4 protein-coding genes (1 of these 4 cut by a window edge) are annotated in these 44,730 nt (G+C 75.8%); all 4 read left to right on the forward strand.

Going from position 1 to position 44,730, the window contains the following annotated elements; all coding sequences use genetic code 11:
* Positions 1 to 7,509: the 3' portion of a type I polyketide synthase gene (locus tag AB0G13_RS04940; RefSeq protein WP_357869009.1), read on the forward strand. The gene continues 2,763 nt to the left of window position 1, outside the view; only the last 7,509 of its 10,272 coding nucleotides appear in the window; its start codon lies beyond the left edge, outside the window; the stop codon is at positions 7,507 to 7,509.
* A gap of 43 nt (positions 7,510 to 7,552) precedes the next feature.
* Complete coding sequence (locus tag AB0G13_RS04945) at positions 7,553 to 22,363, forward strand: type I polyketide synthase (protein WP_357869012.1); 14,811 nt, start codon at positions 7,553 to 7,555, stop codon at positions 22,361 to 22,363.
* Positions 22,364 to 22,404: 41 nt separating this feature from the next.
* Positions 22,405 to 33,618, forward strand: a complete 11,214-nt coding sequence (locus tag AB0G13_RS04950; protein ID WP_357869015.1) for a type I polyketide synthase — start codon at positions 22,405 to 22,407, stop codon at positions 33,616 to 33,618.
* Positions 33,619 to 33,661: 43 nt separating this feature from the next.
* Positions 33,662 to 44,730 (forward strand): type I polyketide synthase (locus AB0G13_RS04955; RefSeq protein ID WP_357869018.1); only part of this gene is annotated, 11,069 nt, incomplete at its 3' end.

The following is a 44,730-nucleotide window of genomic DNA, read 5'->3' on the forward strand; positions in this document are numbered from 1 at the left end:
GCCGACTGCCGCCCGGTTCCGCTGCCCCGGTACGCGTTCCGCCGCGAGCAGTTCTGGCCCGAGCCGCCCCCGGCCGCCCCGGCCGGTGACGTCCCCACGGCGGACGCCGCGTTCTGGGCGGCGGTCGAGCAGGTCGACGTCGACGCGCTGCGCGACCAGCTCGGCGGCGACCCGGCCGGCGACGACGACCCCGTGCGGACCCTGCTGCCCGCGCTGCCCGTGCTCGCCTCCTGGCGGCGCAACCGGCACGACCGCTCCGTGGCGGACGACTGGTCGTACCAGGTGGTGTGGAAGCCCGTGCCGGTCGCCGAGGGTGACCGGCCGGCGGGGCGCTGGCTGCTGGTGCTGCCCGCGGACGCCGCGCCTGCCTGGGAGGACGACCTGGTCGACCTGTTCCGGGCCGGCGGCGACGAGCCGGCGGCGTTGCGCGTCGGCGCGGACGACCTGGACCGGGTGGCGCTCGCCGACCGGCTGCGCGCAGCCGTCGGCGACCAGCAGGTCGCCGGGGTGCTGCACCTCGTCGCGGGCCAGGACCGGCTGCTGGCCGCGCATCCCGGCATGACCGTCGCCGCCGCCACCACCCTGGTGCTCGTCCAGGCGCTCACGGACCTCGACCTCGACGTGCCCGTCTGGTGCGTCACCAGCGGTGCGGTCAAGGCCGGGCCCGCCGACCAGGTGGAACACCCCCTCCAGACGCTGGTCTGGGGCCTCGGTCGGGCCGCCGCCGTCGAGCAGCCGCACCGCTGGGGTGGCCTCGTCGACCTGCCGGCCGCCGTCGACGCCGGCGTGCTGCGCCGTCTCGCGGCCGTCTTCGCCGGCGGAAGCGGGGAGGACCAGGTCGCCGTCCGCTCCGGTGGCGTCTGGGGGCGCCGGCTCACCCCGGCCGCCGCCCCGGAACGGGCCGCCGGCGACTGGTGGGCAGACGGCACCGTCCTCGTCACCGGCGGTACGGGCGCGCTCGGCGGTCACGTCACCCGCTGGCTGCTCGACCGGGGCGCGCGTCGGGTCGTCCTCGTGGGCCGTCGTGGCGCCGCCACCCCCGGCCTGGCCGGCCTCCTCGACGAGTACGGCGCCGACGGGCGGGTCACCGCCGCGGCCTGCGACATGACCGACCGGCAGGCCGTCGCGGCGCTGCTGGACTCGCTGCCCGAGCTGACCGTGGTGGTGCATGCCGCCGGTACCGACCAGCTCACCCCGCTGACCGGTACGACGCTCGACGAGTTCTCCCACGTCGTCGCCGGGAAGGTGCTCGGCGCGCTGCACCTCGACGAGTGCCTGGCCGACCGGCCGCTCGCCGCGTTCCTGCTCTTCTCGTCCATCTCCGGAATCTGGGGCAGCGCCGGCCAGTGCGCGTACGGGGCCGGCAACTCGTTGCTCGACGCGCTCGCCGTGAACCGCCGCGACCGGGGCCTGGCCGCCACCGCCGTCTCCTGGACGGCGTGGGGTGGTGCCGACGGCATGGCCGCCATGAACGCCGCCACGGAGCAGCTGCACCGGATGGGTCTGCCCACCATCGACCCGCAGCGGGCGCTCGTCGCCCTCGACCGGGCGGTGCGGCGACCCGCCCCCTGCGTCACCGTCGCCGACGTCGACTGGAGCCGCTTCCACCCGGCGTTCACCCTCAGCCGGCCCAGCCCGTTCCTGTCCGAGCTGCCCCAGGTGCGGGCGCTCGCCGAGGCCGAGGCGGAGAGCGCCGCCGCGCCGGCCGGCGTGGCCGACGCCCTGCGTCAGCTGGCCGACCTGACCGAGACCGAGCAGGAGCGGGAACTGCTCCAGCTCGTCAACGAGCAGACCGCCCGGGTGCTCGGCCACGCCGCCCCCGACGAGCTGCGCGGCCGGTCGTTCAGGGACCTCGGCTTCGACTCGCTCACGGCCGTGGACTTCCGCACCCGGCTCAACGAGGCCACCGGACTGCGGCTGCCGTCCACCCTCGTCTTCGACCATCCCACCCCGGCCGACCTGGCGCGACACCTGCGCGAGACCGTGTTCGGCGCCGACCGCGCCGCCCCCGCCGAGGTGGCGGTCGCCGCGGCCACCGACGAGCCGATCGCCATCGTCGGCATGGCCTGCCGTTATCCCGGCGACGCCCGGGGACCCGAGGAACTGTGGCGGCTCGTCGCCGAGGGCGTCGACGCCATCGGCGACTTCCCGACCGACCGGGGCTGGGACACCCCCACCCCGGACAGCGGCTACGCCCCGGCTGGCGGCTTCCTGCACGACGTCACCGGCTTCGACCCGGCCTTCTTCGGCATCTCGCCGCGCGAGGCTCTCGCCATGGACCCGCAGCAGCGACTCACTCTCGAGGCGTCCTGGGAGGTGCTGGAGCGGGCCGGGGTCGACCCCGCCTCCCTGAAGGGCAGCCGCACCGGCGTGTTCGTCGGAGCGTCCGCCTCCGGGTACGGGACGGGGCTGACGGAGGTGCCGGAGGGCGCCGAGGGCTACCTGATGACCGGGGCCGCGCACAGCATCATCTCCGGCCGGGTGTCGTACACGCTGGGGTTGGAGGGGCCGGCAATCACAGTGGACACGGCCTGCTCGTCGTCGTTGGTCGCGCTGCACCTGGCCGGCGAGGCGCTGCGCCGGGGCGAGTGTGACCTCGCGCTCGCCGGCGGCGTCACGGTGATGGCCACCCCCGGCACGTTCGCCGAGTTCTCCCGCCAGCAGGGCCTGGCCGCCGACGGCCGGTGCAAGTCGTTCGCCGCTTCGGCGGACGGCACCGGCTGGTCCGAGGGCTTCGGCATGGTGCTCGTGCAGCGGCTCTCCGACGCCCGCCGTGCGGGCCGGCGGATCCTTGCCGTGGTGCGGGGCAGCGCGGTGAACCAGGACGGCGCGTCGAACGGCTTGACCGCCCCGAACGGTCCGTCGCAGCAGCGGGTGATCCGGCAGGCGCTGGCGAATGCCCGGCTGAGCACCACGGACGTGGACGTGGTGGAGGCGCACGGCACGGGCACCACGCTGGGCGACCCGATCGAGGCGCAGGCGTTGCTGGCCACCTACGGGCAGGGCCGGGACGGGCACGAGCCGCTGCTGCTCGGCTCGATCAAGTCCAACATCGGGCACACGCAGGCCGCCTCCGGTGTCGCCGGCGTGATCAAGATGGTGCAGGCGATGCGGCACGGGGTGGTGCCGGCGACGCTGCACGTGGACGAGCCGTCCCCGCACATCGACTGGGCCTCCGGCGCGGTGGAGCTGGCGACGGAGTCGCGGCCGTGGCCGGCGGTGGACCGGCCGCGTCGGGCGGCGGTGTCGTCGTTCGGCATGTCCGGCACGAACGCCCACATGATCATCGAGCAGGCCGACGACATGGTGGGCGTGGCGCCCGACACCGACGTGGACCCGGCGGGCGTCGCCGGTCTGGTCGCCTCGGACGTGACCGTGTGGCCGGTGTCGGCCCGGTCGGCCGCGGCACTCGCCGGTCAGGCCGCTCGACTCGCCGCGCACGTGCGCGAGCACGGTGACGTGGATCCGGCGGCGGTCGGCTGGTCGCTGGCCACCACCCGTACCACCTTCGACGAGCGTGCCGCCGTGGTCGGGTCGTGCGCCGAGGACCTGTTGGCCGGTCTGGACGCCCTGGCGTCCGGCGCGCCGGCGGCCGGCCTCGTCACCGGCACGGCCGCCGCTTCCAACGTGGGACCAGTGTTCGTGTTCCCCGGTCAGGGCGCGCAGTCGGCGCGGATGGCGGCCGGTCTGGTGGGCCGCAGCCCGGTGTTCGACGAGCGCCTGGCGCAGTGCCAGCAGGCCCTGGCGCCGCATCTGGACGTGGATCTGCTGTCGGTGTTGACCGGCCCGGACGAGTCGTGGCTGGACCGGGTCGAGGTGGTGCAGCCGGTCCTGTGGGCCGTCGGCATGGCGTTGGCGGCGGTGTGGGAACACACCGGGGTGCGCGCGGCGGCGGTCATCGGACATTCGCAGGGTGAGATCGGCGCCGCGTGCCTGGCCGGAATCCTCGACCTGGACGACGCGGCGAAGATCGTCGCCCTACGCTCCCGCGCCCTGGCGGCGCTGCGGGGCACCGGCGCGATGGCCTCGATCGACCTGCCGGTCGAGGCGGTCACCGAACGCCTGCCCGCGTTCGCCGGGGTGGGTGTGGCGGCGGTGAACGGCCCGTCGACGGTGGTGGTGTCCGGGCCGCCGCAGCCGGTGGCCGCCCTGGTTCAGGCGTGCCTGGGCGAGGGTGTGCGGGCGCGCATGATCCCGGTGGACTACGCCTCCCACTCCCCGGCGGTGCAGGACGTCGCCGAACAGTTGCGTACCGAGCTGGCCGACGTCACCCCCCGCGCCGGCCAGATCCGGTTGATCTCCACCCTGACCGGCACGTGGGTGGACCCGGAGTCGATGGGCGCGGACTACTGGTACGAGAACCTGCGGAGGACCGTGCTGTTCGACTCGGCGGTACGCGTCGCGGTCGGCACCGGACACACCACGTTCGTGGAGATCTCCCCGCATCCGGTGCTGACGATGCCGGTCACCGCGATCCTGGACGACACCGGCAGCACCGGACACGCCCTTGGCACGCTGCGCCGCGGGGACGATGACGCGACGCGGCTGTTGACCAACCTTGCCACCGCGCACACCGTCGGCCTGCCTGTCGACCTCACCAAGGTCCTCGCCAGCACGACGATCGTCGACCTGCCCACCTACCCGTTCGCCCGGGACCGGTACTGGCTCCAGCGCACCGGCGCGCACCGGGCCGGGCTGCCGTCCGTCGGCCTGGACGCCGTGGACCACCCGCTGCTCAGCGCCGTGGCCGACCTGCCCGGGGGCGAGGGACTGCTGCTCACCGGTCGGATCGGCCTGGCCACCCACCCGTGGCTCGCCGACCACGCCGTGCTCGGCACCGTCCTGCTGCCCGGCACCGCCCTGGTCGAGTTGGCGTCCTGGAGCGGCCGGCACGTCGACGCCGCCCACGTGACCGAGCTGGTCCTGGAGGCTCCGCTCGCCGTGCCCGACGAGGGCGGGGTGGACCTGCGGGTCCGCGTGGGCGCGGCCGACGAGGACGGTCTGCGGCCCGTCTCCGTCTACTCCTACGTCGACGACGGTGGCGACCAGCCCGCAGTGGCGCGGCAGTGGCGGCGGCACGCCACCGGCCTGCTCGCTCCCACCCGGCCGGTCAGCGCGGTCCCGACCGCCTGGCCCCCGGCCGACGCCGAACCGATCGCCCTCGACGCCCTCTACCCGCACCTCGCCGACCAGGGCTACCACTACGGACCGGTCTTCCGCGCGCTGCGTGCCGCGTGGCGCAGCGGCGGCGACATCCTCGCCGAGGTGTCCCTCGACGACGACGCGCCGACCGACACGGCCACGTTCTCCGTGCACCCGGCGCTGCTCGACGCCGCCCTGCACGCCATCGGCGCCAGCGTGCTCGACCGCGCCGACGCCGCCCCCCGCTCCGGCGGCGAGGCGCAGCCGGGGCTGCCGTTCTCCTGGACCGGGGTGGCGATCCAGCCGACCCGGGCCCGGGAACTGCGTGTCCGGCTCACGGCCGCCGAGGGGTCCGTGGCCGCCACCGTCACCGACACCGGCGGGGTGCCCGTCGCCTCGCTCGACGCCCTGGTGCTGCGGCCGATCACCACCGAGCAGCTCAGCGTCGCCCGGCGTACGGCCAACCGGTCGCTGCACCGGCTCGACTGGACCGAGCCGACCGCCGCGCCGGCCGGCGTCGCGCCACGGCTCGCCGCGCTCGGCGACGCCTGGCCGGGCGCCGAGTCGTACCCCGACATGGACGCCCTGGTGGCGGCCGTGGCCGGCGGCGCGGGCGCGCCTGACGCGGTGCTCGCCACCTGCGTGGGCCGGCGGGCCGACGAGCCGAACCCGGCGCGGGTCGCGCACCTCGTCAGCCACGAAACCCTGGCCCTGGTGCAGGACTGGCTCACCCACCCGGAACTGGAGGCGTCCAGCCTCGTCGTGGTCACCCGTGGCGCGGTCACCGTCGACGCCGACGAACGGCTGACCGACCTGCCCGCCGCCACCGGGTGGGGCCTGGTCCGCTCCGCCCAGTCGGAGAACCCGGGCCGGATCGTGCTGCTCGACCTCGACGACGACCCCCGTTCCGCCGCCGCGCTGCCCGCCGCCCTGGCCACCGGCGAACCGCAGCTCGCCGTGCGTGCCGGGCAGCTCCGCGTGCCCCGGCTGTCCCGGCTCGGGCCGCCGCCGCAGGACCGGCCGGCCCTCGACCTGTCCGCCGGCACCGTCCTGGTCACCGGCGCCACCGGCGCGCTCGGCCGGCTCGTCGCCCGGCACCTGGTCACCGGGCACGCGGTTCGCCGTCTGCTGCTGGTCAGCCGCAGCGGCCCGGACGCGCCCGGCGCGGCCGAGCTGGCCGACGAGCTGACCGGGCTCGGTGCGACCGTGCGGGTGGTGGCCGCTGACGTCACCGACCGCGACGCCCTCGCCATGCTGCTCGACGAGATCCCCGCCGACTGGCCGCTCGTCGGCGTCGTGCACGCCGCCGGTGTCCTCGACGACGGGGTGCTGCCCGCGCTCACCCCTGCCCGCTTCGACGCCGTCCTCGGGCCGAAGGTGGACGCCGCCTGGCATCTGCACGAGCTGACCGAGAAACTGGACCTGGCCGCGTTCGTGCTGTTCTCCTCCGCGTCCGGGTTGTTCGGCGGGCCCGGGCAGGCGAACCACGCCGCCGCGAACGCGTTCCTCGACGCGCTCGCCCACCACCGGCAGGCGCGTGGGCTGACCGTCACGTCGATGGCGTGGGGGCCCTGGGCCAACCCCGATCTGCCCGGCGGGCAGCCCGGCCACGTCGACGAGCAGCGGATGGGCCGCAACGGCTTCCGTCCGCTCGACGCCGACGAGGGCATGGAACTGTTCAGCGAGGCGCTGCGGTTCCCCGACCCGGTGGTCGTACCGGTCAGCCTGGACCTCGGCGTGCTCGGCCGGCTCGGTCCGGCACTGCCCCGCCTGCTGCACGGCCTGATCCGGGCGAACGGAGCCACCCCGGCAGGTGTCGCCCCGGCGGCCGACGCGGCGGCAGCCCTGCGGGACACCCTCGCCGGTACTCCGGAGGGGGAGCGGGACCGGGTGCTCTCCGACCTGGTCCGCACCCACGCGGCGGCGGTCCTCGGATACGCCTCGATGCGCGCCGTCGACGAGGACAAGGGGTTCGTCGAGATGGGCTTCGACTCGCTGACCGCGGTCGAGTTCCGCAACCGGCTCACCGCCGCCACCGGGCTGCGCCTGCCGTCCACCCTGATCTACGACCGGCCGACCACCACCGCGCTGGTCGGATACCTGCGTGGCGCGCTGCTGGCCGAGCGGGACACCTCGGCGCTGTCGGTGCTCGGCGAGCTGAACAAGCTGGAAACCGCCATGCGTGCGGTCGCCGACACCGACACCGACCGCACCGCCGTCGCCGCCCGGCTGCGTGAGCTGCTGTCCCTGTGGACGTACGCCGAGCGCGGCGGGGACGACACCGCAGCCGAGGCCGACGGCAACATCGACTCCGCCACCGCGGAGGAGATCTTCAACATGCTCGACGACGAGCTCGGGACAGTCTGACCGCGGATGCCCCGGACCTCTGATCCCGATACGGAGTGGCCCGATGCCCACTGAGGAAGAGTTCCTCGACTACCTCCGGCGTGCCGCGACCGACCTGCGCGAGGCGCGGCGGCGGGTGCGTGAGGTGGAGGCGAAGGACCGCGAGCCGATGGCCGTCGTCGGCATGGCCTGCCGGTTCCCCGGCGGCGTCCGTGGCCCCGACGACCTGTGGAACCTCGTCGCCACCGGCGGGGAGGGGCTGGGCGACTTCCCCACCGACCGCGGCTGGGACCTGGAGCGGCTGTTCCACGTCGACCCCGACAACCCCGGCACCTCGTACACCGACAAGGGCGGCTTCCTCTACGACGCCACCGGGTTCGACCCCGGCTTCTTCGGCATCTCACCGCGCGAGGCGCTGGCGATGGACCCGCAGCAGCGGCTGCTGCTGGAGAGCGCGTGGGAGGCGTTCGAGTCCGCCGACCTGGACCCGCAGCGGCTACGCGGCAGCCGTACCGGCGTCTTCGCCGGGGTGATGTACCACGACTACGCCTCCCGGGTGCTGGACCTGCCCGAGGGTGTCGAGGGGTACCTCGGTACCGGCAACTCCGGCAGCCTCGTCTCCGGCCGGGTCGCCTACACGTACGGACTCGAGGGGCCGGCGGTCACCGTCGACACCGCCTGCTCGTCGTCCCTGGTCGCCGTGCACCTCGCGGTGCAGGCCCTGCGCCAGCGCGACTGCGACTTCGCCCTGGCCGGCGGTGTGACCGTGCTGTCCACCCCGGGCGTCTTCGCCGAGTTCTCCCGGCAGCGCGGCCTCGCTTCCGACGGGCGGTGCAAGTCGTTCGCGGCCGCCGCCGACGGCACCGGCTGGGCCGAGGGCGTGGGCGTGCTGCTGCTCCAGCGGCTCTCCGACGCCCAGCGCGACGGCCGGCGCGTCTACGCAGTGATCCGGGGCAGCGCGGTCAACCAGGACGGGGCGAGCAGCGGCCTGACCACACCCAACGGCCCCAGCCAGGAGCGGGTGATCCGGCAGGCGCTGGCCAACGCCCGGCTCGCCCCTGCCGACGTGGACGCCGTCGAGGCGCACGGTACCGGCACCACTCTCGGTGACCCGATCGAGGCGCAGGCCCTGCTCGCCACGTACGGGCAGGACCGGGCCGGGGCGGAGCCGCTGTGGCTCGGCTCGGTCAAGTCCAACCTCGGCCACACCCAGGCCGCCGCCGGAGTGGCCGGCCTGATCAAGATGGTGATGGCGATCCGGCACGGTCGGCTGCCGGCCACCCTGCACGTCGACGAGCCGTCCCCGCACATCGACTGGTCGGCCGGGGCGGTATCGCTGCTCACCGAGGCCCGGCCCTGGCCGGCGACCGGCCGGGCACGCCGGGGTGCCGTGTCGTCGTTCGGCATCTCCGGGACGAACGCCCACGTCATCGTCGAGCAGGCCCCCGCCGTCGAGGAACCCGTGTCGCCGGCGGACGTCGCCGCGCCGCCGCTGGTCCCCGTCCTGTTGTCCGCCCGCAGCCCGGAGTCGCTCACCGCGCAGGCCCGCCGCTGGGCGGACCACCTCGCCGCCGACACCTCCGTCCGCCCGGTCGACGTCGCCGCGTCCTCGCGTGCCCGCGCCGGGCTGGACCGGCGTGCCGTGGTGCTCGCCGAGGACCGCGCCGACCTGCTCGCCGGGCTGCGCGCCCTCGCCGACGGCGAGCCGGTCGCCCCGGTGGTCACCGGCACGGTCAGGCCCCGGGGCCGGGTCGCGTTCCTCTTCTCCGGGCAGGGTGCCCAGCGTGCCGGCATGGGCCGGCAGCTCGCCGAGGCGTACCCCGTCTTCGCCGCCGCCCTCGACGAGGTCTGCGCCGCGCTCGACCCGCACCTGCCGCGGCCGCTGCGCGAGGTGATGTTCGCCGAGGCCGGCACGGCCGAGGCCGAGCTGCTGCACCAGACCGTGTTCACCCAGGCCGGCCTGTTCGCCGTCGAGGTGGCCATGTTCCGGCTGGCCGGATCCTTCGGCCTCGTCCCCGACTTCCTGGTCGGCCACTCCATCGGCGAGCTGGCCGCCGCGCACGTCGCCGGGGTGCTCTCCCTCGCCGACGCTGCCACGCTGGTCGCCGCCCGGGGACGGCTCATGCAGGCCCTGCCGGCCGGTGGGGCGATGCTCGCCGTCGCCGCCGACGAGGCGAGCGTGGTCGGGTCGCTGGCCGGCGTCACCGGCCGGGTCGGCGTCGCCGCCGTGAACGGCCCCGCCGCCGTCGTCGTCTCCGGCGACGCCGAGGCGATCGACGAGCTGGCCGAACTCTGGTCCGGCCGGGGCACCCCCACCCACCGGTTGCGGGTCAGCCACGCCTTCCACAGCGAGCTGATGGGCCCGATGCTCGCCGAGTTCGCGGCCGTCGCGGCCGGGCTCACCTTCCGGCCGCCGACCGTGCCGATCGTGTCGAACCTGACCGGCCAGGTCGCGGCGGCGGAGCAGCTGTGCAGCCCCGAGTACTGGGTGCGGCACGTGCGGGAGGCCGTCCGCTTCGCCGACGCCGTCGCCTGGCTCGCCGACGCCGGCGTGGGCACCTACGTCGAGCTGGGTCCCAACGGGGTGCTGACGGCCATGGCCCAGAGCTGCCTCAACGACCCGACGGCCCTGCTCGTGGCGCTGGCCCGCAAGGACCGGTCCGAGCCCCGCGCCCTGCTGGAGGCCCTCGCCCAGTTGCACGCCGAGGGCCTGCACGTCGACTGGGACGCCCTGCTCGCTGGCACCGGCGCCCGCCGGGTCGACCTGCCCACGTACGCGTTCCAGCACCAGCGGTACTGGCTGGAGCCGGTCGGCCGGATCGCCGACGTCTCCGGCGCCGGTCTCGGTGCGGCCGGGCATCCGCTGCTCGGCGCGGCGGTCTCCGTGGCCGGCGAGGACATGGTGCTGCTCACCGGCCGGCTGTCCCTGGCCACCCATCCATGGCTCGCCGACCACGCCGTCTCCGGTGTCGTGGTGCTGCCCGGCACCGCGCTGGTCGAGCTGATGGTGCGCGCCGGCGACGAGGTGGGCGCGTCCCGGGTACGGGAGCTGACCATCGCCGCACCGCTGACCCTGCCCGAGGGCGGTGGCGTCCGGGTGCAGGTGCGGGTCGGCGTGGCCGACGACGCGGGCGCCCGCACGGTGACCGTGCACGCCCAGGCCGAGGACGACCCCGACACCGGCTGGGTCCGGCACGCCGAGGGCGTGCTGGAACCGGCCGTCGACGACGAGCCCGGCCTCGGCGCGTGGCCGCCCGTCGCGGCCACCGAGGTGGACCTGGCCGGGTGGTACGACGCGCTGGCCGGGCGTGGCCTGGCGTACGGGCCGGCGTTCCGGGGACTGCGCCGGCTGTGGACCGGCGACGGCGAGGTGTACGCCGAGGTCGCCCTGCCCGAGGAGACGACGGAGCACGCGGCCGCTTTCGGGGTGCACCCGGCGCTGCTGGACGCCGCCCTGCAGCCGGTCGGACTGCTGATCGACGGGGCGGAGGGCGGGCCCCGGGTGCCGTTCGCGTTCGAGGGCGTGCAGGTGCACGCGTCCGGGGCGGCGGCGCTGCGGGTGCGGCTGACCCGCGACGGCTCCACGGTGCGGCTGGTCGCCGTCGACACCGCCGGCGCGCCGGCGGTGTCGGTGGACTCCCTCGTCCTGCGGGAGATGACCGGCCTGACCGCCCCGAGCGTCGCGAGCCGTTCACTGTTCGAGGTCGTCTGGCAGGCCGAGGACGTCGTGGCCGTCGAGGACCTGGACGGCTGGGCGCTGCTCGCCGGCCCGGCCCGGACCGACCCGGCCGAGCTGCCCGCCTTCGCGGACGTGGCGGCGGTCCTGGCCGCCGTCGAAGCGGGGCAGGAGCCGCCGCGCGCCCTCGTGCTGTCGGTGGCCGGTCGGTCCGACGTCGATCCGCCCGAGGCGGTGCGCGCCGCCACCGCCCACGCGCTCGGCGTGGTCCAGGGGTGGCTGGCCGCCGAGGCGCTGGCCGACTCCCGGCTGCTGGTCCTCACGGCGGGCGCGGTCGCCACCCGGGACGACGACCCCGTCACGGACCTGGCCGGCGCCGCCGTGTGGGGGCTGCTGCGCTCCGCGCAGTCCGAGCACCCGGACCGCCTCGTCCTGGCCGACCTGGACCGGGACTTCGACGCGGACACCCTCACCGTCCTGGCCGGCGCCGCAGCGGACCCGGCCGCGACGGGCGGACAGGTGGCGCTGCGCGGCGGCGAGGTGCTGACCCCGAGACTGGTGCGCACCGCGGCACCGGCTGCCGGGGACCGGGGCGGCGACGAGACCGGACCGGCCCTCGGCGAGGGCACCGTCCTGGTCACCGGCGGCACCGGCGCGCTCGGCGCCCTCGTGGCCGAGCACCTGGTCACTGCGTACGGTGCGCGGTCGCTGCTGCTCGTGTCCCGGCAGGGCCCCGACGCCCCCGGCGCGGGCGAGCTGACCGCGCGGCTGACCGGCCTGGGTGCCCGCGTCGAGGTCGTCGCTGCCGATGTCGCCGACCGGGACAGGGTCGCCGCGCTGGTCGCGGGCGTCTCCGGCCGGTTGGCCGGCGTGGTGCACACGGCCGGCGTGCTCGACGACGGGGTGGTCTCGGCGACCAGCCCGGAGCGGCTGGCCGGGGTGTTGGCGCCGAAGGCGACCGCCGCCTGGTGGCTGCACGAGGCCACCCGGGACCGGGACCTCGATCTGTTCGTGCTCTTCTCGTCGATCGCCGGGGTGCTCGGCTCGCCCGGGCAGGCCGCGTACTCGGCGGCGAACGTGGTGCTCGACGCCCTTGCGGCGTACCGCCGGCAGGCCGGGTTGCCGGCGGTCAGCCTGGCGTGGGGCATGTGGGACACCGACGGCATGGCCGCCACCGTCAGCGACACGGACCGGGCCCGGTCCACCCGGGCCGGCATCACCCCGATGAGCGCCCCCACCGGCCTGGAGTTGTTCGACGCTGCCCTCGCCGCCGCGCGGCCGGCCCTGGTGCCGGCCGTGATCGACGTGCCGGCGATGCGGGCGCAGGTCGTCGCCGGCCGGGTGCCGTCGTTGCTGCGGGTGCTGCTCGGCGCGGTCACCGCCCGCCGGCAGGCCGGCAAGGGCAACTGGGCCGACCGGATCGCCGGGTTGGCGCCGCAGGATGCCCGCGACCAGGTCGACGTCCTCGTGCGCACCCTCGTCGCGCAGGTCCTCGGCCACGGCGGAGCCGACGCGGTGCCCGCAGACCGGGCGTTTCGGGAACTGGGCTTCGACTCGCTGACCGCGGTGGACCTGCGCAACCGGATCAACGCCGCCACCGGGCTGCGGCTGGCCTCGACGCTGGTCTTCGACTATCCGACCCCGCAGATCCTCGCTGGACAGGTGTACGCGGAGCTGGCCGGCGGCCGGTCCGCCAGGGGCCCGCGCGCCGACGCGGCGAGCGCCACCGGCCGGGACGAGCCGATCGCGATCGTCGGCATGGCCTGCCGGTTCCCCGGCGGGGCGGACAACCCCGACCAGCTGTGGGAGCTGCTGGCCACCGGTGGGGACGGTATCGGGGAGTTCCCCGCCGACCGGGGCTGGGACCTGGACACCCTGTTCGATCCGGACCCGGACAACAGCGGCACCTCCTACACCCGGCACGGCGGCTTCCTGTACGGCGCCGCCGAGTTCGACCCCGGGTTCTTCGGCATCAGCCCGCGCGAGGCCCTGGCGATGGACCCGCAGCAGCGGCTGCTGCTGGAGAGCTCGTGGGAGGCGTTCGAGTCCGCCGGCCTCGACCCGCACCGGCTGCGCGGCAGCCGCACGGGCGTGTTCGCCGGCGTCATGTACCACGACTACGCCTCCCGACTGATGAACCTGCCGGCCGAGGTGGAGGGCCACATCGGCACCGGCACCTCCGGCAGCGTCCTGTCCGGGCGGATCGCGTACACCCTCGGCCTTGAAGGCCCGGCCGTCACCGTCGACACCGCCTGCTCGTCGTCGTTGGTCGCGTTGCACCTGGCGGCACAGGCGCTGCGGTCGGGGGAGTGCGACTACGCGCTGGCCGGCGGTGTGACCGTGATGGCGACGCCCGGCACGTTCATCGAGTTCTCCCGGCAGCGCGGCCTGTCTCCCGACGGCCGGTGCAAGGCGTTCGCCGGGGGCGCCGACGGTACGGGCTGGGGTGAGGGTGTGGGCATGCTGCTCGTGCAGCGCCTCTCCGACGCCCAGCGGGACGGCCGGCGGATCTACGCCGTCGTGCGCGGCACGGCCGTCAACCAGGACGGCGCGTCGAACGGGCTGACCGCCCCGAACGGGCCGTCGCAGCAGCGGGTGATCCGCCAGGCACTGGCCAACGCGCGGCTGACCACGGCGGACGTGGACGCGGTCGAGGCCCACGGCACCGGCACCACGCTGGGCGACCCGATCGAGGCGCAGGCACTGCTGGCCACCTACGGGCAGGACCGGCCGGCCGACCGGCCGCTGCTGCTCGGGTCGGTCAAGTCGAACATCGGCCACACCCAGGCCGCCGCGGGCGTCGCCGGGGTGATCAAGATGGTGCAGGCGATGCGGCACGGTCTGGTGCCGCCGACCCTGCACGTGGACGAGCCGTCCCCGCACGTCGACTGGACCGCCGGCGCGGTCGCCCTCGCCACCGAGCCGACGCCCTGGCCGGCGGTCGGCCGGCCCCGCCGGGCCGCGATCTCCTCCTTCGGCATCAGCGGCACCAACGCCCACGTCGTCCTGGAGCAGGCGCCCGAGCCGACTGCAGCCAAGTCCCAGCCCGGTGTCGTCGACGATGCCGGGCTCGTCCCGCTCGTGCTGTCCGCCACCGACCCCGCCGCGCTGCGGGAGCAGGCCGTCCGGCTGCGCGCGCACCTCGCTGCGCACCCGGAGATCGAGCCGGCGGAGGTGGCGTACGCCCTCGCCACCACCCGGTCCTCGTTCCCGCACCGGGCCGTCGTGCTCGGTCCGGACCGAGCCGATCTGGTGAAGGGACTCACCGCCCTGGCCGACGGTGAGTCCACCGCCACGGTGGTGACCGGCACGGCGCTCCGCAACACCGCCCCCGTCTTCGTCTTCTCCGGCCAGGGCTCCCAGTGGCCCGGGATGCCCGTGGAACTGTTGGACACCTCCCCGGTGTTCGCCGCGTCCGTCGCCGAGTGCGAGGCCGCCCTTGCGCCCTGGGTGGACTGGTCGCTGATCGACGTGCTGCGCGGCGCCGAGAACGCCCCGCCGCTGGTCGACTCGGGCGTGGTGCAGCCCGCCCTGTGGGCGGTGACGGTCTCCCTGGCCCGACTGTGGCGTTCGCTCGGCGTACGCCCAGGCGGGGTGGTCGGGCACTCCCAGGGCGAGATCGCCGCCGCCTGCGTGGCCGGCGCGCTCTCCCTGGCGGACGGCGCCAGGATCGTCGCCCTGCGCAGCCAGGCGCTCGACGAAATCGGCGGCACGGGCGGCATGGTCTCCGTGGCCCTGCCCGCCGAGCAGGTCCGTGAGCTGCTGGCCCGGTTGCCGGGGCGGCTGTGGGTCGCCGTGGTCAACGGTCCCGGGTCGGCGGTGGTCGCCGGGGATCCCGACGCTCTCGCCGAACTGCTCGCCGTCTGTGCGGCCGACGGCGTGCGGACCCGTCCCATCGCCGTCGACTACGCCTCCCACACGCCCCAGGTCGAGGGCGTCGCTCAGCGGCTGCTGGACAACCTCGCCGGGATTACCGCCCGCCCCGCCGAAGTGCCGTTCTACAGCGCCACCGGCGAGCAGACCGACACCGCTCTCGACGCCAGCTACTGGTACCGCAACCTGTGTGAGACGGTGAACTTCGAGCACGCTGTCCAGAACCTGCTCGCCGACGGTCACCGGGTCTTCCTGGAGATCAGCCCGCACCCGGTGCTCAGCGTCGACATGCGGGAGACGATCGACGCCAGCGAGCACGAGGCGGCGGTGGTCGACTCGCTGCGCCGCGGCGCGGGCAGCTGGTTGCGGCTGTTCACCGCCCTGGCCGAGCTGCACGTGCGTGGGGTGGACGTCGACTGGAACGCCGTCTGCGGGGTACGTACCGGCCCCGCCGCGCCGCTGCCCACCTACGCCTTCCACCGCCAGCGGTACTGGCCGGAGGCGCCCGTGCGGACCGGCCCGGCGGCGACCGCCGAGGACCCGGTCGACCGGCAGTTCTGGGACGCCGTCGAGCGCGCCGACGCCACGGCGCTCGCCGCCGCCATGCGCGTCGACGAGGCCGGGACCCGCGCGCTCGGTGATGCGCTACCCATCCTCTCCTCGTGGCGTCGGCGGCGGCGCGACGAGAACACCGTGGACGGCTGGCGCTACCGGGTCCAGTGGAACCCCCTGCCCGCGGTGCCGGCGACCTCGCTCGGCGGCACGTGGCTGCTCGTCGCGCCCACCGCGTACCTCGACCATCCGCTGGTCGGGCAGGTCGCCGAGGCCCTCGGCGAGGCCGGGGCCGACGTGCTTCCCCTGACCGTCGCCGACCCCGACCGTCGGGCGCTCGCCGCGCAGCTCGCCGCGGCCGGCACCGACGCCGTCACCGGCGTGCTGTCCCTGCTCGCTCTCGACGAGACCGACCACCCCGACCGGCCGGTCGTCCCCGTGGGCCTCGCCGGCACCCTTGCCCTGGTGCAGGCCCTCGGCGACCTCGGGATCACCGCGCCGCTCTGGTGCGCCACCAGCGGCGCCGTCTCCGCCGGCCGCGCCGACCCGCTCGACCATCCCCGGCAGGCCCTGGTCTGGGGGCTGGGCCGGGTTGCCGCCCTCGAGCACGTCGACCGCTGGGGCGGGCTGATCGACCTGCCGTCCCCCCTGGACCGGCGCTCGCGCGGCCGGCTGGCCGCCGTGCTCGCCGGAGCCGGCCACGAGGACCAGGTCGCCGTGCGCCCCTCCGGGCTGTACGTCCGCCGGCTCGTGCGCGACGCCGGTGCGGAAGCCGCCCGGGAGGCCACCGGCTGGCGGCCCTCGGGGACCGCCCTGATCACCGGCGGCCTCGGCGCGATCGGCGCGCACGTGGCCCGCTGGCTGGCCCGCGACGGCGCGTCCCACCTGGTGCTGACCAGCAGGCAGGGCCCAGCGGCGGCCGGCGCCGCCGAACTGGAGGCCGAGCTGACCGCGCTCGGCGCGACCGTCACCATCGCCGCCTGCGATGTGGCCGACCCGGTCTCGCTGCGCGCCCTCATCGACCGGCTCGCCGGCGACGGGGTCCGCGTCGACGCCGTGTTCCACGCCGCCGGGGTGGCCCCCGCCGGCCTGCTCGCCGACACCGACCTCGCCACGCTCGCCGACGGCCTGCACGCCAAGGTCGCCGGCGCGGTCAACCTCGACGCGTTCCTCGGCGATGTGAGCGCGTTCGTGCTCTTCTCCTCGGGCGCCGGCGTCTGGGGCGGCGGCCTCCAGGGCGGTTACGCCGCCGGGAACGCCTTCGTCGACGCCCTCGCCGAGGACCGGCGCCGCCGTGGCCTGGCCGCCACCGCGGTGGCCTGGGGCGCGTGGGACGGTGGCGGCCTGCTGGAGACCGAGGGCGCTGCCGACCAGATGTTCCGCTCCGGCGTCCGCCCGATGCGCCCCGACCTGGCAGTCTCCGTGCTGGCTCACGCACTCGCCCACGACGAGACCACCCTCACCGTCGCCGACATCGCCTGGGACCGGTTCCACCAGACCTTCGCGATGACCCGCCCCCGGCCGCTGATCGAGGACATTCCCGAGGTCGCCCGGATCACCGACGCCGCCCAGAACCGCGACGACGAGACGCCGGTCCAGGCGTCTCCGCTGCGCGGCCGGCTCGCCAGCCTCGCCGAGCCGGAACGCCGTCGCACCCTGCTGGAACTGGTCCGGGTGCAGGCCGCGGCCGTGCTCAGACACGACTCCGCCACTGCCATCGGCGCCGACCGACCGTTCCGGGAGATCGGCTTCGATTCGCTCAGCGCCGTGGAACTGCGCAATCGGCTCGGTGAGGCCGTCGGGTTGCGGCTGCCCGCCACCCTGGTCTTCGATCAGCCCACACCGGCGCTGCTCGCCGCCTGGCTGGCCGACCGCATCCTCGGTGTCACCGAGCAGGCCGCCACGCCCACGCAGACCGCCGCCGCCCTGGACGAGCCCATCGCCATCGTCGCCATGAGCTGCCGTTACCCCGGCGGGGTGGCCAGCCCCGAGGACCTGTGGCGGCTGGTCGCCGAGGGCCGCGACGCGATCGCCGGGTTCCCGGCCGACCGGGGCTGGGACCTGGACGCCATCTACGACCCCGACCCCGACACCCCCGGCACCTCGTACGTGCGGGAGGGCGGCTTCGTCTCCGACGTCGGCGGGTTCGACGCCGGCCTGTTCGGCATCTCGCCCCGCGAGGCGTTGGTCATGGACCCGCAGCAGCGGCTGATGCTGGAGACCGGGTGGGAGTTGTTCGAGCGGGCGGGCATCGCCCCCGCCGACATGCGGGACAGCAACACCGGCGTCTTCGTCGGCACCAACGGCCAGGACTACGCGACCCTGCTGATGGCCGTGGGGGCCGAGACCGAGGGCTACCAGTCGACCGGCAACGTGGCGGCGGTGGTCTCCGGTCGGCTCTCCTACACCTTCGGCCTGCAGGGGCCGGCGGTCAGTGTCGACACCGCCTGCTCGTCGTCGCTGGTCGCCCTGCACCTGGCCGTCCAGTCGCTGCGGGCCGGCGAGTGCGACATGGCGGTCGCCGGCGGGGTGACCGTGATGGCGACCCCCGGCCCGTTCCTGGAGTTCGCCCGGCAGCGCGGCCTCGCCTCCGACGGGCGGTGCAAGTCGTTCGCCGGGTCCGCCGACGGCACCGGCTGGGGTGAGGGCGCCGGCCTGCTCCTCCTCCAGCGCCTTTCCGACGCCCAGCGGGACGGCCGGCGGATCCTCGCCGTCGTACGCGGCTCCGCCACCAACCAGGATGGCGCTTCCAACGGGCTCACCGCCCCCAACGGCCCTGCCCAGCAGCGGGTCATCCGGCAGGCCCTGGCGAACGCCCGGCTCGCCCCCGCCGACGTCGACGTCGTCGACGGCCACGGCACCGGGACCAGGCTCGGCGACCCGATCGAGGCGCAGGCGCTGCTCGCCACGTACGGGCAGGAGCGGCCCGCCGACCGGCCCCTGCTGCTCGGGTCGATCAAGTCCAACATCGGTCACACCCAGGCCGCGGCCGGAGTCTCCGGGGTCATCAAGATGGTGATGGCCCTCCAGCGCGACCTGCTCCCGCCCACCCTGCACGTCGACGAGCCGACCCCGCACGTCGACTGGTCGGAGGGCGCCGTCGCGCTGCTGGCCGAGGCGCGGCCGTGGCCGCAGGTGGGCCGCCCGCGTCGGGCCGCGGTGTCGGCGTTCGGGGTGAGCGGCACCAACGCCCACGTCATCATCGAACAGGCCCCCGAGCCGGCGGACGCCACCGAGCCGGCAGCCGACGCCGACAAGGCGCCCGCACTGTCGCCACTGCCCTGGGCGGTCTCCGGCAACGACGAGGACGGGCTGCGCGCCCAGGCCGCCCGGCTGGCCGACTGGGCGTCGACCGGACCGGCCGCGGACGCCGCCGTCGCCCGGGCGCTGGCCACCGGCCGGTCCCACCTGCGGCACCGGGCCGTGCTGCTGGCCGCCGACCGGGAGGCGTACGTGGCCGGGCTGCGGGCGCTCGCCGCCGGGCAGAGCCACCCCACCCTCACCCGGGGCACCGCCCAGCCCGGCGGCACTCTCGCCGTGCTCTTCAGCGGCCAGGGCGCCCAGCACGCCGGGATGGGCCGCGAACTGTACGACACGTACCCCGTCTTCGCGGAGGCCCTCGAGGAGGCCTGTCAACACCTCGACGCCCACCTGCCCCGGCCGCTGATGCAGGTGCTGTTCGCCGCCGAGGGCAGCACCGAGGGCGCGTTGCTCGACCAGACCGTCTTCACCCAGGCCGGGCTGTTCGCCGTCGAGGTCGCCCTGTACCGGCTCCTGGAGAGCTGGGGTGTCGTGCCCGACCTGGTGGCGGGGCACTCCGTCGGCGAGATCGCCGCCGCCCACGTCGCCGGCGTCCTCACCCTCCCGGACGCCTGCACCCTGGTCGGCCACCGGGGCCGGCTCATGCAGGCCCTTCCGGCCGGCGGCGGGATGCTCGCCGTCGCCGCCGGTGAGGACGAGGTCACCGACACCCTCACCCCGTACGCCGACCAGGTGGCCGTGGCCGCCGTGAACGGCCCGGCCGCCGTGGTGGTCTCCGGCGACGGCGACGCGCTCACCGAGCTGGCCACGCACTTCACCGCCCTCGGGGTACGCACCAAGCGGCTGAACGTCAGCCACGCGTTCCACAGCCCGCTGATGGAGCCGATGCTGGCCGAGTTCGCCGCCGTCGCCGCCGCTGTCGACTACGCCCCGCCGGCCATCCCGCTGGTGTCCAACCTGACCGGCCGGGTCGCCGACCCCGACCTGCTCTGCACCCCCGACTACTGGGTACGGCACGTCCGGGAAGCCGTCCGGTTCGCCGACACCGTCACCCACCTGCACACCCTCGGTGTGTCCGCCCTGTTGGAGGTGGGCCCCGACACCGTGCTCACCGCCCTGGCCACCGAGGCCCTGCCGGACGACGACCGCACCCTGGTCACCGGGGTGCAGCGCCCCGGCCGGGGCGAGGCGGCAGCCCTGCTCGGCGCACTGGCCCGGCTGCACTGCCACGGCGTACGGGTCGACTGGGCCGCGCTGCTACCCGCTGCCGACCAGGTCGCCCTGCCCACGTACGCCTTCCGGCACCAGCGGTTCTGGCCGGTCGGCGACGGCGCCGTGGTCAGCACCGCGCCGACCGCCCCGGTCGGCGGCAGCGTCGACGAGGCGTTCTGGCAGGCCGTGGCCGACGACGACGGCGACGGGCTGGCCGCCCGTTTCGGGGTCGACCCGGACCAGCCCCTGCGCGCCCAGCTGCCCGCCCTCGCCCGGTGGCACCGGCAGCGGCAGACCGACGCCGTGGTCGACGGCTGGCGCTACCGGATCACCTGGCCGCAGCGGCAGCTCACCGCCGGTTCCGCCACCGGCGACTGGCTGCTGGTCGCCCCGGCGGGGACGGCCACGGACACCACCGACCGGATCGCCGCGCTGCTCGGCGAGCACGGCGGCAGCATCCGTACCCTCGCCGTCGACCCGGCGACCGTCACCCGTGCCGGTCTCGCCGGGCTGCTGACCCTGCCTGCCGGGACGACCACCCGGATCGTCTCGCTGCTCGCCCTCGATGAGCGGCCCCACCCCGACCACCCGGCGGTGCCCGCCGGCCTCACCGGCAACCTCGCCCTCATCCAGGCCGTCACCGACACCGCCCCGGCCGGGCCGCTCTGGCTGCTCACCCGGCAGGCCGTCGGCACCGGACCCGGCGACCCGCTCGCCCGGCCCGCCCAGGCCACCACCTGGGGCCTCGGCCTGGTCACCGCCCTGGAGCACCCCGCCCACTGGGGTGGCCTGCTCGACCTGCCGGCCGAGCTGGATTCGGCCGTCGGGGGGCACCTGCTACGGGCGCTGACCAACACCGACGGCGAGGACCAGCTAGCCGTCCGGCCCCTCGGGGTGCACCTGCGGCGGCTCACCCGGGCAGCCCGCGGCGAGGCGCCCAGCGTCCCGGCCCGGCAGTCACCCGACACGGTGCTCATCACCGGCGGCACCGGCGCCATCGGCCGGTACGCCGCCACCTGGTTCGCCCGGCACGGCGCCCGCCGGCTGATCCTGGTCAGCCGGCGCGGCGGGGACGCCCCCGGCGTCGCGGACGCCCTGGCCGAGCTGGCCGACCTCGGCGCGCAGGCCCGCGTCGTCGCCTGCGACCTGGCCGACCGGGACGCCGTCGCCGCACTCGTCGACGGGCTGCGCCGCGACGGCGAGACGGTGCGCGCCGTCGTGCACGCCGCCGGCGTCGGCAGGCTCAACCCGGTCAGCGTGGTCGACACCGACGAACTCGCCGACGTGGTGGCCGCCAAGACCGCCGGTGCCAGACACCTCGACGAGTTCCTCGACCCGGACGACCTCGAGCTGATCGTCTACTTCTCCTCCATCGCCGCGGCGTGGGGCGTCGGCGACCACGGCGCGTACGCGGCGGGCAACGCCTTCCTCGACGCGTGGGCGCAGTCCCGGCCCACAGGCCGGGCGCGGGTGCTCTCCGTCAACTGGGGACCGTGGGCCGGCGGTGGCATGGTCAGCGACGAGCACGCCGTGGCGATGAGCCGACGCGGTGTCAGCCTGCTCGACCGGGAACCGGCGATGGCCGCCCTGCGCGCGGCGATCGACGGCGACGGCACCGTGCTCGCCGTCGCCGACGTCGACTGGGCCCGCTTCGCACCGGTCTTCACCTCCGCCCGGCCCCGGCCACTGATCAGCGACATTCCCGAGGTGGCGGCGCTGCGCACCGGCCCCGATCCGGCCGCCGACGGTGACGGCGAGGTCCTCACCGGCCTTCGAAAGCGCCTCGCCGACCTCAGCGTCGCCGATCAGGCCCGGCTGCTGGTCGACCTGGTCCGCACCGCCGCCGCCGAGGTCATCGGCCACGACAGCCCGTACGCCCTGGAGGCCGACCGGCCGTTCCGCGACCTCGGGTTCGACTCTCTGACCGCCGTGGAGCTGCGCGGGCGGTTGGCGAGGGCCACCGGCCTCAACCCGGCCAGCTCGGTGGTGTTCGACTACCCGACCCCGCAGGCCCTCGCCGAACATCTGCGCGCAGAACTGGTCAGCGAGGCGTCGGTGGAGGCGCTGCCCACGGTCGAGGAGCTGGACCGGTTGGAGACTGCCCTCGCCGGGCGCGAGCTGGACGACCTCGGCCGGGTCCGGGTCACCATGCGGCTGCACCGGCTGCTGGAACGCCTCGGCGCCGCCGAGCAGGGCGCGGGGGAGCGGCCCGGCGAGGCCGCCGACGTGGTCGACCGGCTGCGGGTGGCCAGCAACCAGGAGCTGTTCGATCTCATCGACCAGGACCTCGGGCTCTCCTGAGCCGCCCGGGGACCTGTGGTGTCACGAGAAAGCGAGATGTCATGGCGGACGAAGAGCGGCTGCGCGAGTACCTGACGCGGGTCGTCGCCGAGCTGCAGCAGACCCGCCAACGGCTGCGCGAGGTCACCGCCGAGGAGTCCGAGCCGGTGGCGATCGTGGCGATGAGCTGCCGCTACCCGGGCGGCATCGCTTCGCCGGAGGACCTGTGGTCGTTCGTCTCGGCCGGCGGGGACGCCATCGGCGAGTTCCCCACCGACCGGGGCTGGGACCTCGACCGGCTGCATCACCCCGACCCCGACAACCCCGGCACCTCGTACACCGCGTCCGGCGGGTTCCTGTACGACGCCGGGCAGTTCGACGCCGCGCTGTTCGGCATCTCTCCGCGCGAGGCAATGGCCATGGACCCGCAGCAGCGGCTGCTGCTGGAGGTCACCTGGGAGCTGTTCGAGCGCGCCGGCATCGCCCCGCTGTCGCTGCGCGGCAGCCGCTCCGGCGTCTTCGTCGGCACTTCCGGTCAGGACTACGCGGCCGTGCTGCACCGCGCGGCCGGCGTCGAGGGATACATCCTCACCGGCACCGCCGCCAGCGTCGTCTCCGGCCGACTCGCCTACACCTTCGGGCTGGAGGGGCCCACCGTCACCGTGGACACCGCCTGCTCGTCGTCCTCGGTCGCCGTCCACCTCGCCTGTCAGGCGTTGCGTCAGCGTGAGTGCGGCCTCGCCCTCGCCGGCGGGGCCACCGTGCTGGCCACCCCCGGCCCGTTCGTCGAGTTCTCCCGGCAGCGCGGCCTCGCCGCCGACGGCCGCTGCAAGTCGTTCGCCGCCACCGCCGACGGCACCGGCTGGTCCGAGGGCGTCGGCATGCTGCTGCTGGAACGCCTCAGCGACGCCCGCCGCAACGGCCATCCCGTCCTCGGGGTCATCCGCAGCTCCGCCGTCAACCAGGACGGCGCCTCCAACGGGCTGACCGCCCCCAACGGCCCCGCCCAGCAGCGGGTCATCCGGCAGGCCCTGGCCGGCGCGAAGCTCACCCCTGACCTCGTGGACGTGGTCGAGGCACACGGCACCGGCACCACCCTCGGCGACCCCATCGAAGCGCAGGCGCTACTTGCCACCTACGGGCAGGACCGGGGCGACGCGGAGCCGCTGCTGCTCGGGTCGATCAAGTCCAACATCGGCCACACCCAGGCCGCCGCCGGCATCGCCGGCATCATCAAGATGGTCATGGCGATGCGGCACGGCTCGGTTCCCGGCACCCTGCACGTGGACGAGCCCACCCCACACGTCGACTGGGCGGCCGGAGCGGTCCGGCTGGTGACCGAGCCGACCCCGTGGCCCGCCGTCGACCGGCCCCGCCGCGCCGCTGTCTCCTCGTTCGGCATGAGCGGCACCAACACCCACCTCATCCTCGAACAGCACGACCCGGCCCCCGCCGAGGCCGACCGGCCGGAACCCTCCGTACCGGCGCCGGTGCTGCTCACCGGCCGTACCCGCGCCGCGCTGCGCCGGCAGGCCGAACGCTGGCATGGACGTGTCGCCGCCGACGGTGCGCTGCATCCCGCTGACGTCGCCTGGACCTCCGCGGTGTCCCGGTCGCCACTCGAACACCGCGCTGTCGTCCTCGCCGACGACCGGGACACCTTGCTGGCCGCCCTCACCGCTCTCGCCGACGACCGGCCCACCCCCGGCCTGGTCACCGGTGCCGCCGCCGACCGTGGGGCTGTCGCGTTCCTGTACTCCGGGCAGGGCGCCCAGCGCGCCGGCATGGGCCGGGAACTCGCCGCGGCGTACCCCGTCTTCGCACAGGCCCTCGACGAGGTCTGCGGGCACCTCGACCACCGGCTGCCGAAGCCGCTGCGGACGGTGCTGTTCGCCGAGGCGGGCACCGACGACGCGGCGCTGCTGGACCAGACCGTCTTCACCCAGGCCGGCCTGTTCGCCGTCGAGGTCGCTCTGCACCGGCTGCTCGGCTCCTGGGGGATCACGCCCGACCTCGTCGCCGGGCACTCCATCGGCGAGATCACCGCCGCCCACGTCGCCGGTGTGCTCACCCTCGACGACGCGTGCGCCCTGGTCGCCGCCCGGGGCCGGCTCATGCAGGCCCTCCCCGCCGGTGGGGCCATGCTCGCCGTCGCCGCCAGCGAGGACGACGTGGCCGAGTCTCTCACCGGGCTGACCGACCGGGTCGCCGTCGCCGCCGTCAACGGACCCGCCTCCGTCGTCGTCTCCGGCGATGGAGCCACCATCGGCGAGTTGACCGAGCTGTGGGCCGGCCGCGGGGTGAAGGTTCGCCGGCTGCGAGTCAGCCACGCCTTCCACAGCCCGCTCATGGAGCCCATGCTCGCCGAGTTCGCCGCCGTCGCCGCCGGCCTCGACCTGCGCGCCCCCACCCTGCCCGTGGTGTCCAACCTGACCGGTGAGCTGGCGGACCCCGCCGAGATCCGCACCCCCGGCTACTGGGTGCGGCACGTCCGGGAAGCCGTCCGCTTCGCCGACGGCGTACGCACCCTGCGCGCCCACGGGGCCGGCACGTTCGTCGAGGTGGGTCCGGACGCCGTCCTCGCCGCCACGACCGAGGAGACCCTCGCCACCGTCGAGACCGCCCCCGACGTCGCCCCCGCCGTGGTGGTGCCGGTGCTACGCCGGGACCGCCCCGAACGCCGCACGCTGCTCACCGCGCTCGCCCACCTGCACGTCGCCGGCACCGCCGTACGGTGGACGGAGCTCTGCGCCGACCGGCCCGGCCGCCTCGTCGACCTGCCCACGTACCCGTTCGAGCGGCAGCACTACTGGGTGCCCGCTGAGGCTCCCGTCGACGCCGCCACCACCGCAGGGGCCAGCCTGCTCGACGGGCGGTTCTGGGAGGCCGTCGAACGCGGCGACCTCGACGCGCTGCGCGAGACCCTCGCCGTCGACGACGGGGCCACAAGCGACTCGCTGCGCACCCTGCTGCCCGTCCTCGCCGGTTGGCGGCGGCAGCGGCAGGAACACTCCGTGCTCGACGGCTGGCGGTACCGGGCCGACTGGCAGGTCACCGCCGAACCCGCGCCCGGCGGCCTCGCCGGCCTGTGGCTGCTCGCCGTCCCCGCCGGCCTCGACGGCGACGATCCGGCCGTGCGGGCCGTCCACGCCGCTCTCGCCGGCGCCGGCGCCGACGTGGTGCCGCTGCCCGTCGATTCCGAACCGGACCGGGCCGGCCTCGCCGCCACCCTCGCCGGGACGAACTCCGACCTCGCCGGCGTCGTCTCCCTGCTCGCCTGGGAACCGCCGGCCCCCGACGTCGCCGTCCTGCCTGGCCTCGCCGCCACCCTCGCCCTCGCGCAGGCCCTCGGCGACGCCGGGACCGGCGCCCCGCTGTGGCTGGTCACCCGGGGCGCGGTCACCGCCGCCTCCTACGACCGGCTCGCCGACCCTGCGCAGGCCGCGCTCTGGGGCCTCGGCCGTGTCGTCAGCGTCGAGGCCCCGCATCGCTGGGGCGGCCTCGTCGACCTGCCGACCCACCTCGACGCCCGCGCCGCCGCCCGACTCGCCGCCGTCCTCGCCGACTCCGCCGGCGAGGACCAGCTCGCGGTACGCGGCTCCGGCGTCTTCGCCCGCCGCCTCGTCCGCGCGGGACTCGCCGACCGCCCCCCGGTACGCCCTTTCACGCCCACCGGCACCGCCCTCGTCACCGGCGGCACCGGCGGCCTCGGCGCCCGCGCCGCCCGCTGGCTCGCCGCAGCCGGAGCCGAACACGTCGTGCTGGTCAGCCGGCGTGGCCCCGCCGCCCCCGGCGCCGCCGAACTGGAGGCCGAACTGACCGGCCTCGGCGCCCGGGTCACCGTCGCCGCCTGCGACGTCGGCGACCGCGACGCCCTCGCCGCCCTGCTCGACCGGGTCGAGGCCGACGGCCCGCCGGTGCGCGTCGTCGTGCACACCGCCGGCACCGCCCAGACCACCCCGCTCATGGCGGTCACCCCCGCCGAGTTGGCCGAGGTGACCGCCGGCAAGACCGCTGGCGCGACCCACCTGCACGACGTGCTCGCCGACCGGGAACTGGACGCCTTCGTCGTCTACTCGTCCATCGCCGCGACCTGGGGCAGCGCCGGCCAGGCCGGATACGCCGCCGGCAACGCCTACCTGGATGCGCTCGTTGAGCGGCGCCGCGCCGACGGCCTGGCTGGCACCGCCATCGCCTGGGGTCCCTGGGCCGACGGTGGCATGACGGGGCAGGAGTCCGAGCAGAAGCTGCACCGTCGCGGCATCCCCGCGATGGATCCCGCCGTCGCCATGAGCGCGTTGCGGCAGGCCCTCGACCACGACGACGTGACCGTCACCGTCGCCGACGTCGACTGGACCCGGTTCGCCCCCGCGTACGCCTCCGCCCGGCAACGACCGCTGCTCGAGGGCGTACCCGAGGCGAAGGCCGCCCTCGACGGCGGCGCGCCCGTCGACGACGGCGACGACGGCCCGGCGGCGACCCTGCGCCGACGCCTCGTCGGGCTGACCCCGGCCCGGCGGGAGGAGGCCGTCGCTGACCTGGTCCGGGAACTCGCCGCCGACGTGCTCGGCCACGACGGCGGGGCCGCGGCCGTCCCGGCGACCACCGCGTTCCGTGACCTCGGCTTCGACTCGCTGACCGCGGTGGAGCTGCGCAACCGGCTTGCCGCCGCCACCGGGCAGGCGCTGCCCACCACCCTGGTCTTCGACCACCCCACCCCGGTCGTGCTGGCCCGGTTCCTGCTCGTCGGGCTCTTCGGCGCCGACGCCGGCCCGACCCCCGTCGCCGCCCCGACCGCCGTCGACGACGACGAGCCGGTGGCCATCGTCGCCATGGCCTGCCGCTACCCCGGGGGCGTCGACGACCCCGAGCGGCTGTGGCGCCTCGTCGCCGACGGCGTCGACGCCATCGGCGACTTCCCGACCGACCGGGGCTGGGACCTCGACCGGCTCTACGACCCCGACCCGGCCAACCCCGGCACCACGTACGCCGACAAGGGCGGCTTCCTGTACGGGGCGGGGGAGTTCGACCCGGGCTTCTTCGGGATCTCGCCGCGTGAGGCGGCGGCGATGGATCCGCAGCAGCGGCTGCTGTTGGAGGTTTCGTGGGAGGCCGTCGAGCGGGCAGGGGTTGAGCCTGGGGTCCTACGGGGTTCGCGAACAGGGGTGTTCGTGGGCACGAATGGTCAGGACTATGGGGCCCTGCTCATGGCTGCGGGGGAGCAGGCCGAAGGGTTCGGGGCCACGGGGAACGCCGCGAGTGTGGTGTCGGGTCGGGTGGCGTACGCGTTGGGGTTGGAGGGGCCGGCGGTGTCGGTGGACACGGCGTGTTCGTCGTCGTTGGTGGCGTTGCACCTGGCGGTGCAGTCGCTGCGGCGCGGCGAGTGCGACCTCGCCCTCGCCGGCGGCGTCACGGTGATGGCCACCCCCGGCACCTTCCTCGAGTTCTCGCGGCAGCGGGGCCTGGCCGCCGACGGCCGGTGCAAGGCGTTCGCGGCGGCTGCGGACGGTACGGGTTGGGGCGAGGGCGTCGGCATGCTGCTGGTGGAGCGGCTGTCGGACGCCCGGCGCAACGGTCACGAGGTGTTGGCGATCGTGCGGGGGAGCGCGGTCAACCAGGACGGCGCGTCGAACGGCCTGACGGCGCCGAACGGTCCGTCGCAGCAGCGGGTGATCCGGCAGGCGCTGGCGTCGGCGCGGTTGTCCGCCGTCGACGTGGACGTGGTGGAGGCGCACGGCACGGGCACGACGCTGGGCGACCCGATCGAGGCGCAGGCCCTGCTCGCCACGTACGGGCAGGACCGCGACGGCCACGAGCCGCTGCTGCTCGGCTCGATCAAGTCGAACATCGGTCACACGCAGGCCGCCTCGGGCGTGGCGGGTGTGATCAAGATGGTGCTGGCGATGCGGGAGGGCGTGGTCCCGGCGACGCTGCACGTGGACGAGCCGTCCCCGCACATCGACTGGTCCGCCGGCTCCGTGCGGTTGGCGATGGAGTCGCGGCCGTGGCCGGCGGTGGACCGCCCCCGCCGGGCGGCGGTGTCGTCGTTCGGCATGTCCGGCACGAACGCGCACGTCATCATCGAGCTGGCCGAGGATCTGCCCGCCGAGAGCACGGCGCCCGACGCCGGCGCGGGCCGCGGTCCGGGCCTGGTCGCCTCCGATGTCGTGGTGTGGCCGGTGTCGGCGCGGTCGAAGGCCGCCCTGGCCGGTCAGGCGGCGCGGCTGGCGGAGTACGTGCGCGAGCGCGGTGACGTGGATCCGGCGGTGGTGGGCTGGTCCCTGGCCACGACCCGGTCGACGTTCGACCAGCGGGCCACGGTCGTCGGCGCCACCGTCGAAGAACTGGTGGCGGGCCTGGACGCCCTGGCGGCCGGTTCGCCGGCGGGGAACCTGGTTACGGGCGCGGTCTCCTCCGGGCTCGGTGCGGGTGCGGTGTTCGTGTTCCCGGGTCAGGGTGCGCAGTCGGCGCGGATGGCGGCCGGTCTGGTGGGCCGTACGCCGGTGTTCGATGCGCGGCTGGCGGAGTGCCAGCGGGCCCTCGCTCCCTACCTCGATGTCGACCTGGTGTCCGTGTTGACCAGCGACGACGAGTCGTGGTTGGAGCGGGTGGAGGTGGTGCAGCCGGTCCTGTGGGCCGTGGGCATCGCCCTGGCCGCCGTCTGGCAGCACGTGGGGGTGACCCCGGCGGCGGTGGTCGGTCACTCGCAGGGTGAGATCGGTGCCGCGTGTGTGGCCGGGATCCTGTCCCTGGAGGATGCGGCGAAGGCGGTTGCTTTGCGGTCGCGGGCGCTGACGGTGCTGCGGGGCACGGGGACGATGGCGTCGGTGGACCTGTCCGCCGACGCGGTGACGGAGTGGCTGGCCGCGTTCCCGGGTGTCGGGGTGGCGGCCGTGAACGGCCCGTCCACGGTGGTGGTGTCGGGTCCGCCGCAGCCGGTCGCGGATCTGGTCGAGGCGTGTCAGGCCGACGGCGTCCGGGCCCGCCTGATCCCGGTGGACTACGCGTCGCACTCGGTCGCGGTGCAGGAGGTCGCGGAGCAGTTGCGCGCCGACCTGGCCGGCATCGCCCCGCGGCAGGGTCACATCCGCCTGGTGTCGACGTTGACGGGTGGTTGGGTGGATCCGGCGTCGATGACGGCGGACTACTGGTACGACAACCTGCGGCAGACGGTCCAGTTCGACGCCGCCGTGCGGGTCGCGGTCGAGGCGGGTCACACAACGTTCGTGGAGATCAGCCCGCATCCGGTGCTGACGATGCCGGTGACGGCGATCCTGGACGACGCCGGCGTCACCGGTCACACGCTGGGTAGCCTGCGCCGCGGCGACGACGACGCGACCCGGCTGCTGACCAACCTGGCCACCGCGCACGCGATCGGCCTGCCCGTCGACCTCACGGCCGTTCTCGCCGAGACGGACCTGATGGTGCTGCCCACCTACGCCTTCGACCACCAGCGCTACTGGCTGGAGGCGCCCGCGCACCGGGTGCGGGACGTCGGTTCCGCCGGCCTCCAGGACGCCGACCACCCGCTGCTCAGCGCGGCCGTACCGGTCGCCGACGACCAGACGGTGGTGCTGACCGGGCGGCTGTCGGTGCGTACCCACCCGTGGCTGGCCGACCACGCCGTCGGCGGGGCGGTGATCGTCCCGGGCACCGGCCTCGTCGACATGGTGGTCCGGGCCGGCGACGAGGTCGACGCGGGCCAGGTGGGCGACCTGACCCTGATCAACCCGCTGGTGCTCGCGCCGGCCGGTGCGGTGCAGGTGCAGGTGCGCGTGGGCCCGCCCGGCGACACCGGCGAGCGGACCGTCACCGTGCACTCCCGCCCCGAGGAGAACGCCGACGCCGAGTGGACCCGGCACGCCGAGGGCCTGCTGCTGCCGCACCTGCCCGCCCCGACGGTCGTACCGGGGCAGTGGCCGCCGGCCGACGCCGTCGAGGTCGACGCCGACCTGGACGCCTGGTACGCGGAGATGGCCGGGGGTGGCCTCGGCTACGGCCCCGCGTTCCGCGGCCTGCGGCGGGTGTGGCGCGGCGACGACGAGGTCTACGCCGAGGTGGCACTCCCCGAGGAGGCGACCGCCGACGCGGCCCGGTTCGGGCTGCACCCGGCCCTGTTCGACGCGGCCCTCCAGGCCAGCGGGATCACCGCTCTGCTCGGCGACCCGACGGACACCTCCGGTGCGGGCTGGATGCCGTTCGCTTTCCGCTCGGTCGCCCTGCACGCCCACGGTGCCACGCGGCTGCGGGTACGGCTGCGGTCGCTCGGCCCGGACACGGTCGCGGTCACGCTCGCCGACACCGCCGGCCAGCCGGTCGCCACCGTCGGGTCGCTGACCTTCCGCCCGGTCGCCGCGGGGCGGGCCGACGAGACCGCCGCCCTGCGCCGCACCTCGGTGTTCCACCTCGACTGGACGCCGCTGCCGCGCACCGACGCGGTGTCGGGGGACGCCCGCTGGGCGCTGCTCGGCGACGACACCGCCGGCCTCTCCGGGGCGCTCACCGCCGCCGGGCACCCGACGCGGGTCCACGCCGACCTGACGGCGCTGGTCGCGGCGATCGAGGAGTCCGGGGACGTACCCGATGTGGTGCTGGACCTGCGCTCCGGCGCGGAGCCGGACCCGGAGCGGGTCGGCGCGGCCGCGCACGACGCGGCCCGCGCCGGGCTGGCGCTGGTGCAGGGATGGCTGGGCGAGCCCCGGCTGGAGCAGTCCCGGCTGGTCCTGCACACCCGGGGCGCGGTCGGCGCCGCTCCCGGCGAGGCCCCCCGCGACCTGGCCCGGGCGAGCCTGTGGGGGCTGGTGCGCTCCGCGCAGTCCGAGCACCCCGGCCGGTTCACGCTGCTCGACACCGACGACGCCGCCGCCTCCCTGGCGGCCGTCCCGGCGGCCGTCGCCTCCGGCGAGCCGCAGCTCGCGGTTCGCGACGGCGCGTTGCTGGTGCCCCGGCTGGCCCGGGCGCGCGACGCCGGAGTGCTGTCGCCGCCCGCCGACGAGGTGCCGTGGCGCCTCGACGTCACCGAGCAGGGCACGCTGGAGAACCTGGCCCTGCTGCCCACCCCCGAGGTGACCGGGGACCTGCCGGCGGGGCACGTCCTGGTCGGGATGCGCGCCTCCGGGCTGAACTTCCGGGACGTGGTGCTCGCCCTCGGCATGGTCCCCGACCAGGAGGTGCTGGGCAACGAGGGCGCCGGCGTGGTGCTCGGCGTGGGATCGGGGGTCACCGACCTCGCCCCCGGCGACCGGGTGATGGGCATCTTCTCCGGCTCGTTCTCCTCGGCCGCGGTCACCGACCGCCGGCTGCTCACCCGCATCCCCGACGGCTGGTCGTACACCGACGCCGCCGCCGTGCCCGTGGTCTTCCTGACCGCCTGGTACGGCCTGGTGGAGCTGGCCCGGCTGCGCGCCGGGGAGTCCGCGCTCGTCCACGCGGCGGCCGGCGGCGTCGGCATGGCCGCCGTGCAGATCGCCCGCCACCTCGGCGCGGAGGTCTACGGCACGGCCAGCCCCGGCAAGTGGCCGGCGCTGCGCGCCACCGGCTTCGACGACGCGCACCTCGCCTCCTCGCGCAGCCTCGACTTCGTCGAGGAGTTCTCCCACCGCACCGGCGGGCGGGGCGTCGACGTGGTGCTCAACGCGCTCAGCGGCGAGTTCGTGGACGCGTCGCTGGGACTGCTCGCCGACGGCGGCCGGTTCGTCGAGATGGGCAAGACCGACAAGCGGGACCCGCGGCGCGTCGCCGCCGAGCACCCGGGTGTCAGCTACCAGGTCTTCGACCTCATCGAGGCCGGCCAGGACAAGATCGCGGCGATGCTGGGCGAGCTGATGGCGCTCTTCGCCAGCGGGGCGCTGCGGCCGCTGCCCCGGCGTACGTGGGACGTCCGGCGCGCCCCCGAGGCGTTCCGCTTCCTCAGCCAGGCCCGGCACGTCGGCAAGCTCGCCCTGAGCATCCCGCAGGTGCCCCGCCTCGACGGCACGGTCCTGGTCTCCGGGGCGACCGGCACCCTCGGCGCGCTGCTCTGCCGGCACCTCGTCACCGCGCACGACGCCCGGCAGCTGCTCCTGGTCAGCCGGCGCGGCCCGGACGCCGAGGGCGCCGACGAGCTGCTCGCCGACCTCAAGGCGCTCGGCGCGGACGTGTCGATCGTCGCCGCCGACCTGGCCGACCCGGACGCCGTGGCGGACGTGCTGTCCATGGTGGACCGGCGGCGTCCGCTGCGCGCGGTCGTGCACGCCGCCGGCGTCCTCGACGACGCCACCGTCGAGTCGCTCACCCCGGACCGCCTCGACGCGGTGCTGCGGCCCAAGGTCGACGTGGCCTGGAACCTGCACCGGGCCACCCTCGGGCACGAGCTGACGGCGTTCGTGCTCTTCTCCGCCGCCGCCGGCGTGTTCGGCGGCCCCGGCCAGGGTAACTACGCCGCCGGCAACGCCTTCCTCGACGCCCTCGCCGAGCACCGGCGGGCCCTCGGCCTGCCGGCGGTCTCGCTGGCCTGGGGCCGCTGGGCTCAGGCCAGCGGCATGACGGGGCACCTCGACTCGGCCGACATCCGCCGGCTCGACCGGGGCGGCATGGCCGCGCTGTCGAACGACGAGGGCCTCGCCCTGTTCGACGCGGCCTGGCGCTCGGAGCGGGCGACGCTGATGCCCGCCAAGATCATCACTGGGGTGGCCGCGCCCGGGGCGCCGGTCCACCCGCTGCTGGCGAACCTGGTCCGTCCCGCCGGCCGCCGGGCCGCGGCCGGCGAGGCGGCCGACGGGCAGGCGTACGCCGAGACGCTGCGCGGCCTGCCCGACGACAAGCGGGTACGCGCCCTGCGCGACCTGGTGCTGTCGCACGTGGCGGTCGTCCTCGGCCACGGCGACCCGGCCGGCATCGAGCCGACCCGCGCGTTCCGGGAACTCGGCTTCGACTCGCTGACCTCGGTCGAGCTGCGCAACCGGCTCGGCGCGGCCACCGGGCTGCGGCTGCCGGCGACGCTGGTCTTCGACAACCCGACGCCCGCGGCGCTCGCCGCCCACCTGGCCGGACAGTTCGCCCCGGCGACCCCGGCGGGTGACCCGTCGACGGCGGGCCGGGAGCTCGACCGGCTGGAGGCGGCGCTCGTCGGGCTCGACCCGACCGACGACGAGTTCCGTCGGATCACCGACCGGCTGCACGGCCTGCTGGACCGGCTGACCGAGCGGCAGACGGACGCGGACGGCGACGACGACCTGGAGTCGGCCACCGCCGAGAACATCTTCGACCTGATCGACCGCGAGCTGGAGACGTCGTGACCAGCCGCAACGACATCGGCATGCCGAGTGAGGTAGGTCCACGGTGAGCAACGAGGACGAGAAGTACGTCGAGTACCTGAAGCGTACGACCTCGGAGCTGCGGCGTACCCGGCGGCGGCTGCGCGAGCTGGAGACCCGGGACTCCGAGCCCATCGCCATCGTGGCGATGAGCTGCCGCTACCCGGGCGGGGTCGACAGCCCCGAGTCGCTGTGGCAGCTCGTCCGCGACGGCGGTGACGGCATCGGGCCGTTCCCCGCCGACCGGGGCTGGGACCTGGACCGCCTCTTCCACCCCGACCCCGACCACCCGGGCACCAGCTACGTGACCGAGGGCGGCTTCGTCTACGCCGCCGCCGACTTCGACGCCGACCTGTTCGGCATCTCGCCGCGCGAGGCCGTCGCCATGGACCCGCAGCAGCGGCTGCTGCTGGAGACCTCCTGGGAGGCGTTCGAACGGGCCGGGCTGCCGCTGCCGGCGGTCCGGGGCAGCCGCACCGGCGTCTTCGTCGGGGCGTCGTCGCACGGCTACGACGGCATGATGGCGCAGGCCGAGAACGGTGAGGGGCACCTGCTCACCGGCAACGCCACCAGCGTCATCTCCGGCCGCGTCGCGTACACCCTCGGGCTGGAGGGGCCGGCGGTCACCGTCGACACCGCCTGCTCGTCCTCGCTGGTCGCCATCCACCTGGCCGCGCAGGCCCTGCGCAACGGCGACTGCGAGCTGGCGCTGGCCGGCGGCGTGACGGTGATGCCCACCCCGGCGGTCTTCGTCGGCTTCAGCCGGCAGCGCGGCCTCGCCGCCGACGGCCGGTGCAAGGCGTTCGCCGCCGGCGCGGACGGCACCTCCTGGTCCGAGGGCGTCGGCATGCTGCTGCTCACCCGGCTCTCCGACGCGCAGCGGCACGGATACCCGGTGCTCGCCGTGGTGCGGGGCAGCGCGGTGAACCAGGACGGCGCGTCCAACGGGCTCAGCGCCCCGCACGGCCCCTCCCAGGTCCGCGTCATCCGCCAGGCCCTGGCCAACGCCCGGCTCACCCCCGAGCAGGTGGACGTCGTCGAGGCGCACGGCACGGGCACCCGGCTCGGCGACCCGATCGAGGCGCAGGCGCTGCTGGCCACGTACGGGCAGGACCGGGACGACGCCGCGCCGCTGCTGCTCGGGTCGGTCAAGTCGAACATCGGGCACGCCCAGGCCGCCGCCGGGGTCGCCGGTGTGATCAAGATCGTGATGGCGATGCGGCACGGCGTCGTCCCGCCGACCCTGCACGTCGACGAGCCGTCCCCGCACGTCGACTGGACCGCCGGGGCGGTCACCCTCGCCACCGCCGCCACCCCGTGGCCCACGGTGGACCGGCCACGCCGGGCCGCGGTGTCGTCGTTCGGGGTGTCCGGCACCAACGCGCACACCATCATCGAGCAGGCCCCGGTCGAGGCCGAGGCCGAGGCCACCGCGACGGCGCGGCGCCCGGTGGCTCCCGTGCTGCTCTCCGCCCGCTCCGAGGCCGCCCTCGCCGCGCAGGCCGGCCGCTGGGCGGCCCAGCTCGCCACCGACGACACCCTCCGCCCGCTCGACGTGGCCTTCTCGTCGGTCACCTCCCGCTCCACCCTGGACCGCCGCGCCGTGGTCTCCGCGACCGGCCGCGACGACCTGCTCGCCGGGCTGCACGCCCTCGCCGCCGGGGAACCGGCCGGCACCGTGGTCGCCGGCGCCGGGTCGCCGCGCGGTCAGCTCGCGATCCTCTTCTCCGGCCAGGGCGCGCAGCGCGCCGGCATGGGCCGGGAGCTGTACGCGGAGTTCCCCGTCTTCGCCGCCGCACTCGACGAGGTGTGCGGATACCTGGACCGGGCCCTGCCGCGCCCCCTGCGCGAGGTGCTCTTCGCCGCCGAGGGCTCGGCTGAAGCCGAGCTGCTGGGCGAGACGGTGTTCACGCAGGCCGGCCTGTTCGCCGTCGAGGTGGCGCTGTTCCGGCTGGTGGAGTCCTTCGGCATCACCCCCGACCTGGTCGCCGGCCACTCGATCGGCGAGGTCACCGCCGCGTACGTGGCCGGGGTGCTGTCCCTGGAGCACGCCGCCGCGTTGGTGGCGGCGCGGGGCCGACTGATGCAGGCGCTGCCGGCCGGGGGCGGGATGCTGGCCGTCGCGGCCGCCGAGGCCGACGTCCTCACCACGCTGGACGGCCTGGCCGACCGGGCGGGGATCGCGGCCGTGAACGGGCCGTCGGCGGTCGTCGTCTCCGGCGCCGTCGAGGCCCTGGACGAGGTGGAGCGCGTCTGGCGGGAGCGCGGGGTGCGCACCCGCCGGCTGGCGGTCAGCCACGCGTTCCACAGCCCGCTGATGGAGCCGATGCTCGCGAGGTTCCGCGCGGTGCTCGGCAAGCTGACCTTCGCCGCGCCGTCGCTGCCCGTCGTGTCGAACGTGACCGGGGCGCTCGCCGACGCCGACGAGATCCGTACGGTCGACTACTGGGTGCGGCACGTGCGGGAGGCGGTCCGCTTCGCCGACGGGGTCGCCGCGCTGCGGGCCGCCGGGGTCGACACGTTCCTGGAGGTCGGGCCGCAGAGTGTGCTGACCGCGATGGCGGCCGACATCCTGCCGGGCGAGGACGCGGTGCTGAGCGTCGCCGTGCAGCGCAAGGACCGGTCCGAGGCGCAGGGGTTGTTGGCCGGGCTGGCCGAGTTGTACGTGCACGGGGTGGCGGTGGACTGGCAGCCGTGGTTCGCCGACACCGGCGCCCGGCGGGTGGACCTGCCCACGTACGCCTTCCAGCACCAGCGCTACTGGCCCGAGGTCGGCGACACCGCCGGATCGACCGCGCCGACCGATACCGCCGAGGGGGACTTCTGGGCGGCGGTGGAACGCGGCGACCTGACCGAGGTCGCCGCCCACCTGGCCGTGCAGGACGACCCCGCGGCGGTCGAGGCCCTCGCCCCGGCCGTGCCGGTGCTGTCGTCGTGGCGGCGCGCCCGGCAACGCGACGCCGTGGTGGACGGCTGGGCGTACCGGGTCGACTGGGAGCCGGTCCGCCCCGCCGCCGCGCCGGCGCTGACCGGCCGTTGGCTGGTCGTCACCGCCGACGCCGACGACGCCGGGGTGACCGGTGCGCTGGCCGGCGCGGGCGCCCGCGTCGACGCGCTCACCGTCGCCCCGGGCGTCGGCCGCGCGGAGCTGGCCGAGCTGCTGCGCCACCACGGCGACCAGGGCTGGACCGGGGTGCTCTGCGTGCTGCCCGCACCCGATCGGGCGCTGCCGGACGCCCCGGCCGTCTCCACCGGCGCCGCGCTGCTGCTCACCCTCACCCAGGCGCTCGCCGACGCCAACCTGCCCGGCCGGCTCTGGTGCCTCACCCGGGGCGCCGTCCGCGTCGGAGGCGGCGAGACCCTCGCCGACCCGTGGCCCGCCCTGGCCTGGGGCCTGGGCCGGGTCGTCGCCCTCGAACAGCCGGACCGCTGGGGCGGCCTGGTCGACCTGCCCGCCCGCGTCGACCGGAGCGCCGGGGACGCGCTGCTCGCCGTCCTCGCCGACAGCGGCCACGACCAGGTGGCGATCCGCCCGCAGGGGATCCTCGGCCGGCGGCTGGTGCCGGCCGCGCCGCCCGCCGGTTCGGGCTGGCGGCCCGCCGGGACGGTGCTGGTGACCGGCGGTACGGGTGCGTTGGGTCGGCACGTGGCCCGTTGGTTGCTGGCCAACGGGGCGGGCGAGGTGGTGCTCGCCTCGCGGCGGGGTCCGGCGGCGCCGGGCGCGGCGGAGCTGGTGGCCGAGTTGGGTGCGGTGCGGGTGGTGGCGTGCGACGTCACCGACCGGGCGGCGGTCGACGCGCTGGTCGCGGGGTTGCCGGGGCTGACCGCCGTCGTGCACACCGCCGGCGTGGTCGACGACGGCGTGCTCGACGGGCTCGACCTGGCCCGGATGCAGACCGTCCTCGACGGCAAGGTCCGCGCCGCCCGGGTGCTGCACGAGGCCACCGCCGACCGCGACCTCGACGCGTTCGTGCTCTTCTCCTCCCTCGCCGGGGTCATCGGCAGCGCCGGACAGGGCAACTACGCGGCGGCCAACGCGTACCTCGACGCGTTCGCGGCCTGGCGACGCGACCAGGGCCTGCCGGCGACCGCCATCGCCTGGGGCGCCTGGGCCGAGGACGGCATGGCCGCGGCGCTGACCGCCCGGCTCGCCCGGGGCGGGGTCAACGCGCTCCCCGTCGCCGAGGCCGTCACCGCCCTCGGCCGGCTGGTCAACACCGCCGAGCCGGCGGTCACCGTCGCCGACGTCGACTGGGGACGCCTCGCCGCCTCCTGGGGCCGGCCGACGCCGCTGATCGCCGCCCTGCCCGGGGTGCCCGCCGTGCCCACCGGCCCCGTCCGCGCCGTGGTGGTCGGCCGGTCCCTGCCGCAGCTCGCGGACCTCGTGCGCACCCAGGCCGCCGTGGTGCTCGGCTACCCGGCCGGCCAGCCGCTGCCCGACCGCACCTTCCGCGACCTCGGCTTCGACTCGCTCACCGCCGTCGAGCTGCGCAACCGGCTGACCGCCGAGACCGGCATGACCCTGCCCGCCACGCTGGTCTTCGACCACCCCACGGTCGCCGAACTCGCCGCCCACCTGCACGGCCTCACCGCCGGGCACACCACCAGCGAGGTGGTCGCCGACGGCACGGGCCGCGACCGCGAGCCGATCGCCATCGTCGCGATGAGCTGCCGCTTCCCCGGCGGGGTCGCCTCGCCCGAGCAGCTCTGGGACCTCGTCGCCACCGGCACCGACGCGATGAGCCTGATGCCGGGCGAGCGCGGCTGGAACCTCGCCGAGCTGTACCACCCCGACCCCGAGCACCTCGGCACCAGCTACGTCCGGGAGGGCGGCTTCGTCGCCGGGGCCGGCGAGTTCGACCCGGCCTTCTTCGGCATCAGCCCCCGCGAGGCCCTCGCCATGGACCCGCAGCAGCGGCTGCTGCTGGAGGCCACCTGGGAGGCGTTCGAGCGGGCCCGGATCGACCCGACCGCGCTGCGCGGCAGCCGCACCGGCGTGTACGTCGGCACCAACGGCCAGGACTACGGTTCGCTGCTGATGGCCACCGGGGACGTCGACGAGAACTACCTCGCCACCGGCACCTCCGCCAGCGTCATCTCCGGTCGGCTGGCGTACACCTTCGGGCTGCACGGCCCGGCGGTCACCGTCGACACCGCCTGCTCGTCGTCGCTGGTCGCGATGCACCTCGCCGCGCAGGCCCTCCAGGCGGGGGAGTGCGACCTCGCCCTGGCCGGCGGCGCCACCGTGATGGCCACCCCCGGCATCTTCGTCGGCTTCTCCCGCCAGCGCGGCCTCGCCGCCGACGGCCGGTGCAAGCCGTTCGCCGGGGCCGCCGACGGCACCGGCTGGGGCGAGGGCGTCGGCCTGCTGGTGCTCCAGCGCCTCTCCGACGCGCGCCGCGACGGCAACCCGATCCTCGCCGTGCTGCGCGGCAGCGCCGTCAACCAGGACGGCGCCTCCAACGGCCTCACCGCCCCCAACGGCCCCGCCCAGCAGCGGGTGATCCGGCAGGCCCTGGCCAACGCCGGACTCACCGCCGACCAGGTGGACGCCGTCGAGGCGCACGGCACGGGCACCACGCTCGGCGACCCGATCGAGGCGCAGGCGCTCATCGCCACCTACGGCCAGGACCGTCCCGCCGACCGGCCGTTGTGGCTGGGCTCGATCAAGTCGAACATCGGGCACACCCAGGCCGCCGCCGGGGTGGCCGGGGTGATGAAGATGGTGCTCGCGATGCGGCACGGGGTGCTGCCGCCCACCCTGCACGTGGACGAGCCCACCCCGCACGTCGACTGGAGCGCCGGCAGCGTCGAGCTGCTCACCTCGGCCCGGCCGTGGGAGCCGGCCGACGGCGTACGCCGCGCCGCCGTGTCCTCGTTCGGGATCAGCGGCACCAACGTGCACACCATCCTCGAACAGGCCCCCGCCGACGGGCCCGAGCCCGAGTTTGAGCCGGCGGCCGGCGGGCCGACCGGGGAGCTGCCCTGGGTGCTCTCCGGACGCACCGTCGACGCCCTCACCGCCCGCACCAGGGACCTGCTCGACCACCTCGAGACGGTCGACGACGACGTTCTCGCCGACGTCAGCTGGTCGCTGGCCGCCACCCGCGCGTCCCACGACCACCGGGCCGTCGTCTTCGCCGCCGACCGGGACGAGCTGGCGGCGGCCCTCGACGCGCTCGCCGCCGGCCGACCCACCCCGCAGACCGTCACCCGCGTCCCGGGCACCCCGGGCGAGGTCGCCTTCGTCTTCCCCGGCCAGGGATCCCAGTGGGTCGGCATGGCCGCGGAACTCCTCGACACCGCCCCGGTCTTCGCGGAGAAGTTCGCCGCCTGCGCCGAGGCGCTGCGCCCGTACGTCGACTGGTCGCCGACCGACGTGGTGCGCGGCGCGCCGCACGCCCCGTCGCTGGAGCGGGTCGACGTCGTCCAGCCCACCCTGTTCGCGGTCAGCGTCTCGCTCGCCGCGCTCTGGGAGTCGTACGGGGTGCGCCCCTCCGCCGTCGTCGGCCACTCGCAGGGCGAGATCGCCGCCGCGTACGTCGCCGGGGGCCTCACCCTGGACGACGCGGCGGCCGTGGTCGCGCTGCGCAGCCGGATCATCGCCGGCATCGCCGGGGACGGCGGCATGGTCTCCGTCGCCACCACCGCCGACGAGGCCACGCAGACGATCGCCCGCTGGGCCGGCCGGATCGCCCTGGCCGCCGTCAACGGACCGACCTCGGTCGTGGTCTCCGGCGACAGCGCCGCCCTCGACGAGCTGGTCGCCCACTACGAGGCCCGCGAGGTGCGGGTGCGCCGCGTCCCGGTGGACTACGCCTCCCACTCCGCCCACGTCGAGCAGCTGCGCGACCAGCTCCTGGAACTGCTCGCCGGGCTGCGGCCCCGCACCGGCGAGGTCCGGTTCCGGTCCACCGTGGAGGGGGACTGGCTCGACACCGCCGCCCTCGACGCCGACTACTGGTACCGCAACCTGCGGCAGACCGTCCGCTTCGACGACGCGGTGCGCAGCCTCGTCGCCGCCGGCTACCAGACCTTCGTCGAGGTCAGCGCCCACCCGGTGCTGACCATGGCCGTGCAGGAGAGCGTCGAGCTGGCCGCCGCCGACCCGGACGCGGTCACCGTCACCGGCAGCCTCCGCCGTGGCGAGGGTGGCCTCGGCCGCTTCCTCCGCGCCCTCGCCGAGGTCTGGACCGGGGGTACGCCGGTGGACTGGCGGCCCGCGTTCACCGGCCTCGCCGGACGCCGCCGCGACCTGCCCACGTACCCCTTCCAGCGGCAGCTCTACTGGCCGCAGCCGTCCGCCACTCCCGCCCCGGCCGCCGGCGTCGCCGGACCCGTGGCGGACGACGAGGTCGACGCCCGGTTCTGGGCGGCCGTCGAGGCGGAGGACCTGGCCGCGCTCACCGCCGAACTCGCCGGCACGACCGAGTCGGAGCCCGTGCCGGACGCGGCGTTCGCCGACGTGCTGCCGGTCCTCGCCGCCTGGCGCCGCCGACACCGCGACCAGGCCACCGTGGACTCCTGGCGGTACCGGGACAGCTGGACGCCGATCGCCGGCGACAGCTCCGGTGAGCCCGCCGTCACCGGCACCTGGTGGCTGGTCACCGGCCCCGACGACACCGGCGCGGCCGAGGCCGCCTTCTGCGCCGAGGCGTTGCGGCGGCACGGCGGCACCGTCGTACCGCTGGTGCTGGACGCCGACCGCACGGACCGCGAGGCGCTCGCCGCCCGGCTGCGCGACCTCGCCGAAGGCGGCGCGCCCGCCGGGATCGTGTCGCTGCTGCCGCTCGACGAGACGCCCGCCCCGGCGCACCCGTCGGTGCCGGTCGGCTTCGCCGGCACCGTGACCCTCGTGCAGGCGCTCGGCGACGCCGGCGTGCGCGCACCGCTGTGGTGCCTCACCCGGGGCGCCGTCGCCACCGGCCCGGCCGATCCGCTGCCGCACCCGCTCCAGCAGCTCACCTGGGGCTTCGGCCGGGTCGCCGCACTCGAGCACCCGGACCGCTGGGGCGGCCTCGTCGACCTTCCCGACGAGCTCGACGAGGCGGCCGGCCGCCGGCTGGTCCGCGTCCTCGCCGGCACCGACGGGGAGGACCAGGTCGCGCTGCGGTGGGCCGGCGCGTTCGGCCGGCGGCTGCTGCACGCCCCGCTCGGCGACGCCCCGGCCCCGCGCGCCTGGCGGCCCTCCGGCACCGCCCTGGTCACCGGCGGCACCGGCGCGCTCGGCGGACACATGGCCCGCTGGCTCGCCGCCAACGGCGCCGCGCACCTGGTGCTGGTCAGCCGGCGCGGCCGGCAGGCCGAGGGCATCGCCGACCTCGAGGCCGAGCTGGTCGGACTGGGCGCCCGGGTGACCGTCGCCGCCTGCGACGCGGCCGACCGGTCGGCGCTCGCCGCCGTCCTCGCCGACCTGCCGCCCGAGCACCCGCTGACCACCGTCGTGCACACCGCCGCCGTCCTCGACGACTCGGTGATCAACTCGTTGACCCTCGACCAGGTCGACTACGCGCTCAGCGCGAAGGTCACCGCGGCCCTGAACCTGCACGAGCTGACCCGCGAGCTGGACCTCGACGCGTTCATCCTGTTCTCCTCGATGGCCGGCACCGTCGGCAGCTCCGGCGTGGGCAACTACGCCCCCGGCAACGCGTTCCTCAACGCCCTCGCCGAGCACCGGCGGGCCCTCGGCCTGCCCGCCACCTCGATCGGCTGGGGCGCCTGGGGAGGCGGCGGCATGGCCGACGGCGAGTTCGGCCAGATGCTGCACCGCCACGGCGCGCCCGAGATGCCCCCGCGGCTCGCCGTCGCGGCCCTGCACCAGGCCGTCGAGCACGACGAGACGTTCCTGACCATCTCGAACATCGCCTGGGACCGGTTCTTCGTCGCCTTCACCGCCACCCGACCCGGCCCGCTGATCTCGGAGATCCCCGAGGCGCAGCGGTTGCAGGCCACCAAGGGCCTGGCCGAGACGAAGCAGACCGACGAGGCCGGCCCGGCCGGCGCGTTCACTCGGATGAGCGCCGCCGAGCGCCAGCAGGCGCTGCTCGACCTGGTCCGCGACCAGGCGGCCACGGTCCTCAAGTACGCCGACGGCCAGGCCGTCGACCCGCACCACGCGTTCCGCGACCTCGGATTCGACTCGGTGACGGCGGTGGAGCTGCGCAACCGGCTCGCCACCGCCACCTCGCTGCGGCTGCCGGTGACCCTGGTCTTCGACTACCCGTCGCCGACCGCGCTCGCCCGGCACCTGCACGAGGAGCTCGGCGGGGAGGCCGCCGTGGCGGCGGAGACCGCCCCGGTGACGCTCGGCGACGACGAGCCGGTGGCCATCGTCGCCATGTCCTGCCGCTTCCCCGGCGGGGCGAACGACCCCGAGCGGTTCTGGCAGATGCTGCACGCCGGCCGCGACGCCGTGTCCGACCTACCCGGCGATCGGGGTTGGGACGTCGAGCGGCTCTACGACCCCGACCCCTATTCCACCGGCACCTCCTACGTCCGCAGCGGCGCCTTCCTCTACGAGGCAGCGGAGTTTGATGCCGGTTTCTTCGGGATTTCGCCCCGCGAGGCGTTGGCCATGGATCCACAGCAGCGGTTGTTGCTGGAGGTTTCGTGGGAGGCGATCGAGCGGGCAGGGGTTGAGCCTGGGGTCTTGCGGGGTTCGCGAACAGGGGTGTTCGTGGGCACCAATGGTCAGGACTATGGGGCCCTGCTGATGGTGGCGGGGGACGAGGTGGAGGGCTTCGCGGGGACGGGCAACGCCGCGAGTGTGGTGTCGGGTCGGGTGGCGTACGCGTTGGGGTTGGAGGGGCCGGCGGTGTCGGTGGACACGGCGTGTTCGTCGTCGTTGGTGGCGTTGCACCTCGCGGTGCAGTCGCTGCGGCGCGGCGAGTGCGACCTCGCCCTCGCCGGGGGCGTGACCGTGATGTCGACGCCCGGGCTGTTCGTGGAGTTCTCGCGGCAGCGGGGCCTGGCCGCCGACGGCCGGTGCAAGGCGTTCGCGGCCGGTGCGGACGGCACCGGTTGGGGCGAGGGCGTCGGCATGCTGCTGGTGGAGCGGCTGTCGGACGCCCGGCGCAACGGCCACGAGGTGTTGGCGATCGTGCGGGGGAGCGCAGTCAACCAGGACGGCGCCTCCAACGGGCTGACCGCCCCGAACGGTCCGTCGCAGCAGCGGGTGATCCGGCAGGCGCTGGCGTCGGCGCGGTTGTCCACCGCCGACGTGGACGTGGTGGAGGCGCACGGCACGGGCACGACGCTGGGCGACCCGATCGAGGCGCAGGCCCTGCTGGCGACGTACGGGCAGGAGCGCGACGAGCCGCTGTTGCTGGGCTCGGTGAAGTCGAACATCGGCCACACCCAGGCCGCCGCCGGCGTCGCCGGCGTGATCAAGATGGTGCTGGCGATGCGGGAGGGCGTGGTCCCGGCGACGTTGCACGTGGACGAGCCGTCCCCGCACATCGACTGGACCTCCGGCGCGGTCGAGCTGGCGACGGAGTCGCGGCCGTGGCCGGCGGTGGAGCGGCCGCGTCGGGCGGCGGTGTCGTCGTTCGGCATCTCCGGCACCAACGCCCACGTCATCATCGAGCTGCCCGAGGACCTGCCCGCCGAGAGCGCGGATCCCGACGCCGAGACCGGCGCGGGCCGGGGCCCGGGCCTGGTGGCCGCCGACGTCGTCGTCTGGTCGGTGTCCGCGCGCTCGAAGGCCGGCCTGGCCGGTCAGGCCGCCCGCCTGGCCCGGCACGTCCGCGAGCGCGGCGAGGTCGATCCGGCGACGGTGGGCTGGTCCCTGGCGACGACCCGGTCGGTGTTCGACCAGCGGGCCGCCGTGGTCGGGGCCGGCGTGGCGGACCTGCTGGCCGGGCTGGACGCCCTGTCCGCCGGCATGCCGGCGGGGAACCTCGTCACGGGCACGGTCTCCGGGACCGGTGCGGGTGCGGTGTTCGTGTTCCCGGGGCAGGGTGCGCAGTCGGCGCGGATGGCCGCCGGCCTGGTGGGTCGTACGCCGGTGTTCGACGCGCGGTTGGCCGAGTGCCAGCGGGCTCTCGCGCCGTATCTGGACGTGGACCTCGTGTCGGTGCTGACGGGCGAGGACGA

The sequence above is a fragment of the Micromonospora sp. NPDC023633 genome (genome assembly GCF_040640035.1).
Taxonomy (GTDB): Bacteria; Actinomycetota; Actinomycetes; order Mycobacteriales; family Micromonosporaceae; genus Micromonospora.

Coding starts and splice junctions, on each gene's coding strand:
- AB0G13_RS04945 (WP_357869012.1), top strand. CDS start 7,553: ATGCCCACTGAGGAAGAGTTCCTCGACTACCTCCGGCGTGCCGCGACC.
- AB0G13_RS04950 (WP_357869015.1), top strand. CDS start 22,405: ATGGCGGACGAAGAGCGGCTGCGCGAGTACCTGACGCGGGTCGTCGCC.